Here is a 57,671-nt window from a genome sequence, read left to right on the forward strand (position 1 = left end):
ATTGCGACCGACGACGCGAAAGAGTGGCTGACGGCGATCAAAGGCGTGGGCCCGAAGACCGCCAGCGTCGTGTTGAACTTCCACTTCGGGAAGCCGACGATGGCCGTCGACACCCACGTCGAGCGGGTCTCCAAGCGGTTCGGGCTGGTGCCGGAGTCGGCGTCGAATCAGGCCGCGCACGACGCGCTCGACGACCTGGTGCCCGACGAGCTGATCTACCCGCTTCACGTCCTCCTGATCCGACACGGCCGAGAGCGCTGCTCGGCCCGCGGCGCCGACTGCGACAACCCGGTGTGTGCGGCGTACTGCGACTGCGAATACTGTTCGTAAGTCGGATCGTTGTCTGTTGATCGCGGTTCAGTCGATCGCATATAAACGGTTGCGCGCAGACCGGTGACGAAGGCCGCGAACGCTCCAGCCGCGCATGCGCTCCTCGCGCCCTGCGGGCGCTCGGCGGCGCGCGCCACCGCATTTATAAAGCGTGTCGCCGTCGGCGGTTCGTCAGGTTCTTGAGTCGGTTTCGCCTACGCTCGGTCGCGCGCGGGTTGCCGAGCCAGGCCAAAGGCGTAGCGCTTAGGACGCTATCCCGTAGGGGTCCGCCGGTTCAAATCCGGTCCCGCGCATTCTCTACCTCCCGTTTTCGCTTTGTCTATCTACAAGCATGAGCGAAACAAACCTCGATAAGCCGAATACGCTGAAACGCTGTCCCGGTTTCGATTCGGATATGCTAGAGCCGAATAGAACGATTACAATAGTCCGGAAGGGCCAACGCGACTTCTTAACCCGGAAGGCCGCCGTAGACTACTACGAGTACCGCAAGCCCTTCTTGACCTACCTCCTCAAAATGGGAAAGAACCCCAAGAAGGCGAAGGGATACTCCCCATATACGGTGTGTCAAACTGGTCATCGGTGCGCTCGGTTCGACTTGTGGGTATGGGAGAACCGTGGCGGATACAAAGCACCACCTGACCAAGAGGATGCTCGGGCCTACATGGAAGAGGTCGCCTTCCGGGATGTAACCGAATCAACGAAAGGCAAGATCCTCGGTTCCCTCGGACGGTATTCGAAGTGGCTTCAGCACAAGTTTAACCGAGACGAATGGGAGTTTAACTGGAATTTCCAATCAGGTGGAGGCAACAACGGCCCGAGAGATTTCCTAACAAAGCCTGAGAGACGAAAAATCCGACAGGCTGCACTCGGGAAGGACGGCACGCCTAACTACGGGACAGACGATCTTCTCGAAGCTGACCCCGAGAGTTGGAAGTTCACCTCTCTCGTTTGGACAAGCCTCGATGCCGGTCTTCGTCCGGTGGAAGTTGGGAACGCTAGGGTTAGCTGGTGTGAACCGGAAAATTCTCTCCTTCGCATCCCGCGAGAAGATTCGGCGAAGAACGAGGGGAATTGGACGGTCAGTCTCACCGACAGAACAGCAACCGCGTTAGAACGGTGGATAGACGAGCGAGAAGACCATCCGAGATACGAAGACACCGACAAGCTGTGGCTCACTCGGCATGGGAACCGCTACGGTTCGAACGAACTGAGTCGGATACTCAAAGACCTGTGCGATAGAGCTGGAATCAATCACCAGAATCGCCAGATGTCGTGGTACTCCATTCGCCATTCAGTTGGTACTCACATGACCAAAGAACGGGACCTTGCCGCAACACAGGCTCAGTTACGTCACGAGTCGGTGAAGACCACGCTCAAGTACGATAACGTCCCGGTTGAAGATCGACGAGAGGCACTTGATAAAATGGGCTGAGAACCCTACCTGCGTACAGATTGTGGTCACCACAGAACGACATCTCGTCGACGTCCCTCGATCCGTGCGTAAGTCGACGACAAGGGGGTCTATCACTTTGACCTGCAACGGTACAAACGCCTACTTTGCTTAGATTGGGCAAGGTGAACTAACATCCCTACGAAACCGGCGTAGCGTGGCTATATTTCCGATGGGCCCTCAAGTACTAGGGGATTTATGAAGTGCAGGAATAATTCATAACTATGTCTGACTTCAACGAAATATCGAACTTCGTTTGGGGAACTGCTGATCTAATTCGTGACAAATTTAAGCGAGGCGATTACGAAGAAGTTATTCTTCCGTTTGTTGTTCTGAGACGGCTTGACTCTGTTCTCGAACCCAATAACGATGACGTGCGGGAAGCCTACGAACAATACGGTGGCGAGCTGAACGAACAGGCCCTCCAAGAAGTCCTGAAAGATGCCGCGGATGCACCCTTCTATAATTACTCTGAGTACACCCTCGAAACTCTGCTCGACGAGCCGAGCGACATCGAGCGGAATCTCAAGGAGTACGTTCACTCTTTCTCTCCGGAGATGCAGGAGATTCTCGACAACTTCGGGTTCGAATCTACTATTGAGGAGCTTGCTAAGCACGATCTCCTCTACAAAGTCGTGAAGCGATTCACACAGCCAGAAGTTGATCTGCACCCTGACCGAGTCGACAACTCCACGATGGGGGACATCTTCGAGGAACTCATTCGCAGATTCAACGAATCTCTTGACGAGAACCCTGGCGAGCACTTCACTCCGAGAGAAGTCGTCCATCTGATGGCAGAGTTGGCAATCGAGCCAGACAGAGACACATTCGAGGAAAACCAGATCCTCCACGTGTACGACCCCTGCTGTGGTACCGGTGGGATGCTGACCGAGACTGAAGGCCGAATAAAACAGATCAACGACGACGTCGAAGTCTGGTCGTTCGGTCAGGAAGTCAATCCCCAGACACACGCCATCGCCAAGTCAGACATGTTTATCAAGGGGGAAGACACCACAGCAGCAAACAACATCTCGGATGGCTCCACCCTCGCGGAAGACGCTTTCCCGGACAAGCAGTTCGACTACATGCTCGCCAATCCCCCATATGGGAAAGACTGGAAAAGCGACAAAGAAGCCGTAAAAAAGGAATACGAGCAAGGCTGGGGAGGAAGATTCGGCGCAGGGCTTCCCGCCAAAGATGATGGCCAGTTCCTCTTTCTACAGACAATGCTTTCGAAGATGCAGGACCCAGACGAGGGCGGAAGTAGAGTTGCGTTTATCTCTAATGGCTCACCACTCTTTACCGCGGACCCAAACATCTCTGATAGCAAAAACGAATGTAGTATCCGAAGATGGATAATCGAAAACGACTGGATTGAAGCGATGATTCGTCTTCCAGATGAACTCTTCTACAATACTAAGATTACTACCTACGTCTGGGTTCTTTCCAATGATAAACCCGATGAGCGGAAAGAACAAATTCAATTGATAGACGCATCTGGCGAAGAGTTTTGGACCCTAATGGATGATAACAAGGGAGACAAGCGAAAGGAACTCACGGAAGACCAAATCCAGAACATCCTCAAAATATATAAGAAAAAAGATAACACTGCAAATTCTCAGATTCATTCGCTACGTGAATTTGGATACAGAAAAGTACGGATCGAACGCCCACTTCGCAAGAATTTCAGGGCCTCTGAAGACCGGATAGAACAGATCAAAGATGAAAGGGCATTCCAGAACCTCTCTGGCAGCAAGGAGGGCAAACAGAAGCAGAAAGCCATTATCAAAATGCTACACGGAATAGATGATGGACTCTACAAAAATAGAGGAGGGTTTGAAGAGATAGTAGATGATGCAATAGAAGAGGCAGGTCTTGATCTCAAGAAATCCGTCCGTGGTAATATTTTCAACGCCCTTGGTGAGAAGGATCCGGACGCAGAAATCGTAAGAGATAGCAAGGGCCGCCCTGAGCGAGATACGGACCTTAGCGACTACGAGTATATTCCTCTGGAGAAAGACGTACGGGACTACTTCGAAGAGGAGGTACAACCCTACCGACCCAATGCATGGATCAATGAGGATATGACTGATCCTAATGACGGCGAGCTTGGGAAGATCGGATACGAAATCAATTTTAACCGCTACTTCTACAATTACGAATCCCCACGACCTCTCGAAAATATTGAGAAGGACATTAAACGAGTAAAACAACAAGTAGTTGATATGATTCAAGAGGTGACCGAGTGATGGATCCTATCAATAAAAAAATAGAAGGTGGGCTCGCCAACGATAGTAAAAACAAATATTTGAAATATGGGGATTATGCGACTCCTGGTATTGAATGGCTAGATGAGATTCCAGCCCACTGGGAGGAAAAAAAGCTAAAAGAGACTATAAAGGAGTGTATAAATGGTATTTGGGGATCTGACCCAGAAGATGTTGAAAAAGTCATCAAATGTGTTCGTGTGGCTGATTTCGATTACAATAGAGTTAGAATAAATAGTGAAAACCTTACTGAGAGGGATATACCAGAAAATAAAAAAACTGGGAGGATACTAAAGAATGGCGACTTATTAATTGAAAAGTCAGGAGGTGGTGATAAGCAACTTGTCGGTAGAGTTGTTCTTTTCAACCTTGATGAAAAAATGGTTTGTTCTAACTTTATTGGCAGGATGCCTGTTCGATCTGGTTATAATTCAAATTACCTTGCATATCTTCACAAATGCTTGTACCAGTATAGGATAAACTTAAAATCGATTAAACAGACCACTGGTATCCAAAACTTGGATATAAATCAGTATTTGAACGAAAGAGTTCCAATTCCGCCATTAGAAGAACAAAAATGTATTGCACAGTTCCTTGATGAAGAGACCAAGAAGAGTAATAGATTAATAACCAAGAAAAGAGAATTAATCGATCTTCTAGAAGAAAAGCGTGCTTCAGTAATTAATGATCTAGTCACCGGGAACACTAATAATTCGAATACAAAAGATACTGAGCTTGATTGGTTCGGTTCGATTCCACAAGGCTGGCAGACAATCAGTCTAAGAAATATCGTAGACGATTTTGTAGACTATCGTGGTGCTACACCCGAGAAGAGTGATACTGGAATAACGCTCATTACAGCGAAAAATATTGAAAACGGCAAATTAGATTTCTCTGAAAGCCACGAGTACATATCCGAAAAAGAATACAACGATTGGATGACGAGGGGTAAACCAGAAGCAGGTGATATACTGATCACGACTGAAGCGCCGATGGGTGAGGTAGCCCAAATCCAGGAAACGCCAGTAGCTCTTGCTCAGAGAATTATCCTATTAAAATCTAACACAGATATTATTAATAAAACTCATCTAAAATATTTCTTGTTCTCTGAGATTAACCAAGCACAGCTAATGAAGAATCAAACAGGATCAACTGCAAAGGGAATTAAAGCCTCTAAACTGAAGGGGATTCGTGTTTTTGTTCCTCCGAAAGAGGAGCAGAAGAATATTGTTGAAAAGATAGAAGATGAATCGGGTGAAATTGACAATTTAATATTCAAAGTAGAACAGGGAATAGAATACTTGAAGGAGTACAGAAGGGCTCTAATCGCTGAGGCCGTGACTGGACAGATTGACGTGCAAGGTGAGATCTAATGTCTGATAAGCTCAGTGAGAGAGCATTTGAGGAGGAAATTGTAAATGATCTTATCTCAGACACGAATTGGGAGGAAGGCGAGTTAGAACCGCTATATGAGCAGTTTGATCCCGGTGGATACCGTGAACGGGAAAATCGCCATTACGACAAAGAACTCGCCCTGATCCCGGAGGACGTTTTGGCGTTTGTCAAGGCGACCCAGCCCGACGAGTGGGAAAAGTTGGCGGATTTCCACGGTGAGGGTGCCGAGGGCAAATTCCTGAACACGCTCGACAGACAGATCAAACGGAAAGGCGCAATCTACGTACTCCGAAACGGTTTGAGGCTTAGTGGAGCGAGGTTTCAGCAATTTGCATACTTCGAACCCGCTACAGACCGCAACAAGAAGGCGGTCGAAAACTACCAGAAGAATATCTTCTCGGTCATACCAAGGCTCACCTACAAGTCGGGATCGAATCTGGAAGTCGATCTCGTCATCTTCCTGAACGGCATTCCGATTTTCACTGCTGAGCTGAAAGGAGAGTTTACTGGGCAGGACGTTATCGACGCTAAGGATCAGTATCGGACAGACCGGGATCCGAGAGACAAGCTATTCAGCCCTGGTCGTTGCCTCGCTCACTTCGCCGTTGATCCTGAGGAAGTGTATATGGCCACCGAGCTTGATGCGCAAGACACCTATTTCCTACCGTTCAACAAGGGATACAAGGAGGGTGCCGGCAACCCTCCCAATCCCTCTGGCTACCGGACAAGCTACTTCTGGAAGTACCTGCTGAGCCCGGACAGCGTTCTCGACGTCGTCCAGAATTTCATAACCGAATTTCGTGAACGAGACGATCAGGGGAACCTGAAAGACTCCGAGTTCCTTGTTTTCCCACGGTACCACCAGCTCCAGGCGGTAAGGCGGAGTGTCGTCGACGCAGAGCAGAACGGTGCGGGGCAGCGATACCTCATCCAACACAGCGCGGGTAGTGGTAAGACCTTCACCATCTCCTGGCTTGGGCACCAGCTTGCTGAACTCCATAGCGATCAGAACGAGCCGATATTCGACTCAGTGATCGTTATCTCCGACCGGAGAGTGCTTGACGACCAACTACAGCACCATCTGAAGCAGTTCTCTCAGGTCGACGGGGTCGTTGCCAACGTCGAGGACAACTCCCAGCAACTGAAGGAGGCGCTCGAAAGCGGGGAGAAGATCATCGTTACCACGATCCACAAGTTCGACTACATCGTCGAGGAGATGCAGGATCTCTCCGACAGGAATTTTGCCGTTCTGATCGACGAGGCTCACTCCTCCCAGACGGGCGAACTCAAGGATAGTCAAACGAGAGCTCTCTCCGAAGAATCCGCTACCGAGGGCGGAGAGGACGGTGAAGATATCTCCGTCCAGGATCGGTTGACTCAGGATATGGAAGGGAGGGGAGTCCTCTCGAACGTCAGCTCGTTCGCCTTCACCGCCACGCCCAAAGAGAAGACCCTTGAGATGTTTGGCGAGGAGACCGAAGACGGCGGGTACGAGCCGTTCAGTCTGTACAGTATGCGGCAGGCCATCGAGGAAGGGTTCATTCTCGACGTTTTGCAGAACTACACGACGTATCAGGACTATTTCAACCTGCTAAAGACAATAGAGGACAACCCGGAGTTTGAGGAGTCCAAAGCGAAGAGACTGCTCAAGTCATTTGTCGACAGCCACGATCTCGTTATTTCGAAGAAGACCGAAATCATCGTCGAGCACTTCGCTGAAGAGGTGATGCACCGGATAGACGGGAAAGCGAAAGCAATGGTCGTCACGGGATCGAGAGAGCAGGTGGTCAAGTACAAGAGAGCATTTGACGAGTACCTTTCCGAGAACGGCTATGACTTCGAGGCTTTGGCTGCCTTCTCTGATTTCAAATATGAGGGCGAGAAGCTTACAGAGAAGAAGGTCAACAAGAACCTCGATACCAAAATTGAGGACCGATTCGACGAGGATAATGCACGGATCATTATTGTCGCAAACAAGTTCCAGACTGGGTTCGATCAGCCTCTTCTGCACACGATGTACGTCGACAAGAAGCTTGGAGGTGTGAGGGCTGTCCAGACCCTCTCTAGGCTTAACAGAACCCATCCAAATAAGGAAGATACGATGGTCGTTGACTTCAGGAACGATCCGGACGACATCCAGGCTGCATTCGAGGATTTCTACACCAAAACGAGGGTCAAGCAGGGAACTAACCCGCAGCTTGTTTACGATCTTGAAGACGACCTACGCGAATTCAGACTGTTCGAAGACAGCGAAGTTGAGGAGTTCACCGAACTCTGGTACGGTGACGACACGACCCAAGATCAGTTGAGCGCTGTGCTCGATCCCGTCAAAGAACGGTACAGGAGTAAGGACAAGGAGACTCAGGAAGAGTTCCGCAAGAAGTTGCGGGACTTCATACAGCTCTACTCGTTTCTCATCAAAGTCGTGAACTTCCGGGACGAAGAACTGCACAAGCTCTATCAGTTTTCGAGGGTCCTGTTCAGGAAACTGGACGTGGAGCGTGGGGAGATGCCGAACGAGGTCAAGCAATTCGTTGATCTTGAACAGTACCGCATCAAAGAGGTTACTTCTGAGGAGAATCGGTCGCTTGAGAAGTCGAACGGTGATTTGGGACCGACTCACAAGTCGAAAGACGGGACGGCCAGGACGGAGGAGAAGAAGTCTCCGTTGGATAACATCGTTGAGATGCTGAACCAGCAGTTTGGTTACGAAGTTGATGAACAGGACAAGACCTTCATCAAGCATCTTAAGAAACGCTTGGAAGAGAATAACGCGTTGAAGGAGACTGTGGAGAAGAACAGCACTGAGAAGGCCCAGATGAAGTTTGAGAACGTCACTCGGCAGGAGATGCTGGATATGATTGACCAGAATACGAAATTTTTCAACAAGGCCACAAATGATGACGAGTTTGCAGAGGTGTTCCAGAGCTGGTTGTTCAATCAGTTCGTTAGCTCCTCAAAGGAAGATACTCGGGGGCTGATAGAGAAGGGCCGAAGCAAGACGGTCGAATTCGAAGAGCATCTCCTGCCAGATACAGAGTCTGACGATCTCGCAAAAGAGAGAGTCGCAAAACACGTCGCTGCGTTCGCTAATACCGCAGGAGGCCACGTGATCGTCGGCGTTGACAAAGAGGGGGTAGTTCAGGGCTTAGAAAGTGACTTTAAATCAATCACAAAAGGTCAAGAAGGATTCAAGAAACAACTTGAGAATGGGTTGGCTGAACACCTTGGGGAGACATTTGCGACTCAACAAACTGAACTCCAATTCAGCACTATTGATGAGAGATCTGTATGTGTCGTGAAAGTAGAGCCAAATGATGAGCCCATAGCGATGGAGGGGGACGAGCTATACGTTAGAAAAGAAGGTGAAACCAAGCAGCTCAGCTCCAGAGATTCAAAGGAATACATTCAAAAGCATTTCAGAGGATAGAATAACCACATTACTACGAATTACAACCCGGAAGGCGCCGCAGTCACGCCGCTGTACCAAGTGTACGCTAGTCGCACGTTCCACCAGAACAGATAGACTCTCCCGTACAGAACCTCAGCTTTTCCACACATCGATAGCCAACTTATTCTAGTCGTTACCTTTCGCCCTCGCGCCCACTTTTGGGGGTAAATTCTGGCAAAAATGCCGCTGGGATGTAGGCCGGGTTACTAATTGGCGCGCACAGAATCCCCGACGATGTTCTAACCATGGTTATCAAATATTCGACTGATAAATTTATCCTTCATAACCCCCGAATTAACTGTACAGATGTATCCACTAAGATCGACCCATATGTAGCTTCACGTCCGGGGTATCTGAGATGGGCAGAAACTGACCGTAGTGTAGCCGCACGTAAAGCACAATCAAAAATTGAGGCCAGCTCAACTCGGTGGTGGTCAATTAAATCGCTCAATCGAGCTGATATGGACCGCTCAAACCCCCGGTTCAGGACTCCAGAATATCGCTCGAAAACAAACTCTATAGAGAATCCTATTAATTCTGAACTGAAATACCCGACTTACGTATAGCGTTTCCCTATAGACTCATCAAATACCAAGGTTTTTCTGTCTGTGGCTCTATGCCCTATACGAGCACTTCCCATTCAAAGAGACGAGACTATCCTCGGGTAGTCTCTTGCCGAACCTCCGATAGGTCGTGGATCGGGGGATAGGAGCTTGGGTAGGTAATGGCCGAACCTACAGTTTTACAATAACTGTCAGACCAGACGTTTGAACGCTGGAAGGTCGCCGGGTTTAGTTCGATATGTGAACACAGATGCGAAATCATATGTCTAGATATAATGTATCCTATATTAGTTGAAATAATACCTTGAGCTAAATCGATTTTGAAGAATGGTAGTACAAATATGATATTGTATTCGTGTTCTTGTTACTATATTTGGTGAACGACAGGTAATTACCACAGCATAACTATATTATTCGCCAGTCAGACTCGAAATAATGGCGGCTGTCGCAGTTCCGCAGCCACCCCTTCCAGCGTCTAACGCCGTAACTTCCAATCGTGGAAATGGAAGGATCAGTTTGCCGTAGGGAGAGTTTCCATCGATGAAAGATAGCATAATTGGAATCAGACTTCCTTCGTACGGGTAGTGAATGATGGATTCATAAATAGCAGCGATTAGGTCAACAACCCCTATGACTATGTGCTAGTCCTCGAAAAATTTCTCTACCGGACAGTCAAACTTGGACACACGACTCCGTCGGCTACTTTTCGATTGGGGGAGTCATAGAACAGTTCACATACCTTGTTTACTAATCCGTAAGTCGTTCAGTATAGTATATTCATTAAGCAAAATATCATTGAGATAAATCTCAGAAATTTAGAAGCATGTTTATCTATCACCGGCTTAATCGATATTCTCACTAACTTTTGTTAAATCACTTGTATGTAAAAAGTAATCAGCGCTAAATTTATCTGGGGAATTTCTAGCACTTTTGTTGAATTTGTCGATGTCTGACACACCAAGAATATCAATTTCAATTGGGGAATTAAACTCTGCCATCCAATCTATTTCCTTATTGAACTTATATACTACAAATTTCCCCATATCTTCAAATTTATCAAATTTTCTTCTTATTTCTCCTAAATAATCTGGATCTTCTTGTATCTCCTTATCTCCCACAATATGCGTTATCCTAGTCGGACCAGGTTGTATCAGATCAGCATGATTCCCCCAGTCCCTAAATGAGACTTTAGCTGCGCTGACAAGAGTGTCTGATGGGAGACGATTATATTGTCTCTCAGTTAGGGTTACCCAGTTATAATGAGGTTGGAGGCCTCTTATTGAAAGTCGGTTCTCTAACGAATTAGTCTTAATCGTTAGTCGTTGATTCCAAGGGTTGTGAAATGATGTCCAATCAATCCTTTCATCAATTCCTCTAACCCTACTGCTAATATTATATTCTTTTTCCAGCATTTTTTGGAATCCTAATCGAGCTAACAAGTGGTGAAGTTCGTACGATAGAAAATCCTCCCATATCCTTCTTGTTCGAAAACTAGTCACATCATATTCGTCTGTCTCCTCTTGATACTGAGATACAACTTCATGTCCAACATTGTTTCCGATTTGACCAACCGTCTCCAAGGTGGTTTTAAATTCTGACTCGTTAATCTGGTACGTCATATATGATTGAATTCTAACTATATCATAGTATCTTCCGGATAGTCTCTCCTCAAATACCGTGTAATTAATAGAAGGAGTGCCCTAGTAGTAGATATTACAATCCAACCAGTCAATTGAAATTGACTGTTCGAATGCTCGTCCTGCCAATTGATTCATCGAATCCCAGATGAAATCAGGTCCTTGCGAATAATTCGATGACACCCTCTGTCGATTGCCAAAATTGAATTAGTCATCTCGGAGAGCGCTACGGCGAGCGGAGTGGGGGTAGATTTCCGGTGGTTGGCACATAGTCATTTATGGTAGATCCGGAACACCCCCACTTGCTCGGAACCAATGATACGGACTGGCCCAAGCAAGCGCACCTCCATTCAGTAGAGTATCAGACGGATTACTTCGCTTGCTGTTGTGATAGTCCCCGACAGGAAGATGGACGAGCTGGCTAGCAACAAATTTCGCTCCTGCGGTATTTGCGTAGCTCGGCTCTTCGCTATCCTCCTGAATCTTCCAGAAGTCGTCCTTAGAGTGACTGGCTAATGGCGGCGAGTGTCTGACCGTAATGGCACCAGCACTTCCGTTCTTATGATACGCATGGTCTTCCTCGAAAGCTTTCGCGCATCTATCTATGTGCTTGTCCAAGGCGGGGGATAGCCACTCAGCAGACACCTTGTTGTCGGGATCGTCAATCCAGAGATAAATATACTCTCGCGGCGCACCTGATGTCTGTGTTACGCTCGTAACTCCTACCGACTCAAAATCAAAGTCTCTCTTTTCTGAGAGGTGATAATTAATTGCTTCCCGTACACTCCGCCGTATTTCTCCCCCATTGAGCATCGCATCAAGCTCCCACGGTGTCAACCGTTCACCAGATTCATCAAATGGAGAAAGACCACGAGTGAGTTTAGCGGTCGTCAATCCTTCATATTGTTCTTGAAATCGTCTGTCAGATTCCAAGATTCGTGGATAGAGGACCTTTTGATGCCGCGTGTACTTCGATGTGCGGTCGTCAGACTTCCACGAAGCCCGTTCAATTCGTAAGTACGTCTCTCGGGCTTCATCTACGGTTAGAGATCTTGTGCCGTCGTGTAACGGATCGGGGAGATCGTCTACATCAACTGATGAAGGAGTCAATCGTAGGCTATCCGAGTTTGACGAGTTCACAAGTGAATTCAAATCATCTTTCGGATAGTGGTATTTGAAAAGTTCGTTCGACCTGTCTATAACTGTCCGCTTAGATCGCGGGAAGATGGCCGAGATGGGTTCTATTTTTTCGCCATCAGTTATTGTATGTCCTTGATGGAATTATTAGGTGTCCTGAGAGGCTGGTTCCTACTATTTGTCCATGGAAATGTAGACCACAGCTCGCGCTCCGACTTTCTTTTTGTGTAGATCTCCCTGCTCGACGAGATCTTCGAGTTTGTTGTATGCGCTTGGTCGGGAACAGTCCAACTCCTCCGCAACTTCGCTGGCAGTCAATACTGGCACCTCGACGCGGTTGAAGACAGAGAGCACGCTATCGAGTGAGATCTGCTCCGTGTACCGACCAGTATCATCACGTCCTTTCTCCATGCGCGTATGTACGAGCGTACAAAGTATAGTCCCTGTGACTTCGAAGTTAGTGGAAAAGACTTATTACCAATAACTACGAAGTTACTGGTAGAAGGTTGCCCGTTCCTCGGGGCGTTGCGGCTTGGAAAACGCCCGGTGCTAGAACACCGGACGGGCGGCCTTCCGGGTTACCAGAAAGCCATGACAGAACACAACTCTCCGGCAGATAAGAGCATCGTTGAGGAACTAGAGACCATCGTAGATATTCGAGACGTTCTCATCCCGGCTGAGTGCGGGTGTAAGGCCGGTAATTACGAAGACTACTGTGGCTACCAGCAAGTGGTCGAAACTGCTAGAGCCGGTGTCTGTGCAGTTCTACATGTTGCTGCTGTAGACCGTAAGAACTCCTCGCCCTTCCGGGTTTCAGGACTCGCTTGCTATGCCCGCTTTGAGGTGGATCTATGACAGATCACCAGAACGACGAGCGCACCGTACGCTGTCCGGTCGAAGGGTGTGACGCAACGCCGCTAGCAAGAGGCGTGAATCTTCACGTTAATCGTTCGAGTGGGGACGGTCACGGACCACGAGGCGAGGTTCCACCAGACGTCTCGTTCGAAGATCTCGAAACCGTAGGGGCACGCGAAGTTGAGATGGACTATCCGGAAGAACGCGAAAACGAGAAACACGCTCGGCTGTGTCCGTACTGTAATCAGACGTTCGCTGGCGAGCAAGGAGTGATGATCCACCTCGGTCAGACAGCTGGTCGAAAGAACCATCCAGAGAGTGCTGGCGAGCATCACACTATCGACGACTTCCCACGCGTGGAAGTTGACGAGCGGGGCAATATAACAAGCGTCATCGATGGAAGTGAAGACATCAATCTAGTTGAGGACAGGATGATGGTTCCAGCTCGGGCTGTCTACACTCTTGTTGCTGAGTTCGTCGCTGAGGACGATCTGGTGACAGCTCATCGTCTCCGCAAGCACCTTCTCGGTGTTGACAATCCAACACGCCCGCTTCGAACTGCGCCAACGGACCAGAAGTTGTTCTCGGCGCTCTTGGGACGGGGGTACGACGGGGAAGCCGGACAACAGGTGTCTTCTACAGTTCGGAAGGATGGGATCATGATTGCTTGCCGAGGTGAGTCTGCGCTCTACTCTGCTGATGAAGCCTTAGATCTCGCAGCAGCGTTAGAAAGGACCGCCAGTCGGGAGGATTGGCAGGGAGAAATTCCCAGCTTTATTCAATTCCTCCGTAACGGAGCCGAAGCTCTTGACGGCGACAGGATGGAGAGTGAACTGCCCAAAGAGTTCGAACATTAGCGGCAAGCGGTCAGATAGCGTGACCCGTACTTAATGCTGTACCGGTCGAAGAGGTTTGTTTCCTTTATATTAAGACAGAATACATATCATCAATATTAGTAAGATACTGAACACATTTTAATAGCTTGAAGTTGCAATGGATGACATGAGCGAACGTACGACATCAATCTCACAATCAATTGAATACGAGACGGCAGCATGCGCACTCTGTGATGATGATGTGTTTGTTGATGATAAAAAAGATAATATTGAGAATATGCCGGAGGGGGTACCTGTTGTTATCGGTGGTGGTAAACACATGTCGGTAAATAAAACGGATCGAGTTAGTTTGAACAAAGACCACTGGCAGCCAGAAGTTTTAATCAAATGGTTTACAGATGATGAGCAAGATCCAGATTTAACCGAACAGTACCTCTGTCCATCTTGCACAAAATCCTTATATAAATAATGAAAGATGAGAGTGCAGTCACCAAGACCATCACATACGATACCGAAAACTGCTCAATTTGTGAGACAGAAGTTGCCCTTGACAGTTCAGTCCCGAAGGATGCATTTGAATCAAAAGGATATGCAGTAATTCTTGGAGAAGGTAAGGTTAATAAACGCATCGAGGAGGAGGGTAACTGGGATTTTGAACTGAAATTCAATTTAGATGCAACTGATCAAAAACATCCGTCTGTTAGTGGTTATATTATCTGTGAAGACTGCGCGTATAGCATGCATGATCACCCCGAAAGCGCGGATTATTATTATGGAAGCATTCCTACTGAAATAGATTCTACCTCCATATCTAGTGATTTGGGAACAGCAGACGATCAGTTAAAAATAGCACTAGCAATTCTGCTGGTTCTATCTGTTGTTATAATAATGTTTGTTCTTTAGATCTGGTCCATCAGTTTCTCTTTTTTATTTTGGAATTCTTCATCAGATATCACACCACTTTCATTTAATTCGCTCAGCTTTTCAATTCTATCTATAGGATCTTCAGATTTCTCATCTGCATTCTGCCTATTTTGTCCGCTATCTCCACATTTTTCTCTAACAAAATCTACTATTGCTTGAATCTCATCTGAATCCTGCGTCTCCGTTATACCAATTCCGTGTATTGTTGCTGACATTTCCAAGGCCAATTTTTTGAAAACCATCCCGCTTTTTAGATTCACCGATGAAATGTCCTTATAATTAAATGTGTTTTGTTCATTTCCAATCAGTTTGTGTTTTCTCTTGACAAATATGCGTTTATCAGTTAATACCATGCGTACGTTGAATGTCTGTTTTTCTTCACCGTTTATAGAGTATCTAGAGCCCGATGAGATATAGTGGACCTTCTCGCCTGGCGAAAGGTGCTGATCAATTTTTGCTACGTTAGACTTGGTAACTGATTTTCCCTGTGGACTACAGTCTAGGTCGGCATTCTCTAGAACAATTTCATTATCATCCTGGCTGAATATCCCCATGTAAACTGTTATGAAATTGTATGATGATAATGATTTCCCTGTCAGAGACAGCCACGTCCAGCCGGTTGGCTAACGTGATTAGCGCCTAACGCTATCCCGGTGAAACTTTATAAGTAAGCCGGCCATTTGTTCCGGTAGACAGAGGAAGACGGTGTTTTGAGAGCGTGTTACGGGGCTGTAGAGTGCCGAAGGCACTCAGGCGCTTAGGACGCTATCCCGTAGGGGTCCGCCGGTTCAAATCCGGTCCCGCGCATGCCTCTCCTCGCGTCGTCCCGACGTCGTTCCAGACACCCGTCTCGGCCGTCGGTCCCGACCGGGCTCTCGTCAATCATTGCCGCCGACGGGATTCCCGCACAAACGCGACCGCTATCGGGGACCCCCGTCAGCGTTGGCCGCGGAGGACCCGATTAAACCGATATGGGGCGACGAGCGGGTATGGACACCGAATTCGCGTACTGGGTGCCGAACGTCAGCGGCGGGCTGGTCGTGTCGGACTGGGAGACGGAGACGGACTGGACGTACGACTACAACCTCGACCTCGCCCGCACGGCGGAGGCGGTCGGCTTCGACTACGCGCTGGCGCAGGCGCGGTTCTTCGGCAGCTACGGGGCGGACAAGCAGCTGGAGGCGCTGTCGATCGCCAACGCGCTCGCCGCGCAGACCGACGAGCTGCACGTCATCGGGGCAGTCCACCCCGGGCTGTGGGAGCCCGGCCCGCTGGCGAACTTCATCTCGACCGCCGACCGCATCAGCGACGGGCGGTTCTCGATCAACGTCGTCTCCGGCTGGTTCAAAGGGGAGTTCACCGGATTCGGCCAGCCGTGGCTCGAACACGACGAGCGGTACGCCCGCTCGTCGGAGTTCATCGAGGTGCTGAAAGCGCTGTGGACCGAAGAGCGCGCGACCTACGACGGCCGGTTCTACACGATCGGGAGGGATATCGACGGCTTCGAGGGCGCACCGTTAGAGCCCAAGCCCGTGCAGGACCCCTACCCGCAGGTGTTCCAGGGCGGGAACTCGCAGGCGGCCCGGGAGATGGCCGCGAGACACGCGGACGTCCTCTTCATCAACGGCGGGAGCCTCCAGGACATCCGCGCCGTCATCGACGACGTCGAGGCGTACGCCGACGAGTTCGGGACGGAGCCGCCGCGGTTCGCCGCGAACGCGTTCGTCATCCAGCGCGAGACGGAGGCCGAGGCCAAGGCGACGTTGGAGGGGATCATCGAGAACGCCACCGACGAGGCGGTCGACGCGTTCAAAGAGCAGGTGACACAGGCCGGGCAGTCGTCGGCGGAGGGCGACGGGATGTGGGCCGACTCCGACGTCGAGGACCTCGTGCAGTACAACGACGGCTTCAAGACCGGCCTCATCGGGACCGACGACCAGATCGTCGAGCGGATCCGGAAGCTGGACGCGATCGGGGTCGACATCGTCCTCGCGGGCTTCCTCGACTTCGAGCCGGAGCTCGAACGCTTCGGCGAGACGATCATCCCGGCGATCGACGAGGCGGACCCGCTCGACCCCGACGCGGTCGACGCGGTCGACGAGATCGAGACGGTCGGCGGCGCGACGGTGGCCCGGTAGATGGGGGACCGGACCCTGCTCGGGATCGTCGGCAGCGTCTCCGCCGACTCCCGGACGCGGACCGCGGTCGAACTCGCGCTGGACGCGGCGGCCGACCGGCACGGCGTCGAGACCGACGTGCTCCACCTCGCCGAGTACGACCTCGACACCGCGGACGGCCGCGGCATCGACGGCTACGCGGGCGACACCGTCGAGGCGCTAGACCTGATCGTCGAGGCGGACGCCTACGTCGTCGGGACGCCGGTGTACCGCGGGTCGTACTCCGGCGCGCTCAAGAACCTCCTCGACATGGTCCCCCGGGGGCAGTGGCAGGGCGACGTCGCCCCCTTCGAGAACGCGGCGGTCGGGCTCGTCGCGACCGGCGCGACGGACCACCACTTCCTCGCGGTCGATCAGGTGCTGCGCCCGGCCTTCGCCTTTTTCGGCGCGCACGCCGTCGGGGGCGCGACGTACGCGACCGACGCCGACTTCGACGAGGGCGAAATCGCGGACGACGCGGTCCGAGAGCGGCTCGCAACCCTCGGCGCGGCCACCGCGGAGCTGGCGGCGGCCGTCGACGAGTCCGCGGCCCTCGGGTCGCTCGGGCCCGCCGTTTAAATACTGATCTCGCGGGCACGGTATTCGTCTCGCCGTCTCGTCGCCCAGACAGCGCCGTCGCCCCAGTAGCGCCGTCAGCAGACAGCGCCGTCGCCCAAGTAGCGCCGACGCTAGCGGGGATAGCGACAGTTCGCGCGAACGGTGGACTACGCGAAAAACGGCGATTCAGCGGCCGAGGGCGCCGACGACGAACGCCGTCAGCGGGACTGCGACGAGCAGGTGATACAGGACGAGCAGGCCCTGTCCGGTCGGCGTGACGCCCATCGCGGGCGCCACGGCGACGACGGGGACGAGCATGACGAGGAAGACCGCCGCCGCGATCGCGACGAAGTTCCGCACCGGACGGGCGGTGAATCTGTCGACGGCCGCGTACGTGAGCGCGGCGCCCGCGCCGGCGACGATCGCTGATCCGACCAACGCTCCCGCCGAGAACGGCGACATCGCGCCGGTCGCGCCGACGGCGATCTCGGTCGCGTCGACGACCGCCTGCGTGCCGAGCAGGGCGACGACCGCGACGAGGACGCCGAGCGTCGTACGGCGGGCGAGCCCGGTGCCCGCCCGCGTGATCGGGACTTGAGGGGTTGCTTGAGCCATCCAAGAGATAGGTGCTCAGATGTTAAATACATGTCGTGTAGATCGAAAAAAGAATTGCGGAGTCGTTGCGGGGCGTCGGGAGGGCGACGGCGGAGTTACTCGCGGGGCTTCGAGAGGTTCTCCACGTCGCCGCCGCACTGCGGACACGACTGGAGTCCGGCCTCAGTCCAAACGCGGTCGAGGCAGTCCCGGCACTCGTACTGGTCCCTCGTCGCGGAGGGGCCCGAAGTCGTGTTTCTTGTCATCACGTACCAATGGGTCCGTGAAATATTAAACCGTTCGTCGCAACGGCAGATACCGGGCGGAGCGGCGTTTTCGCGCCCTACGCGGCGACGAGGGCGGTGATCGAGGCGCCGACGAACACGACGTGAACGGTCGCGTGCGAGAGCATCGCGGCTTCGAGACTGCGCCGCCAGAACAGCCAGCCGAAGATGACCCCGCCCACGGCGTTGCCGACGACGATGTACGCGACGACGCCGGGAGTCAGGGTGAAAACCCTCGCCGCGGCTGGGAGGTGTCCGGCGCCGAAGACGACCGCCGAGAGGAGAACGGCCGCCCACATGACGCGGTCAGACGGCGCGTCCCGCGTCCGGTCGATCGCCGCGAAGAGGCCGAAGGCGACCGTCGACATGAACCCCCACCGGAGGAGGAGTTCCTCGGTGACCCCGCCGTAGAGGAAGCGGAACGGGACCGTCGCGAGAACGCCGCCGACGGTCTCGGTGCCCGCCCGCGGCGCGAGCCCCTCGACGACGAGTCCGAACCCGAACTGCACCGCCAGGATGGCGACGCCGGCGACCACGCCCCACCGGACCGCGGACGCGACGTCACGGCGGAGCCGCGGCAATACCGGCGCGTCGCGGACCGCCCAGTCGAGGAGGTACGAGCGGAGGCCGAGGCGCGGCGCGGTCTTGAGCCCCGCGACGACGGCGATCGCGAGCAGAATCGTCGGCGTGATCAGGGACGCCGCCGCGAGCGCCGGCAGCGACGTTCCCGGCGGAAGCGGCGCGTTTCTGAGCTGTTCGAGGGCCGTCGGGTACAGGCTCGCGACGCCCGCCATCCCGGCCCCGAAGAGGACCGCGAACCGGCGCGGGGTGAGCGTCGCGTCCGACGTGACGCCCGGAGGGTCGCCCGTCGCGTCCCGAGTCGTCTTCATAGCCGCCAATCTCGGAGAATCGTGATAAAACGAACTCCCTCTGGGCGCCCTCGGCGACTCCGACCGGGACGGCCGTGCCCCCTCACGGGTCGGGGAGCCGCGTCTCGGCGTCCGCGCGCGGTCTGGTCGCCGTCGCCCGCGGGGAGATGGCACTGAAGAATCGGCCCGTGAGCGCGAGGCCGGCGACGCTCAAGAGGGCGAACAGCGCGATCTGCGGGGCGGGAACCGGCTGGCCGCTCCGGAGCATGAAGGCGATCATGGCGAGGACCGCGAGGCCGAGGGTGGTGCCCTTCACGAGGAGGACGCCGGTGAAGACGTAGCCCCACGCCCGCCGCTTCCAGAGGAAGGCCGCAGAGAGCGCGAACGACGGGATGACGACGGCGAGGTCCAGCGACTGGATGACGGGCACGGGAAGCGTCGTCCCGGCGATGCTCTCGGGTCTCGTGCCGGCGAGGCTCGCCGGGCCGACGTCGGCGAGCCACAGCAGCGCCACGAGCCCGGCGACGAGCGCTTGGAAGGCGACGTACCCGCGGACCGGATGCCCGTCGAGCGCGGTCTTCACCGCCGTCGGATCGAGGCGAGCGACGCCGCCGACGAGCGTGTACAGCGTCAGGCCGAACAGCGCCACGTAGACGAGGTAGAGCTCGTTGAACGTCGTGAGAAGCGCGTAGGAGGCGTACGTGTAAAGGAAATAGCCGGTGACGCCGAGCCAGACGACGTACCCGCGGAGCGACCCGCGGCGCGCGGACCGGAGGGCGACGGCGAGCGCGGGCACGGCCACGGCGAGCGTCAGGAGGTCCTGGCCGTACAGCTGCGGGAGGAGGACCGCGGCGTCCCGGTAGAACCCCGGGACGAACAGCCCGACGCCGGCCGCGACGACCGCGAGCAGGAGGGTGAGCGCCGACGCCGCCACGTACGGGCGCGTCAGGCGGCGGGGGGAGTACGGGGTTGTCATGGCCCCGGACCGTCGGTGGCGTCAGGCGCGACGCCGAGGCGCCCTTCGACGAACGCGGCGACGTCGGCCGCGAACGCGTCGACGGCGTCCCAGTCGGTGAACTCGACGTCGCCGCTCGGGTCCCGCTCGTCGGCGAGCAGGTCCTTGGCGATCCGTTTCATCATGAGGCGCTTGAGGAACCCGTACTCGGAGAACCGGAGCGCGCCGCCGAACTGGCCGATCCGGTCCGGGTGCCACCCGGTCTCCGCGATGAACGACTCGACGTACCCCGCGGCCTCGGCGCGCTTCTCCTCGTTCGCCGAGGAGAGCGACACCTGATAGAACGCGGTCGGCACCGCCGAGAGGGCGTCCCGATTCGCGGCGACGAACTCACGGACCGCGGACTGGTGTTCGCCGACGTGGATCGACGCGCCCACGACGACGGCGTCGTACGCCTCGAGCGCGACCGAGTCCGGGCGGTCGCGCACGTCGATCGCGGTCGTCTCGTGGCCGCGCTCGCCGATGACGGTCGCGATCCGGTCCGCGATCTTCGCGGTCTGTCCCTCGCCGGTCCCGTAGAGTATCAGAACGGAGCTCACGTGTGATTCCACCTCAAGGTGGACGTTCACCGCGCCGGCAGATAAATGTCGTCAGGCTAATGCGATCAGTCGCCACGGTGCGCGGTCGCTCGCCGCCGCCGTCGCGTCTGTGCGGGGCCAGTTCCGGCTCACCGACGCGGGGCGCCCGATCGATCCGACGGCGGCAGGCCGGCGTCTCGGGGGGTCGGCGGGTCGCGATCCGCGAGGCGGTCGCCGCCGTAGACGACGAGCAGCGCGAGCGCGACCAGCACGAGCGGAACGGCGCCGGTGACTTCGGCCAGCAGGTTCAGCCACGGGTCCGGCACGCCGTTCGGGATGAGCGCCGCCGGGTCGGCGGGGTGGTAGATCCCCATCGTGTTGATGCCGGCGTGGAACACCGCGACTGCGAGGACGCTGCCGCCGGTGCTGTTGTACATCCACGTCCAGAGGACGGACCCGGCGAGGATGGAGACCAGCCAGAGGAGCTGCTGGGAGCGCGCCCACCCGCCGTGGGTGGTCGTGGCGTTCAGAAACAGCGGGAGGTGCCAGGTGGCCCACGTGACGCCGACGATGGCGCTCGACGTCAGCGCGCTGTAGGAGTCCTGCAGGACGGGCAGCATGAAGCCGCGCCACCCGAGGTCCTCCTGCCCGCCGCCCCACACGGTCCCCCACGCCATCGCGAACAGGTAGATGAACGGCGATTCGAACCCGGAGAGGTCGAGCGGCCCGCCGGCGGCGGCGAACAAGAGAACCCCGACCGTGAGGATGATCGCGGGCAGGCCCAACGCGAGCGCCCACCACTTCGCGCCGATCCGCCACTTGAACATCTGGCCGACCCACCTGCGGAGGCTGCCCCCGGTGGCCCAGATGACGACCGCCGCCCCGACCGGGGGGCCGAACCCGCCGAAGCCGATCAGTATCGAGTGCGTCCACGACGCTTCCAGCCCCAAATACGCGAGGACGCCCTGCACGGTCCACGTGAACGCGTAGGCGATCGCGACGAAGCTCGCGAGGCGGTGTCGGTCGATCCACGCGCGGATGCCACTCATGGCCGACACCTGTGATCGGGAGCTAGTTTAGTTTTACCAACAATTAGCGCGAGCGACCCACCAGTTTGACCGGCGAGCAACCTACCAGACCGACGGGGAGTACTCGAAGGTCAGCTCGTCGACGGTCTCGGGAGGGATCCCGATGTCGTCGAACAGCTCTCGGAAGACGTCTCGATACGTCTCTTCGGGGATCTCTTCGCCGACCGGGAGTCCGACCCGCGCGTACAGCCCCCCGAGGCGGTCCAGCTTGAGCGTGTACGTTCGGTCCCCGTCGCGTGTCCGTATCTTCGCGCTCTGGACGATGAAGAACACGCTCAGGATCCGCCGGTCGTCGCGGAACGAGGTCTCGGTGTACCAGCCGTCACCGCCCGTCGGGGAGCCGGTGGCGTCGGTCCGCTCGCCGCGGGCGGCCTCGTAGACGGCCTCGAAGTCGACGGGCGCGGCCACCTCGACGCTCGGGATGTCGGTGCCCTCCGCCGCCTGCTCGCGCAGATCGGCCGCGCGCTCGCGGGCGTCCGCCGCCGAGACGTCGAACGCGAGCGTGAGCCGGTCGACGAGCCACGCCTCCGGCGGGACCGATTCGACGGGGAACTCCCCGGCGACGGACGCCTCGTCGAACAGCGAGACGGACGGCGTCTCGCCCGTCACGCCGACCTCGGCGAAGACGCGGTCGGTGTGGTACAGCGAGAACCCGAACACCCGGTAGTCGTCGCCGAATCGCGCCTCGAGGTCGGCGATGTCGCCCGGAGCGATCCCGAGCGGCTCGGTCGAGTTCACGTAAAAGGGTTCCTCCACCGCGTATCCGGCCTCGCGAGCGGCGGCCAACGCGTCGTCGTACGCGACGTCGACCTGGAGGCTGTCGGACCAGTACGACGCCTCGTCGGCGGTAAGCGTCGAGCAGCCGGCCACCGACGCCGCGACCGCGGCGCCCGCGGCGGCCATCACCCGCCGTCGCGTGACCGTCCTCCGTGGAGACGGCTCGCGTTGCTGGTTCATACGGGGCACTACGAGTCAGATAGTTATTGACATCCTCCTCCGCGTAAACGCGGAGGAATCCCGAGCGGTGGGAGTTTCAGGTTTGTAGTCCAATCAGTTGACTACCAGACCTTTCGGGCACGGGTAGTCCCACAGTGTCGGACTGGTGGACTGCTGGCCATGCCAAGTGGCCGTTACCCCTATCCTTCACCGTGTATGGCGTCCCACATGTTGTTTTTGCCACGGGGACGCCGGCAGGCATCAGCGGAGTTGGGGGTATCGTGTCGCGTGCTTTGAGCAGTCGGCAGAGACACACCCTTCGAGGATGTGGCGTTCACCGACTGCCCTTTCAGATACTGCCTCGTTACGCGGGCGGACAGGCCGCCTCCGAAGGACGGTTCGGAATCCGCTCCGTTCCGACCGATTCCTGCCTTCACATAGAGCGGCCTGTCAGTTAAATCTCCGTATGTGAAACTCGGTACAGACGTTCGGCTAGTGGATTGCTTCCCACCATGTCGGCTTCATCACCCGCCTGAAGGCGGGTGTATTCGCCTTGCCGTCTTTATAACTATGCGTGCCGAGCGCACCGCCCGGTTCGCTCACCGGGCCTGCGGGGCGCTCATCCGACGAGCTGATCGATTCGCCGACCCGCGGCGGTTGGCCGAGCCGCGGCGGCTCGCCGGGCCGCGGCGGTTGCCCGAGACGATCGATTCACCGAGCCGCGGCGATTCACCGCGGTTCGGGGTCGGTCGGCTCGCACACCCGCACCCATCCGCCGCTGTTGACCTCGACGAGATACTCGGCGTAGCGGAATTCGACGCTCCCCGTCGTTTCGCGAGCGGTCCCGTCCGGACGAGCGCCGAAGAGGGCTCCTTCGATCGCGGCGACGTCGACCACGTTGTACAACGTCGGAGCGTCGACCTCAGTCGGCGCGACGCCCTCGGCGTCCGCGATGGCGAACACGATCACCGACGTGAGGGCGTCGTCTTGGTCGGGGTCGTACAGTCGTTTGGCGACTTGCTGCCACCGCGTGTCCCGATCGGGGGTCACGTCGTCGCCGCTGTCGGTCCCGCTGCCCGCTCCGCCGTTGTTAGTTTTCGGCATTCGTCTCACCGTTCGCGTTCTGCTGGCTGTCCAAGGCCGCTCCGGCTCCGATCAGCGCCGCCGTCACCTGCTCTGCGTTTGCAGCGGGCATGACCGTCTCGCTCGCCGCATCGAAGCTGACGACCCCGAGGGCGACTAACTTCGGGATGTGGGTGTGATAGAGCGAGACGTACGCCCGCTCGTGTTGACGGTGGGTGACCGCCCCTTCGGGAACGTCGTTCTCCCACGCGGCGACGTCCGTCGCCAACTCTGTCAGTGACTGCTGTGCGTCCTCGAGCAGCGAGTAACAGACGTATCGACGCCGTCTGTGAGCCAACGCCTCGTAGACGTGATCGAACTCGAGTATCTTCCGTGGGAGAGAGCGGTCCCCGGTCGCTCGGACCGAGACGGCGACGTTGCCGTCGTCCTCTCCCGTCGATTCCTCGCTCATCTTGCCGTCCGAGAGGCTCGTAGCGTATTAATACTCTCCGCAGGGGTGAGTATCCGGGAGTAGCGACCCGAACGAGTGGCCCGTCGGCATCTCCGCGACACACCGGCGTCCGATCGCGGTCTCGCGTCGCGGCTCCCGAGCCGGGCGTCAGGAGCGTCGTCGGGCGTGGTACTGACGGCGGTCCGGATCGCTCGGCGTGTCCCGGGACAACGACTACGTCACTGCCCCGAGAACCGGTGGTCATGCGCCGTCACTCGGCACGGAGGCTGGCATGAGCGCGCCGGTTCGGGTCCCGGAACGGCCGGTCGCGCACGTGTACGACGCGGCGTACGCGGGCGTGCCGAACTGGGACATCGGCCGGCCGCAACAGGCGTTCGTTCGGCTGCTGGACGCGCGGCTCGTTCGGAGTCCCGTCCTCGACGTCGGGTGCGGGACCGGAGAGCTCTCGCTGTTCCTCGCCCGTCACGGCCACGACGTGCTCGGGATCGACCTCTCGCCGACGGCGATCCGACAGGCCACCGAAAAGGCGCGGTGGCGCCGGATCCCCGCTCACTTTCTCGTCTGGGACGCGCTGGAGGTTGCGAGGCTCGGAGAAGCGGGCCTCTCGTTCCGGACGGTCGTGGACTCGGCGATGCTCCACATCTTGGGTGACCGGGAACGCGACCGGTTCATCGAGGGGCTCGGCGACGTCCTCGACACCGGCGGGCTCTACTGCGTGCTGGGCGACGCCCGTCGCAGGGAACGCGACACCTACGGCATCACGCCCGCGGAGATCCGGGCCCGGTTCCGCGAGGCGGACGGGTGGGAGGTGCTGTTCGCCTCCCCGACGGTGTTCGAGCGGCGGTGGAGCAGCAACGCGGCGTATCTCATCGTCGTTCTGCGACGGTGACAGGCGGCGTCGTCACCGAGGCGTCAGCGCTCGGCGACCCCACGGTCTTCGAAAAACAGAAACAGCGCTATCGCGGCGAGTCCGACGCTCAAGACGCCGGATGCAACGCCGAACAGCAGGAACCGCATCCCGTCGAGGAGCCAGAGCACGGCCAGTATCGCGACGTGGAGGACTCCGACCACGTAGAGGATCGGTCTCCAGAACCGGCTCACGTACAACCCGACCCCGAGGAGAAAGCTCCCGGCGATCGCGAAGAACTGCGGTTCGCCCGCCGTGTACCCGACGTACCCGTTGATCGCGGCGACGCCCAGCGAGAGGAAGACGCCGGTCCAGTGGATCCAGCTCCACGACGAGACGTCGGCGATCAGCCCGTCCGGTTCTGCAGTTGCCATGTGGGCGCGTCTACGCTACAGGGTATAGTTATAAACCCAAATGCGGCGGTGCGGCGGCGGGACCGGCCGGCGTGGCGGGTCGCTATTCGTCCGGCGACGACACCCGCACGACCTGCTTGCCGATGTTGTCGCCCGAGAAGAGGCCGAGGAAGGCGTCGGGGGCGTTCTCTAACCCCTCGACGACCGTCTCGCGGTGTTCGAGGTCGCCGGTCGCGACCCAGCGTCCGAGCCGCTCGCTCGCCTCGCCGAACCGGGTCGCGAAGTCGCCGACGAGCAGCCCTTGGACCCGCGCGCGGACCGGGATCAGCCCGGGGAGCTTCCGCGGTCCGGTCGGGACCTCCTCGTCGTTGTAGTGGGCGATCTGCCCGCAGACCGCGACCCGCGCGTCGAGGTTCAGCTTGGTGAAGACGGCGTCCGTGATGGGCCCGCCGACGTTGTCGAAGTACACGTCGACGCCGTCGGGTGCGGCCTCGTCGAGCGCGGCGCGGTAGTCGTCCGTGGTCTTGTAGTTGATCGCGGCGTCGAAGCCGAGGTCGTCGGTGAGCCACGCGGTTTTCTCGTCGCTGCCGGCGAAGCCGACCACGCGACAGCCGTTCCGCTTGGCGATCTGACCGACGACCGACCCGACCGCGCCCGCCGCGCCGGAGACGACGACGGTGTCGCCCGGCTTGGGCTCGCCGACCTCCAGCAGGCCGAAGTAGGCGGTCCGGCCCGGCATGCCGAGGACGCCGAGGTACGCCTCCGGATCGGCGACGGACGGGTCGACCGGCGCGACGTCGTCGGCGTCGAGCGTCGCGTAGTCGCCCCACCGGCCCTCGCCGGTCACGAGGTCGCCCGCCTCGTAGGCGTCGCTCGCGCTCTCGACCACTTCGCCGACGACCCCGCCCTTGAGCGCGTCGCCGACGTCCCACGGCTCCGCGTACGACTCGGCGTCGCGCATCCGACCGCGCATGTACGGATCGACTGAGAGGAATCGCGTCCGGACGAGGAGTTCGCCGGGGGCAGGCGACGGAACGTCCGTCTCGCGCAGTTCGAAGCAGTCCTGATCGGGCTCGCCTTCGGGTCGCTCGGCGAGCAGCCACTCGCGGTTGGTGTTCGTCACGGTCGGCCTTGACCGCAGTGACCCAATAGGGTTTGGACGCCAGCAGGGAGCGGGGGCGACTCGGGTGGACGCGCGGCGCCGTGGGGAAGACAGCACGGATCGGTCGGGGAGAGGTCAATCGCGCTCCGCGCGGATCCGCTCGACGTGGTACTCGATCACAGAGGCGTCCTCGTTGAGCGAGAAACGCAGCGCGTCGCCGTCGTACGACGCGTCGACCGTGACCCGGAGCGGGGACTCGGAGTCGACGTGCGCGCGGTCCGAGTCAGTCAGGAACGGCAGCGACCACAGAGACGCCTCGCGGACGTCTCTCCCCCGTTCGAGGTAGAACGCCTGAAGGACGGGGTGCGTGAGCACGGCGAGCGAGATCGGTGCACGGAAGAAGCGCCCGCAGTCGTGACACTGCGCCTCCAGCACCGGCGCCCCCGCCTCCAACACGACGCCTGACTCGATCGCCCTGTAACAGCTCGGGCAGACGTCGCGGGTCACCAGGTCGAGATCCTGTTGTCCGAGCAGCGCCGCCAGCGCCGTCACCTCCGGGAGCGGTCGCTCCTCGACGAGGCTCCCCGGGAGGTAGTCGCTGTGGTTGAGATGGCCGTTGTCGCACTCGACGAGGAGTTTCCCGGCCTCGTAGCGGGCGCGGACCGTCTCGCCGCAGGCCCGGCACGGCGCGTTCAGGGCGGTGGGCCCCGACTGCCCCTCGGAGCCGAAGCTCCGGGACAGAACCGCGCCGACGACCTTTTGTCCGGCGGCATTGAGTTCGTAGCCCGCGTCCGTCTCCTGAACGAACCGCCCGGTGAGCCTGTCGAGGTGGTAGTTGAACCGCCCCGAGTCGGAGACACCAACTCGCTCCCGGAGCTCGGAGAAGCTCGCCCCCGGGCTCCGGGGGTCGTCGACCCGCTCTTGGACCAGCGCCTCGAGGATACCGATGCGTACCTCCTGACCGAGCGCGTCGAACGCCGCCGCGGCCTCGGGATCGAAGTCAGTCATCGTCTGGAAGGGTACCGGATCGTATCGCGCCTCAGGTTGATTGGTCTACCGGTCGCAGGGACCACGAGCCGATCGGGACCCTCAGCGTGCCGCGACGGTCGGATCGGAGCGGTTCGCGCGGCTCACGCGTCGTGTGTCGTCCACCGCAAATGGCCGAGAGGCGTGTTTTCGCCCCGTTTCCAAGCCTTTCGCGCTCGACAGTGGAGCTTCGCGAGCGCAGCGCCGCCGACGACCGCGGTCGTCGTGGCGGGGTAGCTCGCGGACAGGACGACCGCGACGGGCAACAGGACGAACGGGACGACCCCGGCCGCCGTCCGCGGAGGCGGCGCTGTCGTTTCGTCGCGTCTGCGGGTCGACACCGGACCGGTTGCGTATCCTACCATATCAGTTCGAACGGATCGCACACCCATAATAGTAATCTGAATGATATTTCTGTAGCGCAGTTTACTGAAATTCAGTTCACCACCGCGGCCGACGGGGTCGCCGAGGCGATACCCCGGACACGCCGCGCGGTTCCCGTGCGTTCGAAGTCGATTGGGCGCCCGCGGACGGTCCGGTCACCGCTCGCCGAGCGGGATCCGCAGTCCCTCCGTCGTTCGCTCAACCGCGGTGTCGAACGCCGCGGAGCGCTCGGCGACCGTCTCCCGGACCCACTCGGCGACCTCGCCGTCCGCCAGCGTCGCCGTCTCGTCGACGATTTCGATCGGTTCGACGACCAGCTCGTCGAGGTCGCCGTCGCGCACGACGAGTTCGAAGAGCGCGCTCCGCTTGTTGCGGACGCCCTGGCGGTCCTGATAGCTGACGTAGTCGTCGACGAAGTCGCCCGCGTCGTAGATGATCGGGCGTCCCTGATACACCTCGACGCCCTGCAGCACGTGCGCGCTGTGGCCGTGGACGACGTCGACGCCCCGCTCGATCAGCCACCGGCCGAACCGCTCGTGGACGGCCCGCGGCTCCGTCTCCCAGTTCGGCCCCCAGTGGAGCGAGGCGACGACGAGGTCAGGGTCGTGGGCCGCCGCGCGATCGAGGACCGCCTCGACGAGCGAGCGCGTCGCGGATCGCCCGGGGTCGAGCGTCGCGAAGGCGGTCCCGGGCGTCGACGCCCCCGCCGCGAACTCCCGAGACTGATCGGTGAGGCCGAAGGCGGCGACGGTGCGGTCGCCGGCCTCGAACACCGCGGGTTCGAGCGCGGACTCGCGGTCGGTGCCGGCGCCGGCGTGGGCGATTCCCGCCTCGGTCAGGTGCGTGTCGGTGTCACGGAGCGCGCGCTCGCCGTAGTCGAGGACGTGGTTGTTCGCGAGCGAGACGAACGACGCGTCGGCGGCCGCTAAGGCCGGAATCGCGAACGACGGGTCCGACCGGAAGTAGTACACCTTGTCGGGCCACTGCGTGCCGCGGTCGGAGATACAACACTCGAGGTTCGCGACGAGCCCGTCGAGATCCCCGAGCCGCGGCAGCGTCGACCCCCAGACGCCCGCGGGGTCGTCGTCGGCCCACCGCTCGTTGACGCTGCGCCCGAGCATGAGGTCACCGACGAACCCGATCCGCGCGTCGACGTCGGCCGCGTCGAGGTCGTCGCGGGCCGCCCGGTCACCGTCTCGCCGACCGGACGGCAGCGCGGCGCAGCCGGCGACGCCGGCGAGTCCGGCGACGCCCGCCGCCAACAGGCTTCGACGCGTTCGCATTAATTACTGGTTCACTGAGCGGTGATTTGAATTCTCCGGCTGTTAAGTCTGATCACCCCGAGTATCAGTCGTCACCGGGCTTGTACGCACCTGACCGCTTTTCGATCGTATACACCCAGAGCAAGCGATCGTCGTGATCGGCTTCGCAGCCGAGGCGAAACGCACCGATCCGGAGCTTCGAATGTGGGACGCCTGTGAGCGGTTCCAAATAGTCGGTCGGTTCACGCCACTGGTCCGTTACAATCTCGTCGAGTTTCGAGACGATACGCTCCTGCTCGTGGCGTTGCAATCTCTCATACTCGCGTTTTGCTGGATCGCTGAACGCCCAGTCCCAGTCGTCACTCCCCGCCATCCGCGCCCTCGCTCAGGCGTGTTTTTATTTCGTCGCTGCTGTAGGTTTCCCCGTCGCCGGTCCGCAGCTGATGTTCGCTCGTCGCGATATCCTTCCAGCCAGACCGCGAAAAGGCCGGATGTTTCACTGCGTCTCGGAGTGCCCACCGGATAAACTCACTTCGAGACGGGAAATCCTCCGCACGCCACGTCGCGTCGAGATCGTCAAGAAACGCCTCCGGGACTTTCAGCGTGATCGTGGTCATGTTGGGGTCGTTGTTACCCCCGGAATCTGCGTCGGACATACCAGAGTATTACCATTGTGTTACCTAAACGTTGTCGGCGGCCTAGATGGATTGCGTCACTAGCTACCCAGACCGACGCTAGCCTTTTGTATGACTGAGAAAAAGTAATAATAGAAAATAGTATGAGTGAAACAGAGTCTGAAAAGGTGGTCTCTGTGTCGTCGCGGGGACAAGCGACCATCCCGAAAGAGTTCCGCGAGGAGTTGGGTATCGACACGCCCGGCCGTGTGAAGTTCGTTCGGACCGAGGAGGGCGACATCGTTGTACGTCCTATCCACTCGGTGACAGACCTGCGTGGGATTCTGAAAGACAAAACTGACGACCAGGGGCGCTCGGCAACCGAGCGTCTTCAGAAGGAACGCGAAGCGGACAACGCCAGCGAAGCAGCGTTGCGGTAGCGCTACACCAGTGAAGCCAACCGACCCGGCCTATCCGTTCACCAAGAGCGGTTTCTAGGAGTTGAGGGATTCACTAAGGAGCTCAACGCACGCTGGATCTAGATCCAAGCACAACATGTCTCTCACTGACTGGTTAACATCGAAAACAGCTTTTGTACGTCAGTGACTGTAAATTCGCCGTCGCCGTTGATATCCTCAAACGTCCCATCCCCGTCTGGATCTGTCGCCTCCGTCGATGCCGATAACTCGTCATTAAACTGTTCGATGGACTCATCGGCAAGGCTCCGTTGGTGGAACTCTACAATATCGTCAATTGCTGGCCGTGGCGTGTGGCCCTCACGCTCGTATATTTTGAATGCTGCCGTGACGTTCTGATCCTCATAGACGGACTGACAGTACGGCATCCGGTCGCGCTGCATGTTTGGTCCGTACACGTCAAGCGCGATTTCCCGCTGTGAGTCGCTCCACGCGTCACCGTACGGCAGCGTGTCGTTGAAATCAAGCGCCCCCATGTAGAGAAATTGATTGACGTCGCGGAAAGCCTCAATATCGAACGATTCTCCGGTAAGTTCCTCAATATTTGCGGCGCCAATCTGGTAGTTTAGCGTGTGACCTTCCGCCTCCGTGATCGGAAGAAACGCGGTTCCATTGATTCCTCCCGCCGACACAGATAGTACCTCATGAGGATGAAGCGCGGCAAATCGGTTGACGAAGTTCCCTGAGGCTGAAAAGCCGTTGAGTATTATTCCCGCTGTACTAGCTGTGTACTCTTGATCAGCAATTACGCTACGCGCATCCTTGACCATCTGGATAAGCTGCTTGTCAATCCGGGCCAAGTCACCGTCGTCAATCGCCATCGTCTCCGTGTCCAGCTGGTGAGTGTAATGTCGCCAGTCAACAGGCTCTGATTCTGGTCGCGGGAAAGCTGGCACAAGCAGCGGCACGCCCAGCCGACCGCTGATCTCTCGCCCACTCCCGCCGTTATGATCACCACGTGCGGTGTCGCGGGCAGCAGCGAGATGCTCGTCAAAATTATCGGTTGCTGTTCCGGTATTGTTTGGCTCAACGAGTATTGGGCCCGACGCCTCCTGGGACCGCACTCGGGGTACGTATAAAAAGTACGGATAGTTGAATCCTGCTGCGGGGTCTGCATCGACCCGTGTTACTGAGAGTCCATCGGTAAACGTGACACTGTCATCGATAGTTATTGACGCAGTGTCTCGGGCGAGCGAATTTCCGCCGCCATCGGGATACAGAGAGATAGACATTTGTACGTCTTGCCGAACGATCTCTGTCAACTCAAGCGTGTACTCGGTCGTGTCGATCCCGGATTCAAATTCTCCTCGGTATACCGTTTGATCGTTTTCGGTCCGTACAGTCACCAATACGGGCTCTGCCGTTTTCAACTCAGCAAGAACAATCGTGTCGCCTGGGGTCGTCTGATCATTAAATACGACTGCTGTTTGGTCGCTGGTGGCTGCTGCCCCGCTACCGGTCCCAGTACCTGCCAGTACTGTAGAGCCCACTCCAGCGCCTACTGCCAGCTGGAGTGCGCGTCGTCTCGACAGGTTCGATGGAGTCTGAGAGTGGCCAGACCGGTTGTTCCGATTAGACATTATTTGTAACTACGCACACAATTGTAGAGTTTAATGTTTATTTAATAATACCGTAGTTTGAATTCTGGTAGAAAGGGTACCGACAGGATGGAGATATACCCTGTAATAATGAATTTATACTCACATAGAGGATACGAGCGGAATCTTATGGGAATGAAGCGGCGGGTTTGTGGCTCACCTGACCCGGATCGACATGGTTTCAGATGGACCTTTGTAGGGTTAAAGCACCAGAGCATGCCCTCGTGAGGCCATAGCCACCAGCGTTCTAGACGAACTCTCAGTAGGTAGCTGATTGTTCAGAATATGGGGGTTGTCTGAACAGTTATTTTAGGACTAGAAAATGTACTACTTGCATATCTACCGATTGATATGTTGAAGTTACTATGACGGTCAAGGAAGGTCAATCATCGTATTGATGTCAAATTTTGATCGACCATATTTTGAGGTATGGTTAGATTTATTATATTACTATCTAAATATACCGGTGAGATGAAACCTGTCAGAATGTGCCTCGGAATCGTGGTTATAGCAACTATTTTACTCGCTTGTACGAGTGGTGCATCAGCACAGAGCGTTGGCGAGCCGATATGGGAACAAGGGGAAATTTCAGAACCGGGTCAGGTCTATGAAACGAATGACACGATATATATTGCGGACGGGGATGCAACCAACTTATACGCTGTTGACATCGAAACAGGCGGGATCAAGTGGCGTCGTAGTCTCCCAACTGTAAGCGATGAGCCTACTCAGCTTGTTGTTGGCGAAGATTACGTTTATCTTGTGCTTGAGGATTGGCGTAGTCGTTATCATAGTGACCGTCTTTTAGTCTTTGATAAGGATGGAAATGGTCTTGTCTGGTCAGCCGAGTTCAATGATAGAAGACTCAGTAGTACCAAAATAAAGCCAACTGATGACGGGCTCTTGCTGTTTGATACCGATGATTATCCTTCTGAGCAGATATTAAACTTCGATAAAAAGACGGGCGAGGTTACACGGTCGCTAGCTGTGGCACCTGAGATCGACGGTGAGCCTGAAAAAGTCGTCCTTACTTCTGATTACATTACAGTAGGAAACGAATCCAGTGTGTCGACTATTAATGCGTTTACCGGAAAAGTTGTATGGACACAGCGCTACGGGACGGTTGGTGCTGTCGGCGGTGATGAAACGTTACATGTGGTCGCAGGAAGCGACCCAGAGAGTGACGAATTCACATCTCACTTGATTTCTTATGACATCTCATCACAAAGGCGTACTAATGACGCTGATTTCAGGTACGCTAGTACCAAAGCGAAAATTGTACACTCTGACGAAGTGGTTCTGATTAGAAATCGAGAAGATGATAGAATAATTGGATATAATACAACAACTGGTGGGCTAGCTTACGATGTTAATCAAGACACCTACGACTATTCTATTGGGACCAGTAAGAACCACTTTATTGCTGGAAATTCATTCCGAGATATAAAGACTGGTGAGCAAGTAGCAACTGTTGACGAATCAATAAGGTTCACAGGATTTCGCACTCCTGTTGGGCTGACAAACAGTACTGCGATTGTTTGGGGTTATAATTCCAATTCAGATGCTGAAGACTCCCTTATCGGTGTTAAATCACCAGTAGAAAGAGAATCACCGCCTTCTGTACTTTCTAGTCCTGTGACTGACCCCGATAGCGATGGATTATATGAGGACGTAAACGGTGATGGAGATTACTCTATCGTTGATGTTCAAGCTCTATTCGCGAATCTCGATTCTGACGCTGTACAGCAAAATCCGGAAAAGTTCGACTTTAATGACGATGGTAGCGTCACCATCACTGATGTCCAGGCTCTATTCTTCCAATTGAGCTGATTTTAGCAGCTCCTTTATTGGTATTACTGTATAAAATGCCAACGTACAGGACAGTGAGTCAGTACCGGCTTGAGGACCGCGCCTGTACTGCTGACTGAAAAATGCGTTCTGCGTTCTGCTGAGGCTCAACACTTCCAGAAGTGTGTGAGATCTTGCCCCGCTCTCGTCGGTCTGATCAAGCCAGATTCGCTTCCCGTCTCTATCCCAGAAACCCACCATCCGTCTTCAGTTAAGACTCACACCTCGGTTGTGTAGCGGTAGCGAGCGTCTCTTGTAAGATCGGTCGCTGCTTGTGGATCTTTTGANCATCCGTCTTCAGTTAAGACTCACACCTCGGTTGTGTAGCGGTAGCGAGCGTCTCTTGTAAGATCGGTCGCTGCTTGTGGATCTTTTGAGCGTCTTCGATCAGTCGTTCAAGCAGCGGCGGTGGTGAGTAGCCGAGATACTCACCCAGTTTGTGGAGGAAAAGCTGGGCGTGCGACCGAAAGGTCGCCGCCCAGCGCTCTGTCGGAAACACGAGCTCATCATCCGCCTGCTCAGTGACCAGATCCAATAAATCGCGGCTTACAAGCAGCGACAGCAGTGCTGCGTACAGTAAGATCTTCACCACGTGTTCGTCGCTCGTGTCGAACTCATCCAAGTTGTACTGAGTCTTCAGCTCACGGAACAACAACTCAACTTCCCACCGACATCGGTAGATCTGCGCTAAATCGGCCGGGAAGAACTCTTTTCTCACCAAATTCGTCATGTACAGATGGTAGTCGTCGGCGTCCTCGTCGCGGACGCCGACGACGCGGAACCGCTTCGTATCCAGCGACTGCGTCCCGTTGTACGGTCCTCGTTTGAACTCGACTTCGACCTCTACATCGATGTACTTCCGGTCGAGATCGTCGAGAACAGATCGGAGCTGCTTGCCCTCCAAGGGAATGGCGCGGCCGCGCCATTCCCGTAATTCCGACGTGATCATCGGGTTCGCGTTCTTCTTCAACCGGCTGACGAAGTAGCCGTCGTTCTCGTCGATCAGCGCAAACCGGCGGTACTTGAAGTAGGCGAGATCGAACAGCATGAGGCGGTTCTCAAGCCATGGCCCTGTCTTGAACAGGGTGCTGTCGTGTGCTTTCTCGTCAGCAGTATCGATCCGTTCAACCGTCTGCTTTGTGGCATTGTGGAGCAGGTGGAGCTTCGCTCCAGCCTGCTCCTCATGGCGGGCTTCGAACTGATCTGAAAGAAACTCGTGTAACCGCAACACCGTTCCATCAGCGATCATCACATCTCTGAACCGGTCGATATCAGCAGCTGTCGCGTCAGGAACAGCGACCTCGTCGAGACCGCGCTCGACGAGGTCGCGGAGGTACTCCGCAAGCGTCGGAGTCAACCGCTGATAGAACCCACTCGGTGAGATCGTCTCATCGGCAGTCGAGTTGTAACAGCGTCTAAAACCGGCGAGTGTTCGGCTTTCGCCTGCGGCGAAGCCGAACACGAATGTCCAGACGAAGGCAGGAATCTGAAGCTTTCGGTCACGTTCGACCACGCCGAGTTCCTCGGCGTGCTCTTTGAGGAACTCAGAGGGAAACAGTGTAGTGAGCCGACGCATAATCCGAGATGAGGAGTCCTTGTCGTGCACAGACTGGACTTCCTCATTCCTTCCGAAAGATGTCTCGATAAGCCACCGCAGTCACACGGTTTCTTGCTTAACTGAAGACGGATGNTGCACAGACTGGACTTCCTCATTCCTTCCGAAAGATGTCTCGATAAGCCACCGCAGTCACACGGTTTCTTGCTTAACTGAAGACGGATGCAGAAACCCACCTTTCTGGGATACTCACATTAGTACTAAGTATAGGTCTAAATGTAGGGCTAATCAGTCATGCCGAAATCAACGGTCAATCAGGGCGCGAATGGACAGTTCAAAACGACGGTGCCAAAAGGGCTCGGAGAAGCGATGGATCTCGACGGGAGAAAACTTGAGTGGAAGGTCAAATCGGGATCTACGCTGGAGGTGACGATCGTCGATGAGTAGCGCCGTTGGATACATTCGGCTGTCTCAGGACGGCATGTCTCTCGAACGCCAGCAGCGAGACGTCGAAGATTACGCCGAAGCCGCAGAGATGCAGCTCGTCGAAGTGTACAACGAGGGTCGACGTTCGTCCGGTTTCGACGAGGACCGGCCAGAGTATCAGGCGATGCTCGACAGTGTCGACGGCGGCGACGTGGACGCGGTCGTGGTCCCGAACTTCTCGCGGCTCTCTCGCGATCGGAAGCACCGACTCCAGCTGCTCCTCGACCGGGAGGATGTCGAGCTCCACTCCGTCGAACTCGGTCGCGCCGTCGATCTCAACGACGACTGGGAGCTCGTGCAACAGTCGATTCGGGCGACGACTGATGACGTCGAAAAGCGAAAAGAGATCGAGAGGTCGAAGCGGGCCACGTCGGAGCGTATCGAGAACGGCTACGATCACGGCCGGCCTCCGTACGGGCTGGAGTTCGACGACGACGGCGAATACTGGGTTCCGGGAGAGGACTTTGAGGACGTACTCGGTGTGATCCGACTCCGAAACCAGGGACACACCTACGCGGAGATCAGCGAGGAGGTCGGCATCCCAACGTCGACGGCGGCCCGAATCGGATCGCGGAAGGAGTTCTACTTCGAGCGACAAGATCTCGTCGACGAGTAGCACTCCGGATCCGATTCCACACCAATTGTCGGATACTGAAACTTGAGAATTTAGAGTATGGACTCCGCTAGCCTTTGATCTCTCCAGCACCGGAAAGACGAATGTCGCGAGTGGTAACTAGAGTCTGAGTAGATGGCAGAGATATAGCCTTCACGAGTCGAACCTACGGACATCTGCGTGAAACTACGCCTCAATGTTGGAGGTTTGGATTGCCAGGCTGTGATTTGTAGCCGAATACGGGATTCGCGTACAGTATAAAGATCGATCCGCGGCTACGAACAGTTTGCTGGACTAGTCATAGAGTCACCTCTTCGCCTTCTAGGTCTGATCTTACGACTGGTTGCTCTTTCTGTGTCACCGCCCAGATTTGAGGTGCGCCTGAGAAGTGGAGGTACAACGAGTGGAATTGGACGACCCAGCCGAAGGCAATCCAGAGGTAAGCGAAGACCACTGTTGCGACAATACGGCGTGGCGTCATCGACATCTGAATTTCCGGGTCGCGGAAGACCGCATACAGGAACGAGATCGCGCGCTCGGGAAGGAGGAACATCGCGAGCCCGAGAGCTACAGCTGGAGATAAACCAAGTGGGTTTTCAAGCACAATAGTTGGAAGCGTGAGTGCTGGAAAGATCGTGAAGAGTGGCGCACTCACAGCAAGGAACAGAAGCCAAGAGAGGCCGAAGGTCCGACGGACTCCGAGACTGCGCCACGAACGGAACACGGGGCCGATGCGCCGAGCAGCTACCTGTGCCCATCCTCGAGACCACCGCTCGCGCTGTTGGAGTAGTGACATCCATGTCCCGGGAAGGAGTTCTTTCGCGACCATTTCGGGAACATACTCGATGTCCCAGTCCGTCTCAAGGTATAACCGGGTCGTCAGGTCAATATCCTCAGTGAGCATCTTGGGATTAAATCCATCGACCGCCGGAAGGACCTCCCGACGGATCACGGCTGCCGATCCGGCGAAGTGAGCTGCAGCGAGGATATCATCACTGAAGGACTGGTCGATCCAAGTGCTGTGCTGGCGTTCCATACTGGTGAACCAGGACAGTAGCGAAGTATCTGGATACATGGCAGACTTCCGGCCCTGGACGATTCCGACATCCGGCCGAGCTGACAGCACTCTCAGAGCCTGAGTGACAAACGACAGACCAACTACTTCGTCGGCGTCGAGAACTAGAGCGTAGGGCGTTTCAACGAGGTCCCAAACTTCGTTGAGGTCGCCACCCTTTGACCCGCCGGTCCCCTCAACGACTCGGACCCGGTCGGGGTAGTCGTCCTGCACTGCGCGCATCAGTTCAGTTGTACCGTCCGTCGATCTAGCTGCCGGGACTAAGAGGAACGGCAGGGGTGAGAGTGCGGCTACGTTATTCCGCAGAGATGCCGAGAGTGCGTTAACGTCATTCATTGCCGAGACAACCACTGTAACCTCTCTATCTTCGAGAATTGGTGTGGGCTCACTGTGGGAGTCCTTGCGGTCGCGACGCCACACGTTGACAAGCATCGCGTAGTTGAGCGCTACGCCAACGAGGAGGAGAGTAATGAAGCCAACAAAGACCGGGGCAAACAACCACGGAATCGCGACAAAGACGCTCAGCACGATCCCGTTCACAATAATGAACACTACCATTACGTGTAGAGTCACGGCCATGGTGGGACCGGCGACCCATCGAAGTGTAGACGGAGACGACTGAGGCGCGCTAATCATCGCAAGCGCGACGATTGCTGCCGTGCCGGTGATCGTCACAAAGAAGCGACTGACGGGAGATTGGAGCGTCAACGCCCCAGATGGAGCACTGAGAACGATCAAGGTTGCTCCGAGAATGCCGACGACAATTGCACCGAGCAGCAGAGTCTCCCAACGCTGCCGATCCAGCTTGCCGTCGACTGTATCTGTCATCGATGAGAGTGTCCGCGCCCAGAACGTGTGAAGCAGCAGCGATGCGAACCCACTTGCGTACAGCAATAGCCCTGCTCGCGGTACTATCGGTTCACCCAGAACCGTAAACAGTGACCCCGCAAATATCGCACCGTGGCTCAATACCAACACTACAACGCGCACCCGAAGAGAAAGTCTAACAAAGCTGATGTCGACAGTGAGGAGCAGCGCCTGAAAGGCAGTGGCGAGAACCATTAGTCGGACTGAAAGTGGAACATCGACGACGCTCGTGAATACATCTGCCGCGAATGCCACGCCAACGACAAATGAGAATCCACCGACGGCAGTAACAGCGAAAGGCAGCCACTCCTCCGTATCACGCATCAGTGTCATCCGAACCTCAGTCGACAGAGAAAATATGGCTAGGACGCCACCACCTATCGCAAGGAGAGCGTACCCAACTAATCTGGTATCCGGACCGAGTCCGACGCCGATAATTCCAGAGACCGCAATAGCGATCGCTAGGGCCCAAACGGAGATGTAAAGCCATCTTGGGACCACGTTACGGTCTGGCCACGATTCGAGCCTGCTAACCGAACTGCTCATAATCCCTTGACTGCCTGACTGGTCGCCGCGGCGATCCTGTTTATAAATCCATCATTAATCATTATCAGTATTTTTACCATAAACTGTCATCTAGACGCTTTGATGGTATATAACGGCTCTGTGAAATACTCAGAGATTGACAGGTGCAGGTTGCTGAATACAGAGATTGGGGCTTGTTTAGACGCGTGATATCACGGTTGTGAGTGACTGACGACCTGTTCTATGTTTCTGACGGTGGCCTTTAGAACGAGTTCTCTAAACTGGCCAAACCACGTTCTGGCACGTAACGTCTCACCGAACCGACTCTTCAAGGCGTAGAAGATCGCCTTGACGAATGAGCGGCGGTGGTAGATGTCCTCGTCGTGACGAGCGTTGTGCGCTTTGTCGAGCGGGTAGAACTCACGATGTTTTATGACTGGACGCACGCCAGCGTCTCTGAGTTCGTGCCGAAGCGCGTCCCAGTCGTAGCCTTTGTCGGCGACGACGGTGTTCAGCTGCTCCAAATTTCTGGTGAGCACCTGCCGGCCGATCTGGGTGTCGTGCGGCTGTTTCATCGAAAAATGTACGTCGATGACCGCCGTCGAATCGCAGTCCACCAGTGCCGTAGTTTTGATATCGTCGAAGTTGTAGCCGACGCGGATCACGTACTGCCGACTGGCTTTGTGTCGCTGAAAGCCAGTTGCGTCGATTGCCTGCACTTCGCCGAACTTGTGGAGTGACGCAGACGCTCGCAAGAGAACGCGCCAGATACGCATCTTGAGATCCTGCTTTCTAGTACAAACCGTGGTAAAATTCGGGAGCTCGTCAACCGAAAGACCGAGTTTACCAACGATGTTTGGCATCTCTGCCAGCACGTCAAGCAACCGCCGGTACGGCTGATCGAGATACTCTCTGAGACAGTGAAGTGCGACGATTACCCAATCTGCATAACCACCCTCACCCGTCTCAAGTGGTGGATCTGGGTCACCAACGACAGCTTTTTGAAATAAATCGACGCAACGGTCGGTAAAGCGGGCGAGTTGGGTGGGCATACTCAACTCTTCCCGCTTCAATCACCCATACTTCCGGGAGAGAACGCCTCTACACAGCGTCTAAACACGGCCCGCGCGTTGTATTCAGCATAACCGCTAGAATGTGTCACCGGCATAGGATTTCAACAGAGCCGTAGCACTCTAAAAGCAGAAACCGAGCCAACCTATTGAACCGGCTCGACTCGAGCTGAACCGTCGTCGGTCTCTTCGAACACGAGATGTCCCTCGATGATGTTGCCGTCGTCATCAACGAGTCCCATCTCACGGAGCGTCTCTTTCGGGACCGTCACTCTCCCACTACCGCTCCCGGTATCGCTAACCTTCCTAATCTCACACATCGGCTTGTATTATTTGGATAACTTATTTATAGGTTCTGAATAGACTGGTAAGGTTTTGCAGATTCACCAGAATACGGACGTTTAGACACCCAACGCTATGACTTCAACTCACACCATGACCCTGGTGTCTGAGGCCGGAGGTGCGTGCTGGGTGTGACAAGCAGCACCGACGGCGACGACGGACTCGACGAGGCACAGCAGCGGCGTTGGAGAGACTGGAGTGCGGTTTCTGCGGGAACTGACGCGACACTCGGACCGCAGCTCCTGTGTCTCGTCGGCACGATCGCCGGCAGCTTCGCAGCCGTTGCGCTCGTGCTGGCCGTGACGCTATCCGACAGCTCCGCGCTGGCTGTTGTCTCTGGCGGCCTCCCGATCGCGATCTGTTGGTGGCCGCGTACGACTACGGCAATCTCGCTCGCGGCGAATAGGTGAGCACAGGCGCGTGCGTACTCGACTCCGAGGCGCGGAGGGTGCCCCCTGCGCACAACAGGAGGTGAGCAGCTGATGCCACTCGCTGAGATGCTCTCGATGGTCGGCGTCGGTGGCTCGATCGGCACCGCCATCTCCGCCGACGTCGCACTCTACCACGGCCGCTCGCTGCTCGCGTTCGCAGCGCGAATCGGCACGTGGCTCCGCATCGCTGGCCTGCTCAGCTTCCTGCTCGTCTTAGCGTGGACTGGCCTGATTCCCGGCGCCGACCTCACGATCCAGCTGGGCACGCTCTCGGACGAGATGGGCAAATTGTGGAGTGTGATACTCAAGCCGTAATTAAAGAGGGTGCTTCCCTGATGTTCGAGCACTGTCCGACGACGGACACAAACTCGACCACGAAACCGACGGACTCGCGGAACGGGCGCAGTGTCCGGACTGCGGCACGGTTCGGAACGGTGGTCTGATCGACTGGCTCCTCTGGCGACTCCCGCCGCAGGCTCGCGACGGGGTGATGGGCACGCTTCGCGTCGCATTCGAGCGAGAGTGCGTCACGCCGGGTCGCTCGATGGCGCGTTCCGTTGCGCTGGCGGTTCTCGTCGGTACACTCGGAGCTCGCGGCCTTGGTGCAGCGGCGGGCGTCCTCGCGGGAATAGTCGTCTACACTGGGACTCTTGAACTCTCTGAGCGGTTCGCCGACGACGATGTTGACGCGGACGCGACGTGGCGAGAGGCAACGAGCATCGTTGACGCGGCCGGTCTCGCGGGACTAGCAGTCCTCTACCGCGACGGGATCTGGGGCGCGCTCAAGCCGGCCCTCTCGACGCTGACGACGCTGTCGCTGCCGTCGCTCGGGTCGATCGTCATTACTGGGACGGAACTAGGGCTCTTTGTCGGCGCAGCCGGCGCTGGTGGCTTCCTCGCCGTCTCGGCCGGGATTGCAGTCCACGAGGGGTACCACTACGCTGCGTTCCCATTCTGCGGCCACGACGCCGATGTTCGACTCTGGTACTACCGAGCCGGAGCTCACCGTATTGGTATCTTTGGCGGCTCGGTCGCACCGCGCCCGATGACGGCGCACCTCCCGGACTGGCAGGCCGCGCTCGCCGGTGCCGCCCCGCTGGTGATGTGGGCACCGCTGTTTCTGGCGTCGAAGTTCGTGGTGGCCGCGTTGCTGGCGTTACAGGCGTTATCACCTATCGCCGCCGGTCTTGTTAGTGGCGTAGGAGCTGGCTGGGCCATAACAGCAATCCCGTCGGGGAGCGACTTCCGCTCAATCATCAAAGGGGATCATAAATGAGAACACGACTGGCAGACGGCGGTCAACGAGGGCCACTGTCAGGCGGAGGGCTACGCGGAGGTGACTGTGTGAGCGCGCTCAATAGCGAGATCCCGCCCGTCGCCTGCGTGCGCTGTGCTGTGTGAGCGTCGCATCCGTACGCCTCACTCCCAAGCGTGTGGGCGCGTTCGAGAGTGAGCAGAGAGTTGAGAAACTTGTTCAGCTGGCAGAGTGATCAGCACCGGGAGCTACTCGGCTGGACACACGGTCTCAGCATTTCTTAGGCACAAGTTACCCGATAATACAGAGTATAATTAATAATGTATACTCAGAGATATGTGTATGGAAAATTGGGTGAATTTCGCAGAATTCGACCAGACGCATTACGTCGATACAGAGTACGCCCTCCAAGGCAGTGGTTCTCTCCGAGTAGAGAGCATACGGGACAATACGGAAGCGACGATTTATTCGCCATCACTCGAAACCCAGAATAATAACGCTGCATCGGAAGGGCGAGTTAAAACAGCAATCCGTCGAACTAGTCGCGTATATATTGGGATGTATGTCAGATTTGTGGATATTGACAATCACTATTTCATTGTTGGAGGGCAGTTCGACGATTTGAGGGGGTTGAGACTATATAAGAGAGAAGATGGACAGACCCAGCTTATAAATTCAGTAGAATTTGAAACATTCTCTGACCGAACAGAAATATATGATGAACCGAACTGGATTCCGTTCCGAATCACGTGGCATGAAGACGATCTAAACGGATTCCGTATCTGGGTTCAAGAGGACGCAAATGAGGATGGAGAATGGAGCGATGTCGGCGGCGATGTCGTTGATCCGGACCCGAGTTTCGGCCCAAATGAGTCCACGACAGGCAGTGGGATTGGATTTGGGAGCAATAGTGCCGCAGTTGGGCCCGATGCTGACGATGATTTATCCAGCCTAGAAAACGGGCTCTGGTTCGACCGGACCCAGCTATACTACGATACAAATGCGTAGTGATACCCACGGAGAATGTGGCGAAGAATCAGCTGCCGCTGCCGTCCATCGACGGACCGTTCTTAAATTAGCCGGCGGCAGCGGCCTCGTGGGGATTACCTCCACAGAGTCCGTTACTGCCCAATCAGATGAGTATCCAGAGGCGTTTGATTCGCCGCTTGTCCATGAGCAACTGTGGGCCCCGGATCGACCAACGTTTGCTGACACTCCAGTTCACGAACAGCTCTGGACTCCAGACCGGCCTGCGTTTGCTTCGGAGTCAATTCACGAGCAACTCTGGACGCCAATCCGACCCGAGTTCGCTGATGAGCCGATAGTGACTGAAATCTGGGGCGAACAGACCGGGCCAGGAGATATAACTGGAAACGGAAACCCTGCCACAGATCCTGACGGCGACGGTGTGTATGAAGACGTCAACGGTGATGGGGACGCTACTGTGTCTGACGTCCAAGCGTTATTCGCAAATCAGGACACGGCAAGTCAATACCCAACTGCGTTCGATTTCAACGGCGATGGGGAAACGACCGTGCTTGACGTCCAAGCGCTATTTGTCGAGTTGTAGCAAACACTCTGTCAGGAACCACAAATTATATCGAGAGCAAGGAGAATACCTGCGGCTTGAGCCGCAGGATGAATCCGACAACTCGGAATCAAACCACGTTCGACGTGCCTGTGCGAGTTTCTAATCCGTACTTTGAAGTTCCACGAACTGGCATACAGCGGTAAGGTCAGGTCGGAACGGAGCGGATTCCGAACCGTCCTTCGGAGGTCGTTCGAGAGAGCTGCGCTCTCTCGTGATGACGAAAATCTTCGATTTTCGGACCACGGCCTGTCCGCCCACGTAACGAGGTAGTATCCGAAACGCCGACGTGGTGAACGCGAATCCTCGAAGGGTTCGGCTCCGTGCCCGTCGGTCGAGCAAATCCGACGATACCTCCGAGTCCATCGACGTGTCAGCGACTCCCTACTGGCAAAAACAACAGATGTGAGTCACCGATACCGAGGATAGGAGTAACGGCCATTTGGCATGGCCAGCCAGCCACCGTCACGATGGCTGGGTTAGATGTGGACTCCCGTAAAGTGGCGGCACCCGTGGTTGCGAACCTGAAACTCCCACCGCTCGGGATTCCTCCGCCTTCAGACGGGGGAGGATGTCAAGATGTCTGTTGCTGCTACAGTTGTGATTGAACGGTAACGAAATTCAAATATTTAAGCGGATCGCGGAGTGACTGACGCAGTCACTTCCGCGAACAGCGCTTGCACGTCAGCGACTGTCGCTTGTCCGTCGCCATTAATGTCGAACTGCGACGGATTGGCTTGGATAGCGCTGTCGTCCGTGTTTGCGATAGCGCCAGGATATCAAGGATCGACATCGCCGAAGTCGTTTAAATTGTCCGGGCAATCGACGGCGAGGAGCGTGCTGCTGTCGTCGTCGATCTGCCTGAGGAAAATGGCATCCGTCGAGTCGATACCGAACATACGTGGCCGTCAGCAGCCAACGTCAAATCTCGCTACGCTCTACGCTCGGCGATGCCTTCGCGCTCGGGACCGCAGCACACGTTGACGGGATGTTGCTTGTTGGTGCCGCTGGTGATTACGACGACATCACGGAGGTTCAGATCACTCGGTTCCGGATCGAACCAGCGTAGTAGGGTGAGGGAGTTTTGCTCTCCGACCCGTCGCTTACACCGAGTTCGACGCGCGTTGGTTGCGTCTCACCGACCCGCTACCGACGGTGAACCCACCCCGGAGCCAAGCCCGGGCCAGTCGCCGTATACACTTTCACACGATGGGACACGTTACGGGACGCCTCACGCTCCCTCTGACTCCGCAGTCAGTACTCGATCGCCGCGGAGTACCGGTCCAACACGAGGACGAACGCCGCGCCGGCGACCGCCGCGAGCGCGAACCGCGGCGCGGCGGCGCGCCACGACTCCCCGCTCTCGGCGAGTCGGAGCGACACCTCGACGAGGGGCGCCCGGAGCGCGCCCACGACCAGGCTGACGAGGAAAGCGAGCGTCGCGGCCCGGGCCCGCGCGAGCGCGTAGCGGATGGCGTGGGCGACCGTGAACAGGCCGACGACGCCGCCGACGAGGAACGTCACCACGGGCGGGACGGTCTCGAGGAGCGCGTCGCTCCCGTCGCCGGTGAGGAACGCGACGAGCCCGTCGACCGCTCGGCTCACGGTGCCCGACATGTACTCGTACTGGCCCAAGACGACGAGCAGGAGCGACCCGGAGATCCCCGGGAGCACCATCGCGCTGACCGCGACCGCGCCGGCGACGAAGACGACCGGCAGCGAGCTGCCGAGCGCGGTCGACGCGTACCCCGACGCGAGGAAAGCGAGCAGGAAGCCCGCAGCGGCTGCCGCCTTGCGACGGGGCGTGTCGAGCGCGACGCCGCCGAGCAACACGCCCGCCGACGCCGCGATCAGCCCGAAGAAGAAGCCGTACGTCGCGACCGGCCGGGTCGTAAGGAGGTAGTTGACGCCGCTCAAGACGGCGACGACGGCCGAGCCGATGCCCGCGCCGAGCACGAGGAGGAAGGCGCCGTCGATCTCGTGGAACGCGGCGCGGGCGTCCGGGATGTTGGCTGGTCGGACGCCCGTGAGGATCCGTTGGATCCGTCCGGGGTCGATCGCGGTGACGGCCGCGATCAGCCGCTCGTAGATGCCGACGATGAGCGCGATGGTGCCGCCGGAGACGCCGGGGACCGCGTCCGCGCTCCCCATCGCGACGCCTTTCAGATACAGCGTCGCCCACTCCCGGAGGCCGGCCATCGCTGGTTACGCGCTCGTCCCGTCCCGGGGCGTTGCGACGACCGCCGTCGCGTCCGCGACGACCGGGCTCGCGGGCGTGATCGTCGCGCTCTCGTTGCCTGAGCCGTCGCCGCCGTCGGAGCCGCTCCCGTCGACCGGACAGTCGGGGTCGCCGCTCGGGCAGTCGATGACCTCCTCTTCGAGTTCGACCGTCGCCGCGGCGTCGTCTTCGCCGACGACCTGCGCCTCGGTCACCTCGACCTGCCCGACGCGCTGGGTGGTGTACAGGTCGTCGCCGGTCGTCCGCTCGGTGGTGACGGTGTACGCCCCGGTCGCGCGGACGCTGGTGTTGGTGTAGCCGTTGTCGGGGCCGAACTCGGCGTAGCCGGTCGTGGAGTACGGCACCGTGAGCTCGAAGTCGCCGTTCGAGTCGGCTTCGGCGTACTGCGTGTACTCGAACGTCTGGCCGGAGGGCTTCTGCATCTCGACGGTCGCCTCGACCTCTGCGCCGGGCTGGGCGCCCGATCCTTCGATCGTCGCGCCGGGCACTCGTTCGAACGTCTTCACGTAGTCGTCCTGGAACGCCTGCAGGAACGGCTCGCCGAGGATGTCCTCGACGCTGGTCCCCTCGGGGACGAGCTGCTGGAGCACGCGGACCTGCAGCGCGGAGGGCGACTGGCCCTTGGCTTGGGAGGCGTGGACGAGCCGGTGGTGTTCGAGGGCTGCGACGCGCTCGGAGGGCAGGTCGCCGACGCCGCCGATCTGGGCGCTGCCGTCCTCCTCGACGTACTCCCGGGCCGCAGTCATGTTGTCGAACTGTTTCATCGTGGCCGTCCGGTCCTCCGGGATGACGCTGACGTCCACCTGGTCGCCGCTCTGCGTCTGAGCGGTCCGCGTCTCCCAGTCGACGACGACCGGTTCGGGGTCGACCGCGCTGCCGTAGTGTTCGTAGAGGCGGATCATCTGGCTCTCGTGGTAGCGCTGGGTGTTCACCTGCATCACCGTCTGGAACCCGCCCTGCTCGGTCTGCTGGTAGAGGACGCGGTTGAAATCAGAGCGCGTCTCGTTGCCCGAGTAGAACGTGACGGGCGCGCCGAACTTGGAGTTCGGCGAGGCCATCTGCCAGTCGACCATCACGTAGCGAGTGTTCTCGCCCTCGTCGCTCTGGCTGGCGAGGACTTCGCGGGACTCCTCTTCAGTCGGCGCGAGGAGGTAGTCGGCCGCTTCGCCCGCGTTCTGTTGGAACGGATTCGCGTTCGGGATGCGCTCCGCGCGAGTGGTGATCCAGTGGCCGTAGTCCCACCACGACTGCACGCCGTACGCCCCTTCCGGGTAGTCGAAGTCGCCGTCGGCCGGGCGCTCGTAGGTGCCGTACAGCTCCATGGGGTTGTCCGCGCCCTCGAGCTCGCCGGGCGTGGGCGTCTCGTCGTTCATCCACTGGAGGCTCCCGTCCCACTGGGTGACGCCGCCGGGGCCGGTGTTCGCGCCGGCGGCCCAGACGGGCGTCGCCATCGCGACGAGCGGGACGATCAGGACGACGACGAGCGCGATGGCCGTCATGGCCTGCCACCCTTCGATGTCGCGGAGGTTGTCAAGCGACCGGAGGCTGATAGCGTCGAGCGCAATCTGCAGGAAGTACGCCGCGCCGACCGCGACGATCACCGCGAGGTAGTAGTTGAAGCGGGTCTGGGTGAACGCGGCGCTCCCGATGAACGCCGCCCAGACGATAAAGTAGAGTTCCTCGGCGTCGTACTCGACGAGGAACGTCGCGCCGACGAGGAAGGCCGCGGCGATGACGAGCCCGACCACCTGCCAGCTCACGCCGACGACGCCGTCGATGGCGCCGTAGAGCTGGGGGACTGCGTAGACGGAGCCGACCACGGCAAGTGCGGCCGGGATGTAGAGGGTGTGGTTGGTGTCATCGGAGCGGTAGAGGGGGCGCGCGAGGATATAAAGGATCGCGGCGAGCGCGAGGAAGAACGCGAAGCCGTACTGCGAGAGGACGAACTCAGAGAAGGCGGCGTTCTGGAGCGGGGGTTGCCCCTCGCCGATCGTCTGGAACGTGGCGCGAGCGCTAAAGCCGATGAAGTTCAGAAGGTTACTGGTGAGCGTCGACCACAGCGAGGGAAGCGCCAGCCAGACGACGCCGGCGGACGCGAGGATGAGCCCGCCGACGGCCGGGGGATACGTGTCCACTTCGAGTTCGCGCGACTCCCACTGACGGGCGAGCCACGCGAGGAAGACGGAGCCGAGCGCGACACCGAGCGGGAGCACGACCTGCGTGAGCGAGTAACTGGTAACGCCGAAGGAGAAATTGTCGAGCGGAATCACCTGCATCAGCCCGGCGACGCCCATCGACACCGCGCCCGCGAACGCGATCGGCTCGGGACTCGTGTCGTGATACACGTCGCTGGTGATCTTGATCGCGAGGAAGACGCCCGTGAACCCGACCATGAGGACGCCCGGCTGCCACGTCCACATGTAGAGGCCGAGCGCGACGCCCGCCGCGGCCGCGTACGCAGTCGGACGCTTGAGTGCGTCCCAGTCGCGGTCGACGACGAGCTCCCACACCGGTGCCTCGCGCTCGGCGACCGCGAAGGCGACGAGGAACGCGAGGACACCGAGGCTCTGGAAGAGGACTTCGGCCGCGCTGTGGTCGGGGAACCCGACGAGACTGTAACTGAAGAAGGTACCCGGCAGGAGCGCGAGGACGACCACGGCGGCGACCGCGGCGAACCGGTCGACGAACCGACGCGCGATAAAGTAGGTCGGAATCGCGACGAGCGAGCCGGCGATGGGCGCCATGATGAGCATGACCTCCTCGGTGCTGCCCATGATCGGCCGGGCGATCCAGATGCTGACCGCCATGATGTGGTCCCACAGCGTCCCGAACTGGCCGGCAGACCGGCCGACCGGGAAGCCGGTCCAGACGTCGAAGGGAAGGGTGTTCGGCCAGTTCTCGAGAAGGTAGCTCGTCTCGCGGAAGTGGTACCACGCGTCGTTACCGCGGAAGTACACTTCGCCGTTCTGGATGAAGTTTCCATACGATCGGAGGCGGGTCCACAGCATGAAGGCCACGGCCACCAGGAGGAGCGGGACGTGGTACCACCGTTTGAGGACGTCGAGGGGTGACCCCTCGTCGTCCCCGACGGCGTCGGTTTGCTGACTCATTACACGATGTCACTCTCAAAACCTCCATAAGACTTGTTATATACCGCTCGGCAGTGGGTTCAGAATCCTTATTGATCCGGGGGGAAAAGTCGGCGACAATGAAGGTCTCCGTCGTCGTCTGCACGTACACGATGGATCGCTACGAAGTCTTCACGGAGGCCGTCGAGAGCGCGCTCGCGCAGACGTACGACCCGGTCGAGGTCGTGCTCGTGATCGACGGCAACCCCGAGGTGTACGAGCGGGCGGTCGAGGATTTCGGCGATCGCGAAAACGTCATTATCTCCGACAACGACGAGAACGAGGGCATCTCGTACAGTCGAACGCGCGGCGCGGAGCTGGCGTCGGGCGAGATCGTCGCGTTCATCGACGACGACGGGGTGGCCGAGGAGGACTGGATCGCGAAACTCGTCGAGGTGTACGAGGAGACGGACGCGATCGCGGTCGGCGGCGACGTGCGCCCCAACTGGCAGGGCGAGCGGCCCGACTTCTTCCCCGAGGAGTTCTACTGGCTCGTCGGCTGCGTCGAGCCGGGATTCGCCGAGGACGGCGAGGAGATCCGGAACACGTACGGGTCCAACATCTCGTACCGTCGCGACGCGTTCCGGGAGGTCGGCGGGTACGACCCGAACACGGGTCGAAAGGGCGACAAGCATCTACAGGCGCACGAAGCGCCCGTCGGAATTCGGCTGCTAGAGGAGTTCGGACAGGGAATGGTGTACACAGAGGACGCTGTCGTCCATCACACGCTGTTCGAGTACCGCGGGGAGTTCCGGTGGCTGGTGTTCCGGTCGTTCTGGCAGGGGTACTCCAAACGCGTGATGGATATCCTGTACCCGGACGCGCCCGACGCAAAGGGGGACTACCTGAAGTGGTTGTTGACAGATCGGGTGCCACGTCGGTTGGAGGGGTTGGTTCGGTCACCGTCGACGGCCGCGGTGACACAACTCGGGGCGATCGGGGCGTTTACTGCGGCCGTCGGGTTGGGGTACCTGTATGCGTTGGCGACACCGGGGTTAGTAGAGAAGGCGAACGCCTGACTAGTCTCACGTGAGGTCGGCGTACCAGTCCGGTTCCACGTCTGTTTCGTCGACGGTCTGTGTGACGACTTCACGCATTCGTTCGTGAAATGCCTCCACAGAGAAGCGATCCGCGAAGTTCGCGATCCGATCCGGAGACCACGATACCCCTTGTGACTCGAACGTCGTCACGGAGTCGACGATCGACCGCGGCGCGCCTGACCGAGAGTGATGGTAACCGTTCTTTCCCGAGACGACCTGATACTGTGTCATTCCCTCCTCGACACCGAGCAGTGGAGTTCCCGCCGCAAGCGCTTCCACCGGCGCGATCCCAAAGTCTTCGTCGCGACCGTTGAACACGAACGCTTTCGCCCCTGCGAGCAGCTCTCGTTTCCGCTTTTCCGAAACATACCCGTCGAACTCGACGTTGTCGTCGGCGATCGATTCGAGTTTCTCGCGTTCCGGCCCGTCACCGGCCACGACCAGTCGGTGGCCGGACTCGTTGAACGCTCGAACGATGCCGTCGATATCTTTGTGCCAGTCAAGTCGGGAAAGCGTCAGATAGTAGTCGCCGGTCGACTCGTCGTCTGGTGAGTACTCCTCGGTCGCCACCGGGGGATATACGACGGCCACCTTCTCTTCGGGGACACCCCAGTATCTGACCACGCGCCGCTTCACGATCTCTGAGTTCACGACGAACCGGTCCGGTTTGTGGGTGTTGTGGTCGTACGCGACCCGCATCGCGTAGTACAACAGGAGTTTCAGCGGCCGAAATCGCGACGACGCCACCTCCGCGATCTGATCGGATTGCCGACGATTGGTGTGGTGGATGTACGCCACCCAGACCTGATCGTCCGGCGGAACGTAGAACAGCGGTTCGTTGCCCGACGTGACCAGCACGTCGTACTCGCGGATCGGCTCAGCCAATTGCCAGCCTAACAAGTGTGCGAATTGCCGGAGTATCCCGTCGCGCCCCAGCGCCCACTCAAAGAATCGACCCCCGATGAGTTGCGTCGATTCGATGTCTTCCGGTTCGATATCGGCGTCTCGGTACCCTACGTAGAACGGCGCGTCGGCGAACACTCGGGACAGCTCCCACGCGAGTCGGTCTCCGCCGCCGTTGGCGTGTTCGCCCCAGTGAGCGACTGCAACCGATTTCGGTATCTCGTTAGCGTGTTTTGAGCTACTTCCAGTCATGAATATAACTCAACCGTTACCCGGTGCCGAATCAAACGTGACACGTTCCCACAATCGCACGCAGCACCCGCACAACTCGTTCTAGCGATGTCAGTTCGGTTAATTCTCCGAAAATGTCCATCATACGTGTATCGGTCTCCATCACAGAAATTAAAGCCTCTGTATTAGATCTGACACGCGACATCTGCGAGTTTCTTCAAGGTAGAACGATAATCACAACTTATACGCAAACAGACGATAGAGGTACACTAATCGTATGCTTCCACAACGGTATAATATCGATAGTTTCCTAGATGCACTCCGGAACCCGTCTGAACTGTATGCAGAAGTGGGTAGGCTTCGCGACCAAATCGGTTTTCAATTCACCCATCAAGACGCAATCGACGTAATGGCACAAGATTGGGATTACCTAATTATCCTCGATGCCTGCCGGTATGATATCTTCGAAGAAATAAATTGGATGGAAGGCGATCTGAAGCGGGTTGTCTCTGCGGGATCACACAGCGAGGAATTTTGTGAGCACAATTTTGAGGGAAAGACGTTCTACGACACGGTATACGTCACCGCGAACGCATTCGGCGCCCGAATCGGGGACGGTGTATTTCACGAGCTTGTGTATACTGGTGAGGAAATAAATGATGAGTACGTGGGGTGGCACGCGTTCTCAGAACGAATGGAACCGGAGACCATCTACGACGCGACCGTTGAGGCCGTGGAACGTCATCCGGACAAACGTGTCATCGCACACTTCATGCAGCCGCATACTCCGTACTTAGGGGAACGAGCGGCCGAAATACGGGAACGCGTGGCAGAAGACGGTCTGATCGTCAGGTCTCGACAGCCAGAGAAAGTAGAGCAGTATTCACTAGATGAAGAGAACGTCGTTGTTTCGCTGAAGGAGGCCGCAGAGCGCGGCTTTGTAACCAACGAGGAACTCCGGGAGGTATATGTTGAAAACCTTCGACTTGTTCTAGAATACGTCGAATCGTTGGTGTCGCGTCTTAGCGGTAGGATCGTCATCACTGCTGACCACGGTGAGTATCTCGGCGAAGACGGTAAACTCGGCCACCCGAAGTACCAGTACGCGGAGGTCGTTCGTGAAGTTCCCTGGCTATTCATTGAATCAGGACCACGCCCTGAGATTACTGAGACGATGCCGACTGGGGCTGCCGATATCGACGAGGATGAGATTACGGAACACCTTCGGGATCTCGGGTACAAGGACTGATGTTAGAAAAGCAGTTTTGTTCCCCGTCTCAGATCTATCGTGGCCAAGCAGGGGATGAATCTGACCAGCATCAACGTACACTGGTTGATACTGTTTGTCCACCTTACATCCGATAACATGGTAGAGACCACACAGTTCCTCAAACGAGGGTGGGAGATTCTAAATAGACATGGACCCGTAGCACTCGCAAGCCGATCCCTTACTTTCGTCATAGATTTGATAAAAGACGGATACTACGGACAACTAGCAAAACAGAACTCACCGATAGACTATCACGGAGTCTCTCTTCCGCTGGATATGCCGATCTTTGACAATCACATCCGTCGCGCTTTCGTGACTGGTCTTTACGAGGCAGAAGAAGTGGAACTGATAGATGAGTACGTAACGGGGCAGTACGACCTCATCGATTTAGGTGCATCGACAGGGTTCTCTACCGTTTACGCACTCAACCGGCTAGACGAGAAGTCCCGTACTGTCGCAGTCGAGGCGAATCCGGAAATGATCGATGTTGTCCGCACGGTCCGAGAGCTAAACGATGCCAATCTCAGTATCGAACACGCGGCGTACCGACCTAGCCGCTCGGAGGTGACGTTTCACGTCCATGGCAAAACGGTCAGCGGTAGTACGAAAGAGCAGGGTGAACGCGAGATAACAGTTCCGGCAGTGTCGTTGACTGACCTCCTCTCAAAGTATGGGATAAGGGACTTCGTCTGTTTGGCGGACATCGAGGGCGGTGAAATTGATCTCTTCCGACACGACATGGACATCTTAGAGGACCGATGTGCCTTACTCGTCGTGGAACTACACGAAATAGACGGGATTGCGGCCGAGTCAGTACAGTTACTCACAGACTCCGCGTTTGAGCTTGTCGACAACGTCGGCGACGTCTACGTCTACCGGAACGAGTCTCTCCATCGATAGTCAAGTCTCGTTTCTATCCCGCTAATTTAAGTACACTTAAGAAATCACTCTCAACGATGAGAGAGACCGTAGCGTACCTCGTCGGCGGCGACAACTGGGTTCCGTGCTTCGTCTCCGTCTATTCCCTGCTTGATAATAATCCGGACTCGACCTTCCGTGTGGTCATCTTCACTGAAGAGGATCGCAGCAACAAGTTCTTCGCCAACGTAGATCTGCTTGAGGGAGTTCATGACGATTTTACCGTCGAATATGTAAACATCCCTCTCGACCGATTCAACGCTCTCCCTGAGGAACCGGAGAAAAACGCGATATTTCCCAAAGCGATGTACGCCAAGTTACTTATCCCAGAGTTGTTCCCCGACCCTCCAGAGCAATTCCTCTATCTCGACGCCGATACACTCATTTTGAACAGTCTCACGGAGCTTTTCGAACGCTCCCTTTCCGAAGTGACGGTCGCGGCAGCGCCCGATGTTAAAAACCGGATCGGCGGACTCGATGTCGGCCTAAACAGACAGTATTTCAACGCCGGCGTCATGTACGTTGACCTCAACCGGTGGGTTGAGACGGAGGTCACTCCTACCTGTCTGGACTTTATTCAGAGGCACAAGCCCAGCTATATGGACCAAACAGCATTGAACGCCGTTCTTCATCGGCGCGATGATGTCGATATCATCTCACCGAAGTACAATCTCATTCGTTCGTGGGAAGAGAACGCTGACGAGAACATCGAAGTATCATTCGATTGGGACGATACAGGCATCATCCACTATGCAGGTGTCCCGAAGCCCTGGCACTACCGGGCCAACGGTGAGATTTTTGATCACTGGCTCTCGTACTGTGATAAGACTCCCTTCGGCGACTTTTACCCCCAACATCGTAACCCGAAATTCGTCGAGTATACTGAGAAGGCCTTAGAACCGTTTCCGCGACTCCACGCAATGGCGGAGTGTATTTATCAGAATATTTGATAAATTATTCATTAAATCGTGGGTGATCAGCCCAGTATACTCCAACGCCCCTTCCGACATTTTTTTGCTCATCACCGATACGAATCACATCTTGTAGCCGAGCGCTTCGAGGCGCTCCTCGGTACTCTCAGGTGTGTTATCTTCGTTGTTGCCCGCAGTCGGTGGTTCCGTCGTCGGTTCGTGTGTCTGCTTGTCCGTAGCCATCGTCTCAACCCACGGGACCTTCCGCACGTACGGGTTGATACTTCCCGTATGGTGACCATACTCCCAGTACTCCCCGAACGCTTCCCCGTGATCCGCCGATATCGCGACCGTCTCGGCGTCAATATTCTCCAAGAGAAGCTCTACCTCGTCAAGCACGTATCGCAGTTCGTCAAGGTATGTCTGCCAGATTGTCTCGTAGTCACCAGTCTCACCGAAGTAGCCCCACCAATCGGACTCGTGCCGTTCCAACTCTCGGTTTTCTGCGAGTGCGTTCGCAACGTAGGGGGGATGTGGCTGGAGGTAGTGGAGAATTAGTCGGTCGAAGTCATACTCACGGTTGACCGAGATCCCTCGATTCGTCACGTATCGTGGAGGTGTTCCACCATCTTTGTGGCCGAGTGGCCCAGCTGTCCCGACCGGTTCGTATTCGTAAAGGTATTCGAACCGACCGAGTGACGAGACGTCTACTGTCGGTATTCGACCGAGGAGTCGGTACGCTAAGTTCGAATCATTTTTTAAGGCTGATTCATGATGATGGTTCTGAAGGATTTCTGCCGAAAAGACGTTCGCAGATAAGTACGCGGTATTTTTGATTTCGGACTTGTAATCTTCAGTGAAGGTCTTTGCGATCCACTCCGGTGATCGCCCACCGACCGACCAGATTGAGTCGTTAGTAGTTAGAAAGTCATATTCGGGAGAGACTTCGTTGAGAGCGTCAACCCGACACGTGTCTAACAGTATGAGTACGTCCCAATCTCGATCGAAGACATTCGTTCCGATCGTTGTCAGAGTGTTCGTATATGCGAATGGGAGGCGAAAGGCAAGTTCCGAAATTGTCTTATCAAACGCTTGTTTCGGACTTCGCAAGCCCTTCTTTATGTTCTTCAGCGATAGGTCATGTTTGAGCATTTTCTAGTATTCGTTTAGTTGTTCTACACAGAGTTATGTACTCTGAATCAGACCACTGAACATAGATTGTTCATATGGAAAACAGCACTAAAGATTTCACTAAATCGAACATAATCTGAAGGGGAACCATGCTATCATAGTCTAATGGATGATAACTGGACTAATGGAAGTTCTGATAATACAGAGATTATCCGTCGATTTTATCAACTGGGATGGTCCACCAGCATACTATGATTAGTGAAATACGAAAATTCTGGAAGTTACTAAAACTCGGAGGAATAAAATTGGCAGTTCTACGGACAGTTGAACATGGTAAGCGGACGATTTACAGTAGGATTGGGGTCTCTAGATACATCCAATCAAGACTCCTAGTTGGCGGGCCCGCAATGCCTCTCCATGCGTGTTATGTTCTACTCTATCGACTACTAATTAGTCAGTCCACATCAGACCAGGTAGATGTGATGGAGCAGGACTGGGATAATCTAATTCTCTTGGATTCGTATCGAGCAGACTATTTTACTGAATACTCATCTTTTAAAGGTAATCTATCCACGAGAGTTTCAAAGGGAACATGGAGTCTTGAATTTATTGTAAAGAATTTTCAAGATAAGACATTACACGATACAGTTGTAGTTACTTCCAATCCATATTACCAACGCTATTCAAAGCTTGGTCAGGATACGTTCCATTCGATTAAATACTGCGAGAAAACAGTTGGTATAGAAAGTTTCAAACAGGTATCACAGCTTGCATTTGAAGCTAGCGAGGAGTTCCCGAACAAACGGCTCATTATTCATTATATGAAACCACATACACCACATATAGGCGAGACCTCAGATAAGCTTCGAGCAAAATTCGGTGACGTATTTCCGGGAATGTTCATGCTGTACCGGTCTGGTGTAATTACGAAAGGCACTCTTGAGCAGTCGTACGTTGACACCATCAATATGATTGAACCTGAAGTTCAAGACCTACTTGACAAGTTGGATGGTAAGTCAGTAGTGAGTTCTGACCACGGGGAAAACCTTGGAGAGAGATACCATGGGATGACCCAGACCGGCCATGGTAGCCCAACACCTGAGTGTTATCGTGTTCCTTGGCTTGAACTGGAACACGAGACACGCCGACAGGTATCAGAAGACTCCCCAGAGAAAATTTCTGCTGTTGACGAAGAATCAATAGAAAATAACCTCCGTGCCCTCGGATATAAATAACATTTTTGTGTTTCACGGCGGTGTTGAAACAGAGTCGTGATCACTGTCAACCACGGAGAGGCGTTTGGCAAGTATGGAGTGTTGGGGGTACAAAATCGGAGCGTTACATCCGAAGATTCGGAACGTTCTATGGGTACTTAAATCCGTGAAAGATACCGAAACGCACGAGTCCGTCTTCAAATAGCCATCAATTCCAAGATGGTTCAAAAAGTCGACAATCAACTAGAAGCGCTCAGATACAGGGTCTGACTCCGGATGGTGTGCGAGCAATCTTGCCAGCAGAACCACAGCGTTATTATCTCTGTACCAGTTCCCTGAACTATGCGCCATCACCTCCGCAAGGCCCGAGAAGTGTACGCCGAAGGCGGGGTTCTGGAAACTGCGAGGAGTGCCATCCGATATCTCCCTGTTGAGCTCAACAACGCCGTCTTTCGATTACAGCACGGCAGCGGAACCCACGTGATGGACGAAGACTGGGATAACCTGTTTATTTTAGACGCCTGTCGGTTCGATATGTTTACTGAGTATGTGGACTTGGAAGGTATACTAAAGCCCCGTATCTCGTTAGGTTCCAGTAGTGAGGAATTCATGGAACGAAATTTTGCAGGAGCGACCTTTCATGACACAGTATATATAAATGCTAACCCGTATATTGCCAAACTCGGACTAGATAACGGAACATTTCACGCAGTTATTAATTGTCTAGATGCGTGGGATGATAACTTGGAGACGGTTCCGCCGGGTCCAGTTGTAGAGGCTGCGCGGGACGCGATCTCGGAATTTCCCGACAAACGGATAATTGTCCACTTTATGCAGCCACACGCTCCCTTTATTGGCGATGCTGGTCGTGAGATCGGAGGTGGTGGATGGACGATGGACCGAGACATAGAT

At 56.9% G+C, this 57,671-nt stretch carries 54 protein-coding genes and 1 tRNA gene (1 of these 55 running past the window's edge); 28 read left to right on the forward strand and 27 right to left on the reverse strand.

The features are described from left to right. From C468_RS16150 to C468_RS16170, 6 genes are all read left to right on the forward strand, one after another. Positions 1–330, forward strand: a 330-nt coding sequence (locus C468_RS16150) for an endonuclease III domain-containing protein (protein WP_394295482.1), incomplete at its 5' end; no start/stop codon positions are given. Positions 331–538: 208 nt separating this feature from the next. Continuing rightward, positions 539–623 (forward strand) — tRNA-Leu (locus C468_RS16155). 101 nt (positions 624–724) lie between these two features. Further along, positions 725–1,762 carry a site-specific integrase gene (locus C468_RS17705; RefSeq protein WP_080510661.1) on the forward strand — a complete coding sequence of 346 codons (1,038 nt, stop codon included), beginning with the start codon at positions 725–727 and terminating at the stop codon, positions 1,760–1,762. Positions 1,763–2,004: 242 nt separating this feature from the next. Continuing rightward, positions 2,005–4,029, forward strand: a complete 2,025-nt coding sequence (locus C468_RS17710; protein ID WP_080510662.1) for a type I restriction-modification system subunit M — start codon at positions 2,005–2,007, stop codon at positions 4,027–4,029. Beyond that, complete coding sequence (locus C468_RS17715; protein ID WP_008849976.1) at positions 4,029–5,420, forward strand: restriction endonuclease subunit S; 1,392 nt, start codon at positions 4,029–4,031, stop codon at positions 5,418–5,420. Before C468_RS17710 ends, C468_RS17715 begins: the two co-directional genes overlap by 1 nt. Further along, positions 5,420–8,872: a DEAD/DEAH box helicase family protein gene (locus C468_RS16170; RefSeq protein WP_008849977.1), complete on the forward strand. Its 3,453-nt coding sequence runs from the start codon at positions 5,420–5,422 to the stop codon at positions 8,870–8,872. The genes C468_RS17715 and C468_RS16170 overlap by 1 nt, the downstream gene beginning before the upstream one ends. Before the next feature lie 1,426 nt (positions 8,873–10,298). On the opposite strand, the gene C468_RS18225 is transcribed toward C468_RS16170, so the two are convergent. Beyond that, complete coding sequence (locus C468_RS18225; protein ID WP_152422944.1) at positions 10,299–11,075, reverse strand: hypothetical protein; 777 nt, start codon at positions 11,073–11,075, stop codon at positions 10,299–10,301. A gap of 1,329 nt (positions 11,076–12,404) precedes the next feature. Continuing rightward, positions 12,405–12,641 (reverse strand): DNA-binding protein, encoded by a 237-nt coding sequence (locus C468_RS16175; protein WP_049912296.1) that lies wholly within the window; start codon positions 12,639–12,641, stop codon positions 12,405–12,407. 6 nt (positions 12,642–12,647) lie between these two features. Here C468_RS16175 and C468_RS18235 point away from each other — a divergent pair, with 6 nt between their 5' ends. From C468_RS18235 to C468_RS18245, 4 genes are all read left to right on the forward strand, one after another. Next, positions 12,648–13,085 carry a hypothetical protein gene (locus C468_RS18235; RefSeq protein WP_152422945.1) on the forward strand — a complete coding sequence of 146 codons (438 nt, stop codon included), beginning with the start codon at positions 12,648–12,650 and terminating at the stop codon, positions 13,083–13,085. Continuing rightward, positions 13,082–13,942: a hypothetical protein gene (locus C468_RS17720; protein ID WP_080510663.1), complete on the forward strand. Its 861-nt coding sequence runs from the start codon at positions 13,082–13,084 to the stop codon at positions 13,940–13,942. The genes C468_RS18235 and C468_RS17720 overlap by 4 nt, the downstream gene beginning before the upstream one ends. Positions 13,943–14,087: 145 nt before the next feature. After that, on the forward strand, positions 14,088–14,390 hold the full coding sequence (locus C468_RS18240) for a hypothetical protein (RefSeq protein ID WP_152422946.1): 303 nt from the start codon (positions 14,088–14,090) through the stop codon (positions 14,388–14,390). Next, positions 14,390–14,824 carry a hypothetical protein gene (locus tag C468_RS18245; RefSeq protein ID WP_152422947.1) on the forward strand — a complete coding sequence of 145 codons (435 nt, stop codon included), beginning with the start codon at positions 14,390–14,392 and terminating at the stop codon, positions 14,822–14,824. The genes C468_RS18240 and C468_RS18245 overlap by 1 nt, the downstream gene beginning before the upstream one ends. On the opposite strand, the gene C468_RS18855 is transcribed toward C468_RS18245, so the two are convergent. Further along, entirely contained in the window at positions 14,821–15,399 is a 579-nt protein-coding gene (locus tag C468_RS18855) for a PH domain-containing protein (protein ID WP_080510671.1), read from the reverse strand. The two genes, C468_RS18245 and C468_RS18855, sit on opposite strands and share 4 nt — an antisense overlap. 435 nt (positions 15,400–15,834) lie before the next feature. Between C468_RS18855 and sfnG the strand changes: the two genes are divergently transcribed. Beyond that, positions 15,835–16,983, forward strand: a complete 1,149-nt coding sequence (gene sfnG, locus C468_RS16185) for a dimethylsulfone monooxygenase SfnG (RefSeq protein WP_008849979.1) — start codon at positions 15,835–15,837, stop codon at positions 16,981–16,983. Beyond that, positions 16,984–17,580: an NADPH-dependent FMN reductase gene (locus tag C468_RS16190; protein WP_008849980.1), complete on the forward strand. Its 597-nt coding sequence runs from the start codon at positions 16,984–16,986 to the stop codon at positions 17,578–17,580. A 165-nt stretch (positions 17,581–17,745) separates the two neighbouring features. On the opposite strand, the gene C468_RS16195 is transcribed toward C468_RS16190, so the two are convergent. The 9 genes from C468_RS16195 to C468_RS16230 all read right to left on the reverse strand — a co-directional run bounded on the left by C468_RS16195 (position 17,746) and on the right by C468_RS16230 (position 24,397). After that, entirely contained in the window at positions 17,746–18,174 is a 429-nt protein-coding gene (locus tag C468_RS16195) for a DUF6069 family protein (protein ID WP_008849981.1), read from the reverse strand. Between the two features lie 95 nt (positions 18,175–18,269). Then, the gene (locus tag C468_RS18255; protein WP_152422948.1) at positions 18,270–18,419 is read right to left on the reverse strand and encodes a rubrerythrin-like domain-containing protein; all 150 of its coding nucleotides are present in this window, start codon (positions 18,417–18,419) and stop codon (positions 18,270–18,272) included. A gap of 77 nt (positions 18,420–18,496) precedes the next feature. Further along, positions 18,497–19,327 carry a CPBP family intramembrane glutamic endopeptidase gene (locus C468_RS16200; protein WP_008849982.1) on the reverse strand — a complete coding sequence of 277 codons (831 nt, stop codon included), beginning with the start codon at positions 19,325–19,327 and terminating at the stop codon, positions 18,497–18,499. 82 nt (positions 19,328–19,409) lie between these two features. Further along, positions 19,410–20,282 (reverse strand): hypothetical protein, encoded by an 873-nt coding sequence (locus C468_RS16205; RefSeq protein ID WP_008849983.1) that lies wholly within the window; start codon positions 20,280–20,282, stop codon positions 19,410–19,412. After that, positions 20,279–20,860 (reverse strand): flavodoxin domain-containing protein, encoded by a 582-nt coding sequence (locus C468_RS16210; protein WP_049912307.1) that lies wholly within the window; start codon positions 20,858–20,860, stop codon positions 20,279–20,281. Before C468_RS16210 ends, C468_RS16205 begins: the two co-directional genes overlap by 4 nt. A 128-nt stretch (positions 20,861–20,988) precedes the next feature. Next, the gene (locus C468_RS16215) at positions 20,989–21,888 is read right to left on the reverse strand and encodes a CPBP family intramembrane glutamic endopeptidase (RefSeq protein WP_008849985.1); all 900 of its coding nucleotides are present in this window, start codon (positions 21,886–21,888) and stop codon (positions 20,989–20,991) included. A gap of 81 nt (positions 21,889–21,969) precedes the next feature. Next, positions 21,970–22,884 (reverse strand): hypothetical protein, encoded by a 915-nt coding sequence (locus C468_RS16220; RefSeq protein ID WP_152422949.1) that lies wholly within the window; start codon positions 22,882–22,884, stop codon positions 21,970–21,972. A gap of 708 nt (positions 22,885–23,592) precedes the next feature. Then, positions 23,593–23,967 carry a HalOD1 output domain-containing protein gene (locus C468_RS16225; RefSeq protein WP_008849987.1) on the reverse strand — a complete coding sequence of 125 codons (375 nt, stop codon included), beginning with the start codon at positions 23,965–23,967 and terminating at the stop codon, positions 23,593–23,595. Further along, positions 23,954–24,397 carry a DUF7344 domain-containing protein gene (locus tag C468_RS16230; protein ID WP_008849988.1) on the reverse strand — a complete coding sequence of 148 codons (444 nt, stop codon included), beginning with the start codon at positions 24,395–24,397 and terminating at the stop codon, positions 23,954–23,956. The genes C468_RS16225 and C468_RS16230 overlap by 14 nt, the downstream gene beginning before the upstream one ends. A 271-nt stretch (positions 24,398–24,668) precedes the next feature. Between C468_RS16230 and C468_RS16235 the strand changes: the two genes are divergently transcribed. Then, positions 24,669–25,286, forward strand: a complete 618-nt coding sequence (locus C468_RS16235) for a class I SAM-dependent methyltransferase (protein ID WP_008849989.1) — start codon at positions 24,669–24,671, stop codon at positions 25,284–25,286. A 23-nt stretch (positions 25,287–25,309) separates the two neighbouring features. Here the strand turns inward: C468_RS16235 and C468_RS16240 are convergent, their stop codons facing one another. The 6 genes from C468_RS16240 to C468_RS16270 form a co-directional block, all read right to left on the reverse strand. After that, positions 25,310–25,678 (reverse strand): hypothetical protein, encoded by a 369-nt coding sequence (locus C468_RS16240; protein ID WP_008849990.1) that lies wholly within the window; start codon positions 25,676–25,678, stop codon positions 25,310–25,312. An 82-nt stretch (positions 25,679–25,760) separates the two neighbouring features. Then, positions 25,761–26,780, reverse strand: coding sequence for an NADP-dependent oxidoreductase (locus tag C468_RS16245; protein ID WP_008849991.1), 1,020 nt, complete (start codon positions 26,778–26,780; stop codon positions 25,761–25,763). Between the two features lie 114 nt (positions 26,781–26,894). Further along, positions 26,895–27,767 (reverse strand): winged helix-turn-helix domain-containing protein, encoded by an 873-nt coding sequence (locus tag C468_RS16250; RefSeq protein WP_008849992.1) that lies wholly within the window; start codon positions 27,765–27,767, stop codon positions 26,895–26,897. Positions 27,768–28,324: 557 nt separating this feature from the next. Then, positions 28,325–29,452, reverse strand: a complete 1,128-nt coding sequence (locus C468_RS16260) for a CapA family protein (protein WP_049912298.1) — start codon at positions 29,450–29,452, stop codon at positions 28,325–28,327. Between the two features lie 64 nt (positions 29,453–29,516). Then, positions 29,517–29,804 (reverse strand): type II toxin-antitoxin system RelE family toxin, encoded by a 288-nt coding sequence (locus C468_RS16265; RefSeq protein ID WP_008849995.1) that lies wholly within the window; start codon positions 29,802–29,804, stop codon positions 29,517–29,519. After that, positions 29,791–30,087 carry a ribbon-helix-helix domain-containing protein gene (locus C468_RS16270; protein ID WP_049912299.1) on the reverse strand — a complete coding sequence of 99 codons (297 nt, stop codon included), beginning with the start codon at positions 30,085–30,087 and terminating at the stop codon, positions 29,791–29,793. Before C468_RS16270 ends, C468_RS16265 begins: the two co-directional genes overlap by 14 nt. Before the next feature lie 122 nt (positions 30,088–30,209). On the opposite strand from C468_RS16270, the gene C468_RS16275 reads away from it, so the two are divergent. Next, complete coding sequence (locus C468_RS16275; protein ID WP_008849997.1) at positions 30,210–30,485, forward strand: AbrB/MazE/SpoVT family DNA-binding domain-containing protein; 276 nt, start codon at positions 30,210–30,212, stop codon at positions 30,483–30,485. Between the two features lie 122 nt (positions 30,486–30,607). Here C468_RS16275 and C468_RS18750 read toward each other — a convergent pair whose 3' ends face one another. Beyond that, positions 30,608–32,101: a PKD domain-containing protein gene (locus tag C468_RS18750; protein WP_152422950.1), complete on the reverse strand. Its 1,494-nt coding sequence runs from the start codon at positions 32,099–32,101 to the stop codon at positions 30,608–30,610. A 447-nt stretch (positions 32,102–32,548) separates the two neighbouring features. Here C468_RS18750 and C468_RS17730 point away from each other — a divergent pair, with 447 nt between their 5' ends. Further along, the gene (locus C468_RS17730; RefSeq protein WP_080510664.1) at positions 32,549–33,949 is read left to right on the forward strand and encodes an outer membrane protein assembly factor BamB family protein; all 1,401 of its coding nucleotides are present in this window, start codon (positions 32,549–32,551) and stop codon (positions 33,947–33,949) included. 319 nt (positions 33,950–34,268) lie between these two features. Here C468_RS17730 and C468_RS16285 read toward each other — a convergent pair whose 3' ends face one another. Then, positions 34,269–35,543, reverse strand: coding sequence for an IS4 family transposase (locus tag C468_RS16285; protein WP_008849999.1), 1,275 nt, complete (start codon positions 35,541–35,543; stop codon positions 34,269–34,271). A 273-nt stretch (positions 35,544–35,816) separates the two neighbouring features. Between C468_RS16285 and C468_RS18755 the strand changes: the two genes are divergently transcribed. Together C468_RS18755 and C468_RS16290 are read left to right on the forward strand one after the other, a co-directional pair. Continuing rightward, a complete protein-coding gene (locus C468_RS18755) occupies positions 35,817–35,969 on the forward strand; it encodes a hypothetical protein (RefSeq protein ID WP_169330915.1) in 153 nt (50 codons plus the stop codon). Next, entirely contained in the window at positions 35,962–36,624 is a 663-nt protein-coding gene (locus tag C468_RS16290) for a recombinase family protein (protein ID WP_080510665.1), read from the forward strand. The genes C468_RS18755 and C468_RS16290 overlap by 8 nt, the downstream gene beginning before the upstream one ends. Positions 36,625–36,919: 295 nt before the next feature. Here C468_RS16290 and C468_RS16295 read toward each other — a convergent pair whose 3' ends face one another. The 3 genes from C468_RS16295 to C468_RS18395 all read right to left on the reverse strand — a co-directional run bounded on the left by C468_RS16295 (position 36,920) and on the right by C468_RS18395 (position 40,478). Beyond that, positions 36,920–39,109 (reverse strand): glycosyltransferase, encoded by a 2,190-nt coding sequence (locus C468_RS16295; protein ID WP_080510666.1) that lies wholly within the window; start codon positions 39,107–39,109, stop codon positions 36,920–36,922. Between the two features lie 191 nt (positions 39,110–39,300). Continuing rightward, positions 39,301–40,140: an IS5 family transposase gene (locus C468_RS16300; RefSeq protein WP_080510667.1), complete on the reverse strand. Its 840-nt coding sequence runs from the start codon at positions 40,138–40,140 to the stop codon at positions 39,301–39,303. Positions 40,141–40,304: 164 nt separating this feature from the next. Next, a complete protein-coding gene (locus C468_RS18395; RefSeq protein WP_161609733.1) occupies positions 40,305–40,478 on the reverse strand; it encodes a hypothetical protein in 174 nt (57 codons plus the stop codon). Positions 40,479–40,631: 153 nt separating this feature from the next. On the opposite strand from C468_RS18395, the gene C468_RS16305 reads away from it, so the two are divergent. From C468_RS16305 to C468_RS18270, 5 genes are all read left to right on the forward strand, one after another. After that, positions 40,632–40,910, forward strand: coding sequence for a hypothetical protein (locus tag C468_RS16305; protein ID WP_008850003.1), 279 nt, complete (start codon positions 40,632–40,634; stop codon positions 40,908–40,910). 72 nt (positions 40,911–40,982) lie between these two features. After that, positions 40,983–41,246 (forward strand): hypothetical protein, encoded by a 264-nt coding sequence (locus tag C468_RS16310; protein ID WP_152422951.1) that lies wholly within the window; start codon positions 40,983–40,985, stop codon positions 41,244–41,246. 175 nt (positions 41,247–41,421) lie between these two features. Then, complete coding sequence (locus tag C468_RS16315; RefSeq protein WP_008850005.1) at positions 41,422–42,207, forward strand: hypothetical protein; 786 nt, start codon at positions 41,422–41,424, stop codon at positions 42,205–42,207. A gap of 321 nt (positions 42,208–42,528) precedes the next feature. Continuing rightward, positions 42,529–43,194 carry a hypothetical protein gene (locus C468_RS18265; RefSeq protein WP_152422952.1) on the forward strand — a complete coding sequence of 222 codons (666 nt, stop codon included), beginning with the start codon at positions 42,529–42,531 and terminating at the stop codon, positions 43,192–43,194. Positions 43,195–43,282: 88 nt separating this feature from the next. Further along, a complete protein-coding gene (locus C468_RS18270; RefSeq protein WP_152422953.1) occupies positions 43,283–43,756 on the forward strand; it encodes a dockerin type I domain-containing protein in 474 nt (157 codons plus the stop codon). A 1,272-nt stretch (positions 43,757–45,028) separates the two neighbouring features. Here C468_RS18270 and C468_RS16325 read toward each other — a convergent pair. After that, on the reverse strand, positions 45,029–45,973 hold the full coding sequence (locus tag C468_RS16325) for a DUF368 domain-containing protein (RefSeq protein ID WP_008850007.1): 945 nt from the start codon (positions 45,971–45,973) through the stop codon (positions 45,029–45,031). 6 nt (positions 45,974–45,979) lie between these two features. Continuing rightward, positions 45,980–49,123: an oligosaccharyl transferase, archaeosortase A system-associated gene (locus C468_RS16330; RefSeq protein ID WP_008850008.1), complete on the reverse strand. Its 3,144-nt coding sequence runs from the start codon at positions 49,121–49,123 to the stop codon at positions 45,980–45,982. Between the two features lie 98 nt (positions 49,124–49,221). Between C468_RS16330 and aglG the strand changes: the two genes are divergently transcribed. Continuing rightward, positions 49,222–50,160 carry a glucosyl-dolichyl phosphate glucuronosyltransferase gene (gene aglG / locus C468_RS16335; protein ID WP_008850009.1) on the forward strand — a complete coding sequence of 313 codons (939 nt, stop codon included), beginning with the start codon at positions 49,222–49,224 and terminating at the stop codon, positions 50,158–50,160. 6 nt (positions 50,161–50,166) lie between these two features. Here aglG and C468_RS16340 read toward each other — a convergent pair whose 3' ends face one another. Continuing rightward, positions 50,167–51,336 carry a glycosyltransferase gene (locus C468_RS16340; protein WP_049912303.1) on the reverse strand — a complete coding sequence of 390 codons (1,170 nt, stop codon included), beginning with the start codon at positions 51,334–51,336 and terminating at the stop codon, positions 50,167–50,169. A gap of 388 nt (positions 51,337–51,724) precedes the next feature. Between C468_RS16340 and C468_RS16345 the strand changes: the two genes are divergently transcribed. The 3 genes from C468_RS16345 to C468_RS16355 all read left to right on the forward strand — a co-directional run bounded on the left by C468_RS16345 (position 51,725) and on the right by C468_RS16355 (position 54,453). Continuing rightward, positions 51,725–52,564, forward strand: a complete 840-nt coding sequence (locus C468_RS16345) for a hypothetical protein (protein ID WP_008850011.1) — start codon at positions 51,725–51,727, stop codon at positions 52,562–52,564. 117 nt (positions 52,565–52,681) lie between these two features. Then, positions 52,682–53,485 carry an FkbM family methyltransferase gene (locus C468_RS16350; RefSeq protein WP_161609735.1) on the forward strand — a complete coding sequence of 268 codons (804 nt, stop codon included), beginning with the start codon at positions 52,682–52,684 and terminating at the stop codon, positions 53,483–53,485. Between the two features lie 56 nt (positions 53,486–53,541). Beyond that, positions 53,542–54,453, forward strand: coding sequence for a glycosyltransferase family 8 protein (locus tag C468_RS16355; RefSeq protein WP_008850013.1), 912 nt, complete (start codon positions 53,542–53,544; stop codon positions 54,451–54,453). An 84-nt stretch (positions 54,454–54,537) separates the two neighbouring features. On the opposite strand, the gene C468_RS16360 is transcribed toward C468_RS16355, so the two are convergent. Further along, positions 54,538–55,566 carry a hypothetical protein gene (locus C468_RS16360; protein WP_049912304.1) on the reverse strand — a complete coding sequence of 343 codons (1,029 nt, stop codon included), beginning with the start codon at positions 55,564–55,566 and terminating at the stop codon, positions 54,538–54,540. Positions 55,567–56,027: 461 nt separating this feature from the next. Here C468_RS16360 and C468_RS18275 point away from each other — a divergent pair, with 461 nt between their 5' ends. Together C468_RS18275 and C468_RS17735 are read left to right on the forward strand one after the other, a co-directional pair. Then, positions 56,028–56,780 carry a hypothetical protein gene (locus tag C468_RS18275; protein ID WP_152422955.1) on the forward strand — a complete coding sequence of 251 codons (753 nt, stop codon included), beginning with the start codon at positions 56,028–56,030 and terminating at the stop codon, positions 56,778–56,780. A gap of 321 nt (positions 56,781–57,101) precedes the next feature. Beyond that, positions 57,102–57,671, forward strand: partial view of a hypothetical protein gene (locus C468_RS17735; RefSeq protein ID WP_080510669.1) — the 5' portion only. The gene runs 366 nt beyond the window's last position; only the first 570 of its 936 coding nucleotides appear in the window; its start codon is at positions 57,102–57,104; the stop codon falls past the right edge of the window.

This window comes from Halorubrum kocurii JCM 14978 (assembly GCF_000337355.1).
In the GTDB taxonomy this organism is placed as follows: domain Archaea; phylum Halobacteriota; class Halobacteria; order Halobacteriales; family Haloferacaceae; genus Halorubrum; species Halorubrum kocurii.

Excerpts from the sequence above, each read along its gene's own strand:
- C468_RS16265 (WP_008849995.1), bottom strand. The coding sequence starts at position 29,804 with ATGGCGGGGAGTGACGACTGGGACTGGGCGTTCAGCGATCCAGCAAAA.
- C468_RS16270 (WP_049912299.1), bottom strand. The coding sequence starts at position 30,087 with ATGTCCGACGCAGATTCCGGGGGTAACAACGACCCCAACATGACCACG.
- C468_RS17710 (WP_080510662.1), top strand. The coding sequence starts at position 2,005 with ATGTCTGACTTCAACGAAATATCGAACTTCGTTTGGGGAACTGCTGAT.
- C468_RS18240 (WP_152422946.1), top strand. The coding sequence starts at position 14,088 with ATGAGCGAACGTACGACATCAATCTCACAATCAATTGAATACGAGACG.
- C468_RS16175 (WP_049912296.1), bottom strand. The coding sequence starts at position 12,641 with ATGGAGAAAGGACGTGATGATACTGGTCGGTACACGGAGCAGATCTCA.
- C468_RS18755 (WP_169330915.1), top strand. The coding sequence starts at position 35,817 with ATGCCGAAATCAACGGTCAATCAGGGCGCGAATGGACAGTTCAAAACG.
- C468_RS16240 (WP_008849990.1), bottom strand. The coding sequence starts at position 25,678 with ATGGCAACTGCAGAACCGGACGGGCTGATCGCCGACGTCTCGTCGTGG.
- C468_RS16170 (WP_008849977.1), top strand. The coding sequence starts at position 5,420 with ATGTCTGATAAGCTCAGTGAGAGAGCATTTGAGGAGGAAATTGTAAAT.
- C468_RS18855 (WP_080510671.1), bottom strand. The coding sequence starts at position 15,399 with ATGGGGATATTCAGCCAGGATGATAATGAAATTGTTCTAGAGAATGCC.
- C468_RS16215 (WP_008849985.1), bottom strand. The coding sequence starts at position 21,888 with ATGAGTGGCATCCGCGCGTGGATCGACCGACACCGCCTCGCGAGCTTC.
- C468_RS18235 (WP_152422945.1), top strand. The coding sequence starts at position 12,648 with ATGTACGAGCGTACAAAGTATAGTCCCTGTGACTTCGAAGTTAGTGGA.
- C468_RS16285 (WP_008849999.1), bottom strand. The coding sequence starts at position 35,543 with ATGCGTCGGCTCACTACACTGTTTCCCTCTGAGTTCCTCAAAGAGCAC.
- C468_RS17720 (WP_080510663.1), top strand. The coding sequence starts at position 13,082 with ATGACAGATCACCAGAACGACGAGCGCACCGTACGCTGTCCGGTCGAA.
- aglG (WP_008850009.1), top strand. The coding sequence starts at position 49,222 with ATGAAGGTCTCCGTCGTCGTCTGCACGTACACGATGGATCGCTACGAA.
- C468_RS17730 (WP_080510664.1), top strand. The coding sequence starts at position 32,549 with ATGGTTAGATTTATTATATTACTATCTAAATATACCGGTGAGATGAAA.
- C468_RS18245 (WP_152422947.1), top strand. The coding sequence starts at position 14,390 with ATGAAAGATGAGAGTGCAGTCACCAAGACCATCACATACGATACCGAA.
- C468_RS16200 (WP_008849982.1), bottom strand. The coding sequence starts at position 19,327 with ATGAAGACGACTCGGGACGCGACGGGCGACCCTCCGGGCGTCACGTCG.
- C468_RS16190 (WP_008849980.1), top strand. The coding sequence starts at position 16,984 with ATGGGGGACCGGACCCTGCTCGGGATCGTCGGCAGCGTCTCCGCCGAC.
- C468_RS16220 (WP_152422949.1), bottom strand. The coding sequence starts at position 22,884 with ATGAACCAGCAACGCGAGCCGTCTCCACGGAGGACGGTCACGCGACGG.
- C468_RS16325 (WP_008850007.1), bottom strand. The coding sequence starts at position 45,973 with ATGGCCGGCCTCCGGGAGTGGGCGACGCTGTATCTGAAAGGCGTCGCG.
- C468_RS16230 (WP_008849988.1), bottom strand. The coding sequence starts at position 24,397 with ATGAGCGAGGAATCGACGGGAGAGGACGACGGCAACGTCGCCGTCTCG.
- C468_RS16360 (WP_049912304.1), bottom strand. The coding sequence starts at position 55,566 with ATGCTCAAACATGACCTATCGCTGAAGAACATAAAGAAGGGCTTGCGA.
- C468_RS18275 (WP_152422955.1), top strand. The coding sequence starts at position 56,028 with ATGGAGCAGGACTGGGATAATCTAATTCTCTTGGATTCGTATCGAGCA.
- C468_RS18395 (WP_161609733.1), bottom strand. The coding sequence starts at position 40,478 with ATGTGTGAGATTAGGAAGGTTAGCGATACCGGGAGCGGTAGTGGGAGA.
- C468_RS18265 (WP_152422952.1), top strand. The coding sequence starts at position 42,529 with ATGGAAAATTGGGTGAATTTCGCAGAATTCGACCAGACGCATTACGTC.
- C468_RS18750 (WP_152422950.1), bottom strand. The coding sequence starts at position 32,101 with ATGTCTAATCGGAACAACCGGTCTGGCCACTCTCAGACTCCATCGAAC.
- C468_RS18255 (WP_152422948.1), bottom strand. The coding sequence starts at position 18,419 with ATGACAAGAAACACGACTTCGGGCCCCTCCGCGACGAGGGACCAGTAC.
- C468_RS16205 (WP_008849983.1), bottom strand. The coding sequence starts at position 20,282 with ATGACAACCCCGTACTCCCCCCGCCGCCTGACGCGCCCGTACGTGGCG.
- C468_RS18225 (WP_152422944.1), bottom strand. The coding sequence starts at position 11,075 with ATGACGTACCAGATTAACGAGTCAGAATTTAAAACCACCTTGGAGACG.
- C468_RS17705 (WP_080510661.1), top strand. The coding sequence starts at position 725 with ATGCTAGAGCCGAATAGAACGATTACAATAGTCCGGAAGGGCCAACGC.
- C468_RS16345 (WP_008850011.1), top strand. The coding sequence starts at position 51,725 with ATGGCACAAGATTGGGATTACCTAATTATCCTCGATGCCTGCCGGTAT.
- C468_RS16260 (WP_049912298.1), bottom strand. The coding sequence starts at position 29,452 with ATGCGAACGCGTCGAAGCCTGTTGGCGGCGGGCGTCGCCGGACTCGCC.
- C468_RS16355 (WP_008850013.1), top strand. The coding sequence starts at position 53,542 with ATGAGAGAGACCGTAGCGTACCTCGTCGGCGGCGACAACTGGGTTCCG.
- sfnG (WP_008849979.1), top strand. The coding sequence starts at position 15,835 with ATGGACACCGAATTCGCGTACTGGGTGCCGAACGTCAGCGGCGGGCTG.
- C468_RS16275 (WP_008849997.1), top strand. The coding sequence starts at position 30,210 with ATGAGTGAAACAGAGTCTGAAAAGGTGGTCTCTGTGTCGTCGCGGGGA.
- C468_RS16350 (WP_161609735.1), top strand. The coding sequence starts at position 52,682 with ATGGTAGAGACCACACAGTTCCTCAAACGAGGGTGGGAGATTCTAAAT.
- C468_RS16295 (WP_080510666.1), bottom strand. The coding sequence starts at position 39,109 with ATGAGCAGTTCGGTTAGCAGGCTCGAATCGTGGCCAGACCGTAACGTG.
- C468_RS16330 (WP_008850008.1), bottom strand. The coding sequence starts at position 49,123 with ATGAGTCAGCAAACCGACGCCGTCGGGGACGACGAGGGGTCACCCCTC.
- C468_RS16225 (WP_008849987.1), bottom strand. The coding sequence starts at position 23,967 with ATGCCGAAAACTAACAACGGCGGAGCGGGCAGCGGGACCGACAGCGGC.
- C468_RS16250 (WP_008849992.1), bottom strand. The coding sequence starts at position 27,767 with ATGACTGACTTCGATCCCGAGGCCGCGGCGGCGTTCGACGCGCTCGGT.
- C468_RS16195 (WP_008849981.1), bottom strand. The coding sequence starts at position 18,174 with ATGGCTCAAGCAACCCCTCAAGTCCCGATCACGCGGGCGGGCACCGGG.
- C468_RS16300 (WP_080510667.1), bottom strand. The coding sequence starts at position 40,140 with ATGCCCACCCAACTCGCCCGCTTTACCGACCGTTGCGTCGATTTATTT.
- C468_RS16235 (WP_008849989.1), top strand. The coding sequence starts at position 24,669 with ATGAGCGCGCCGGTTCGGGTCCCGGAACGGCCGGTCGCGCACGTGTAC.
- C468_RS16290 (WP_080510665.1), top strand. The coding sequence starts at position 35,962 with ATGAGTAGCGCCGTTGGATACATTCGGCTGTCTCAGGACGGCATGTCT.
- C468_RS16310 (WP_152422951.1), top strand. The coding sequence starts at position 40,983 with ATGCCACTCGCTGAGATGCTCTCGATGGTCGGCGTCGGTGGCTCGATC.
- C468_RS16340 (WP_049912303.1), bottom strand. The coding sequence starts at position 51,336 with ATGACTGGAAGTAGCTCAAAACACGCTAACGAGATACCGAAATCGGTT.
- C468_RS17715 (WP_008849976.1), top strand. The coding sequence starts at position 4,029 with ATGGATCCTATCAATAAAAAAATAGAAGGTGGGCTCGCCAACGATAGT.
- C468_RS16315 (WP_008850005.1), top strand. The coding sequence starts at position 41,422 with ATGGGCACGCTTCGCGTCGCATTCGAGCGAGAGTGCGTCACGCCGGGT.